At 71.4% G+C, this 53,949-nt stretch carries 60 protein-coding genes and 2 tRNA genes (1 of these 62 only partly in view); 27 read left to right on the top strand and 35 right to left on the bottom strand.

What is annotated here, in order from left to right; all coding sequences use genetic code 11:
• Window positions 1-53 carry the 3' portion of an Lrp/AsnC family transcriptional regulator gene (locus tag LRP67_RS17980; RefSeq protein WP_134738580.1) on the top strand. The gene continues 184 nt to the left of window position 1, outside the view, so the window shows 53 of its 237 coding nt (coding positions 185-237); its start codon lies off the left edge, out of view; it ends in the stop codon at window positions 51-53.
• A 7-nt stretch (window positions 54-60) separates the two neighbouring features.
• The gene (locus LRP67_RS17975) at window positions 61-579 is read left to right on the top strand and encodes a DUF3515 domain-containing protein (protein ID WP_269211777.1); all 519 of its coding nucleotides are present in this window, start codon (window positions 61-63) and stop codon (window positions 577-579) included.
• Window positions 580-585: 6 nt separating this feature from the next.
• On the opposite strand, the gene LRP67_RS17970 is transcribed toward LRP67_RS17975, so the two are convergent.
• Window positions 586-1,728, bottom strand: a complete 1,143-nt coding sequence (locus LRP67_RS17970; RefSeq protein WP_231271533.1) for a D-alanine--D-alanine ligase family protein — start codon at window positions 1,726-1,728, stop codon at window positions 586-588.
• Window positions 1,729-1,760: 32 nt separating this feature from the next.
• Here LRP67_RS17970 and LRP67_RS17965 point away from each other — a divergent pair, with 32 nt between their 5' ends.
• Entirely contained in the window at window positions 1,761-2,837 is a 1,077-nt protein-coding gene (locus LRP67_RS17965) for a PLP-dependent aspartate aminotransferase family protein (protein WP_231271532.1), read from the top strand.
• A 113-nt stretch (window positions 2,838-2,950) separates the two neighbouring features.
• Here the strand turns inward: LRP67_RS17965 and LRP67_RS17960 are convergent, their stop codons facing one another.
• Together LRP67_RS17960 and LRP67_RS17955 are read right to left on the bottom strand one after the other, a co-directional pair.
• Window positions 2,951-3,955, bottom strand: a complete 1,005-nt coding sequence (locus tag LRP67_RS17960; protein ID WP_231271531.1) for an NAD(P)H-dependent glycerol-3-phosphate dehydrogenase — start codon at window positions 3,953-3,955, stop codon at window positions 2,951-2,953.
• Complete coding sequence (locus tag LRP67_RS17955; protein WP_231271530.1) at window positions 3,952-4,716, bottom strand: 1-acyl-sn-glycerol-3-phosphate acyltransferase; 765 nt, start codon at window positions 4,714-4,716, stop codon at window positions 3,952-3,954. The genes LRP67_RS17960 and LRP67_RS17955 overlap by 4 nt, the downstream gene beginning before the upstream one ends.
• A 72-nt stretch (window positions 4,717-4,788) precedes the next feature.
• On the opposite strand from LRP67_RS17955, the gene cofC reads away from it, so the two are divergent.
• Window positions 4,789-5,418 (top strand): 2-phospho-L-lactate guanylyltransferase, encoded by a 630-nt coding sequence (gene cofC, locus LRP67_RS17950; RefSeq protein WP_231271529.1) that lies wholly within the window; start codon window positions 4,789-4,791, stop codon window positions 5,416-5,418.
• 46 nt (window positions 5,419-5,464) lie between these two features.
• Here cofC and LRP67_RS17945 read toward each other — a convergent pair whose 3' ends face one another.
• The 3 genes from LRP67_RS17945 to leuC all read right to left on the bottom strand — a co-directional run bounded on the left by LRP67_RS17945 (window position 5,465) and on the right by leuC (window position 8,348).
• Window positions 5,465-6,097 (bottom strand): HU family DNA-binding protein, encoded by a 633-nt coding sequence (locus LRP67_RS17945; RefSeq protein WP_231271528.1) that lies wholly within the window; start codon window positions 6,095-6,097, stop codon window positions 5,465-5,467.
• A 228-nt stretch (window positions 6,098-6,325) separates the two neighbouring features.
• The gene (gene leuD / locus LRP67_RS17940; RefSeq protein WP_231242256.1) at window positions 6,326-6,925 is read right to left on the bottom strand and encodes a 3-isopropylmalate dehydratase small subunit; all 600 of its coding nucleotides are present in this window, start codon (window positions 6,923-6,925) and stop codon (window positions 6,326-6,328) included.
• Window position 6,926: 1 nt separating this feature from the next.
• Window positions 6,927-8,348 (bottom strand): 3-isopropylmalate dehydratase large subunit, encoded by a 1,422-nt coding sequence (gene leuC / locus LRP67_RS17935; protein ID WP_231271527.1) that lies wholly within the window; start codon window positions 8,346-8,348, stop codon window positions 6,927-6,929.
• Window positions 8,349-8,515: 167 nt separating this feature from the next.
• On the opposite strand from leuC, the gene LRP67_RS17930 reads away from it, so the two are divergent.
• Entirely contained in the window at window positions 8,516-9,238 is a 723-nt protein-coding gene (locus tag LRP67_RS17930; protein WP_231242254.1) for an IclR family transcriptional regulator, read from the top strand.
• Between the two features lie 127 nt (window positions 9,239-9,365).
• On the opposite strand, the gene LRP67_RS17925 is transcribed toward LRP67_RS17930, so the two are convergent.
• A complete protein-coding gene (locus tag LRP67_RS17925; RefSeq protein ID WP_231271526.1) occupies window positions 9,366-9,845 on the bottom strand; it encodes a methylated-DNA--[protein]-cysteine S-methyltransferase in 480 nt (159 codons plus the stop codon).
• Window position 9,846: 1 nt separating this feature from the next.
• Window positions 9,847-11,346 carry an AlkA N-terminal domain-containing protein gene (locus LRP67_RS17920; protein WP_231271525.1) on the bottom strand — a complete coding sequence of 500 codons (1,500 nt, stop codon included), beginning with the start codon at window positions 11,344-11,346 and terminating at the stop codon, window positions 9,847-9,849.
• 206 nt (window positions 11,347-11,552) lie between these two features.
• On the opposite strand from LRP67_RS17920, the gene LRP67_RS17915 reads away from it, so the two are divergent.
• Complete coding sequence (locus tag LRP67_RS17915; RefSeq protein ID WP_231271524.1) at window positions 11,553-12,647, top strand: LCP family protein; 1,095 nt, start codon at window positions 11,553-11,555, stop codon at window positions 12,645-12,647.
• Between the two features lie 63 nt (window positions 12,648-12,710).
• Here LRP67_RS17915 and LRP67_RS17910 read toward each other — a convergent pair.
• From LRP67_RS17910 to LRP67_RS17890, 5 genes are all read right to left on the bottom strand, one after another.
• Window positions 12,711-12,783: transfer RNA gene (locus LRP67_RS17910), tRNA-Glu, on the bottom strand.
• 91 nt (window positions 12,784-12,874) lie between these two features.
• Window positions 12,875-12,946, bottom strand: a tRNA-Gln gene (locus tag LRP67_RS17905).
• Window positions 12,947-13,001: 55 nt separating this feature from the next.
• A complete protein-coding gene (locus tag LRP67_RS17900; RefSeq protein ID WP_231271523.1) occupies window positions 13,002-13,940 on the bottom strand; it encodes a CPBP family intramembrane glutamic endopeptidase in 939 nt (312 codons plus the stop codon).
• Window positions 13,940-15,433, bottom strand: a complete 1,494-nt coding sequence (gltX, locus tag LRP67_RS17895; RefSeq protein ID WP_231271522.1) for a glutamate--tRNA ligase — start codon at window positions 15,431-15,433, stop codon at window positions 13,940-13,942. The genes LRP67_RS17900 and gltX overlap by 1 nt, the downstream gene beginning before the upstream one ends.
• Window positions 15,430-16,239 (bottom strand): fumarylacetoacetate hydrolase family protein, encoded by an 810-nt coding sequence (locus LRP67_RS17890; RefSeq protein WP_231271521.1) that lies wholly within the window; start codon window positions 16,237-16,239, stop codon window positions 15,430-15,432. Before LRP67_RS17890 ends, gltX begins: the two co-directional genes overlap by 4 nt.
• A 105-nt stretch (window positions 16,240-16,344) precedes the next feature.
• Between LRP67_RS17890 and LRP67_RS17885 the strand changes: the two genes are divergently transcribed.
• The 3 genes from LRP67_RS17885 to LRP67_RS17875 are packed head-to-tail and all read left to right on the top strand — an operon-like array spanning window position 16,345 to window position 18,345.
• Window positions 16,345-17,130, top strand: coding sequence for a hypothetical protein (locus LRP67_RS17885; RefSeq protein ID WP_231271520.1), 786 nt, complete (start codon window positions 16,345-16,347; stop codon window positions 17,128-17,130).
• Between the two features lie 22 nt (window positions 17,131-17,152).
• Window positions 17,153-18,010: a 3-methyladenine DNA glycosylase gene (locus LRP67_RS17880; RefSeq protein WP_231271519.1), complete on the top strand. Its 858-nt coding sequence runs from the start codon at window positions 17,153-17,155 to the stop codon at window positions 18,008-18,010.
• Window positions 18,007-18,345: a hypothetical protein gene (locus LRP67_RS17875; protein ID WP_231271518.1), complete on the top strand. Its 339-nt coding sequence runs from the start codon at window positions 18,007-18,009 to the stop codon at window positions 18,343-18,345. The genes LRP67_RS17880 and LRP67_RS17875 overlap by 4 nt, the downstream gene beginning before the upstream one ends.
• Before the next feature lie 10 nt (window positions 18,346-18,355).
• Here the strand turns inward: LRP67_RS17875 and LRP67_RS17870 are convergent, their stop codons facing one another.
• The 3 genes from LRP67_RS17870 to LRP67_RS17860 all read right to left on the bottom strand — a co-directional run bounded on the left by LRP67_RS17870 (window position 18,356) and on the right by LRP67_RS17860 (window position 20,940).
• Window positions 18,356-18,748, bottom strand: coding sequence for a hypothetical protein (locus LRP67_RS17870; RefSeq protein ID WP_231271517.1), 393 nt, complete (start codon window positions 18,746-18,748; stop codon window positions 18,356-18,358).
• A gap of 144 nt (window positions 18,749-18,892) precedes the next feature.
• Window positions 18,893-20,119: an HNH endonuclease signature motif containing protein gene (locus LRP67_RS17865; RefSeq protein ID WP_231271516.1), complete on the bottom strand. Its 1,227-nt coding sequence runs from the start codon at window positions 20,117-20,119 to the stop codon at window positions 18,893-18,895.
• A gap of 248 nt (window positions 20,120-20,367) precedes the next feature.
• Window positions 20,368-20,940, bottom strand: a complete 573-nt coding sequence (locus LRP67_RS17860) for a TetR/AcrR family transcriptional regulator C-terminal domain-containing protein (protein ID WP_231271515.1) — start codon at window positions 20,938-20,940, stop codon at window positions 20,368-20,370.
• A 98-nt stretch (window positions 20,941-21,038) separates the two neighbouring features.
• Between LRP67_RS17860 and LRP67_RS17855 the strand changes: the two genes are divergently transcribed.
• The 4 genes from LRP67_RS17855 to LRP67_RS17840 are packed head-to-tail and all read left to right on the top strand — an operon-like array spanning window position 21,039 to window position 23,286.
• Window positions 21,039-21,647 (top strand): biotin transporter BioY, encoded by a 609-nt coding sequence (locus tag LRP67_RS17855; protein WP_231271514.1) that lies wholly within the window; start codon window positions 21,039-21,041, stop codon window positions 21,645-21,647.
• Window positions 21,648-21,657: 10 nt separating this feature from the next.
• Entirely contained in the window at window positions 21,658-22,353 is a 696-nt protein-coding gene (locus LRP67_RS17850) for an energy-coupling factor ABC transporter ATP-binding protein (protein WP_231271513.1), read from the top strand.
• A complete protein-coding gene (locus LRP67_RS17845) occupies window positions 22,350-22,973 on the top strand; it encodes an energy-coupling factor transporter transmembrane protein EcfT (RefSeq protein WP_231271512.1) in 624 nt (207 codons plus the stop codon). Before LRP67_RS17850 ends, LRP67_RS17845 begins: the two co-directional genes overlap by 4 nt.
• Window positions 22,974-22,983: 10 nt before the next feature.
• Window positions 22,984-23,286 (top strand): hypothetical protein, encoded by a 303-nt coding sequence (locus LRP67_RS17840; protein ID WP_231271511.1) that lies wholly within the window; start codon window positions 22,984-22,986, stop codon window positions 23,284-23,286.
• Here the strand turns inward: LRP67_RS17840 and LRP67_RS17835 are convergent.
• Window positions 23,283-23,546: a hypothetical protein gene (locus tag LRP67_RS17835; protein ID WP_231271510.1), complete on the bottom strand. Its 264-nt coding sequence runs from the start codon at window positions 23,544-23,546 to the stop codon at window positions 23,283-23,285. The genes LRP67_RS17840 and LRP67_RS17835 overlap by 4 nt on opposite strands.
• Window positions 23,547-23,567: 21 nt before the next feature.
• Window positions 23,568-23,975, bottom strand: a complete 408-nt coding sequence (locus LRP67_RS17830; protein ID WP_231271509.1) for a VOC family protein — start codon at window positions 23,973-23,975, stop codon at window positions 23,568-23,570.
• Between the two features lie 105 nt (window positions 23,976-24,080).
• On the opposite strand from LRP67_RS17830, the gene LRP67_RS17825 reads away from it, so the two are divergent.
• From LRP67_RS17825 to LRP67_RS17810, 4 genes are all read left to right on the top strand, one after another.
• Window positions 24,081-24,782, top strand: coding sequence for a response regulator transcription factor (locus LRP67_RS17825; protein WP_231271508.1), 702 nt, complete (start codon window positions 24,081-24,083; stop codon window positions 24,780-24,782).
• Complete coding sequence (locus LRP67_RS17820) at window positions 24,779-27,310, top strand: DUF4153 domain-containing protein (protein WP_231271507.1); 2,532 nt, start codon at window positions 24,779-24,781, stop codon at window positions 27,308-27,310. The genes LRP67_RS17825 and LRP67_RS17820 overlap by 4 nt, the downstream gene beginning before the upstream one ends.
• An 18-nt stretch (window positions 27,311-27,328) precedes the next feature.
• A complete protein-coding gene (locus LRP67_RS17815) occupies window positions 27,329-28,351 on the top strand; it encodes a hypothetical protein (RefSeq protein WP_231271506.1) in 1,023 nt (340 codons plus the stop codon).
• 222 nt (window positions 28,352-28,573) lie between these two features.
• Window positions 28,574-29,044, top strand: a complete 471-nt coding sequence (locus LRP67_RS17810; RefSeq protein WP_231271505.1) for a glyoxalase/bleomycin resistance/extradiol dioxygenase family protein — start codon at window positions 28,574-28,576, stop codon at window positions 29,042-29,044.
• A gap of 235 nt (window positions 29,045-29,279) precedes the next feature.
• Here LRP67_RS17810 and LRP67_RS17805 read toward each other — a convergent pair whose 3' ends face one another.
• On the bottom strand, window positions 29,280-30,581 hold the full coding sequence (locus LRP67_RS17805) for an HNH endonuclease signature motif containing protein (RefSeq protein ID WP_231271504.1): 1,302 nt from the start codon (window positions 30,579-30,581) through the stop codon (window positions 29,280-29,282).
• Window positions 30,582-30,955: 374 nt separating this feature from the next.
• On the opposite strand from LRP67_RS17805, the gene LRP67_RS17800 reads away from it, so the two are divergent.
• Both LRP67_RS17800 and LRP67_RS17795 read left to right on the top strand, forming a co-directional pair.
• Window positions 30,956-31,198, top strand: coding sequence for a hypothetical protein (locus LRP67_RS17800; RefSeq protein WP_231271503.1), 243 nt, complete (start codon window positions 30,956-30,958; stop codon window positions 31,196-31,198).
• 121 nt (window positions 31,199-31,319) lie between these two features.
• Entirely contained in the window at window positions 31,320-31,805 is a 486-nt protein-coding gene (locus LRP67_RS17795; protein WP_231271502.1) for a M23 family metallopeptidase, read from the top strand.
• Between the two features lie 117 nt (window positions 31,806-31,922).
• On the opposite strand, the gene LRP67_RS17790 is transcribed toward LRP67_RS17795, so the two are convergent.
• A complete protein-coding gene (locus tag LRP67_RS17790; protein WP_231271501.1) occupies window positions 31,923-32,195 on the bottom strand; it encodes a YciI family protein in 273 nt (90 codons plus the stop codon).
• Window positions 32,196-32,698: 503 nt separating this feature from the next.
• On the opposite strand from LRP67_RS17790, the gene LRP67_RS21625 reads away from it, so the two are divergent.
• A complete protein-coding gene (locus tag LRP67_RS21625; protein ID WP_269211759.1) occupies window positions 32,699-33,142 on the top strand; it encodes a class I SAM-dependent methyltransferase in 444 nt (147 codons plus the stop codon).
• 119 nt (window positions 33,143-33,261) lie between these two features.
• Window positions 33,262-33,699 carry a hypothetical protein gene (locus tag LRP67_RS17780; protein ID WP_231271499.1) on the top strand — a complete coding sequence of 146 codons (438 nt, stop codon included), beginning with the start codon at window positions 33,262-33,264 and terminating at the stop codon, window positions 33,697-33,699.
• 206 nt (window positions 33,700-33,905) lie between these two features.
• On the opposite strand, the gene LRP67_RS17775 is transcribed toward LRP67_RS17780, so the two are convergent.
• Window positions 33,906-34,562, bottom strand: a complete 657-nt coding sequence (locus tag LRP67_RS17775; RefSeq protein ID WP_231271498.1) for a hypothetical protein — start codon at window positions 34,560-34,562, stop codon at window positions 33,906-33,908.
• Window positions 34,563-35,192: 630 nt separating this feature from the next.
• On the opposite strand from LRP67_RS17775, the gene LRP67_RS17770 reads away from it, so the two are divergent.
• Both LRP67_RS17770 and LRP67_RS17765 read left to right on the top strand, forming a co-directional pair.
• Window positions 35,193-35,807 carry a M23 family metallopeptidase gene (locus LRP67_RS17770; RefSeq protein WP_231271497.1) on the top strand — a complete coding sequence of 205 codons (615 nt, stop codon included), beginning with the start codon at window positions 35,193-35,195 and terminating at the stop codon, window positions 35,805-35,807.
• A 46-nt stretch (window positions 35,808-35,853) separates the two neighbouring features.
• Window positions 35,854-36,429, top strand: coding sequence for a GNAT family N-acetyltransferase (locus tag LRP67_RS17765; RefSeq protein ID WP_231271496.1), 576 nt, complete (start codon window positions 35,854-35,856; stop codon window positions 36,427-36,429).
• Between the two features lie 4 nt (window positions 36,430-36,433).
• On the opposite strand, the gene LRP67_RS17760 is transcribed toward LRP67_RS17765, so the two are convergent.
• From LRP67_RS17760 to LRP67_RS17750, 3 genes are read right to left on the bottom strand one after another with little or no spacing between them, the layout of a single operon-like run.
• A complete protein-coding gene (locus LRP67_RS17760) occupies window positions 36,434-36,961 on the bottom strand; it encodes a GNAT family N-acetyltransferase (RefSeq protein WP_231271495.1) in 528 nt (175 codons plus the stop codon).
• Window positions 36,955-38,355 carry an amidase gene (locus LRP67_RS17755; RefSeq protein WP_231271494.1) on the bottom strand — a complete coding sequence of 467 codons (1,401 nt, stop codon included), beginning with the start codon at window positions 38,353-38,355 and terminating at the stop codon, window positions 36,955-36,957. The genes LRP67_RS17760 and LRP67_RS17755 overlap by 7 nt, the downstream gene beginning before the upstream one ends.
• A 31-nt stretch (window positions 38,356-38,386) precedes the next feature.
• The gene (locus tag LRP67_RS17750; protein ID WP_231271493.1) at window positions 38,387-38,935 is read right to left on the bottom strand and encodes an NADPH-dependent FMN reductase; all 549 of its coding nucleotides are present in this window, start codon (window positions 38,933-38,935) and stop codon (window positions 38,387-38,389) included.
• 71 nt (window positions 38,936-39,006) lie between these two features.
• Here LRP67_RS17750 and LRP67_RS17745 point away from each other — a divergent pair, with 71 nt between their 5' ends.
• Window positions 39,007-39,621, top strand: coding sequence for a TetR/AcrR family transcriptional regulator (locus LRP67_RS17745; RefSeq protein ID WP_231271492.1), 615 nt, complete (start codon window positions 39,007-39,009; stop codon window positions 39,619-39,621).
• Here the strand turns inward: LRP67_RS17745 and cimA are convergent.
• The 6 genes from cimA to LRP67_RS17715 all read right to left on the bottom strand — a co-directional run bounded on the left by cimA (window position 39,598) and on the right by LRP67_RS17715 (window position 47,051).
• On the bottom strand, window positions 39,598-41,193 hold the full coding sequence (gene cimA, locus LRP67_RS17740) for a citramalate synthase (RefSeq protein ID WP_231271491.1): 1,596 nt from the start codon (window positions 41,191-41,193) through the stop codon (window positions 39,598-39,600). The genes LRP67_RS17745 and cimA overlap by 24 nt on opposite strands.
• Window positions 41,194-41,377: 184 nt before the next feature.
• Window positions 41,378-42,988: a serine/threonine-protein kinase gene (locus tag LRP67_RS17735; RefSeq protein WP_231271490.1), complete on the bottom strand. Its 1,611-nt coding sequence runs from the start codon at window positions 42,986-42,988 to the stop codon at window positions 41,378-41,380.
• A 52-nt stretch (window positions 42,989-43,040) separates the two neighbouring features.
• Complete coding sequence (locus LRP67_RS17730) at window positions 43,041-44,084, bottom strand: iron-siderophore ABC transporter substrate-binding protein (protein WP_231271489.1); 1,044 nt, start codon at window positions 44,082-44,084, stop codon at window positions 43,041-43,043.
• 38 nt (window positions 44,085-44,122) lie between these two features.
• A complete protein-coding gene (locus tag LRP67_RS17725; protein WP_231271488.1) occupies window positions 44,123-44,932 on the bottom strand; it encodes an ABC transporter ATP-binding protein in 810 nt (269 codons plus the stop codon).
• Between the two features lie 11 nt (window positions 44,933-44,943).
• Window positions 44,944-46,008 (bottom strand): iron chelate uptake ABC transporter family permease subunit, encoded by a 1,065-nt coding sequence (locus LRP67_RS17720; protein ID WP_231271487.1) that lies wholly within the window; start codon window positions 46,006-46,008, stop codon window positions 44,944-44,946.
• Window positions 46,005-47,051 carry an iron ABC transporter permease gene (locus tag LRP67_RS17715; protein WP_231271486.1) on the bottom strand — a complete coding sequence of 349 codons (1,047 nt, stop codon included), beginning with the start codon at window positions 47,049-47,051 and terminating at the stop codon, window positions 46,005-46,007. The genes LRP67_RS17720 and LRP67_RS17715 overlap by 4 nt, the downstream gene beginning before the upstream one ends.
• 104 nt (window positions 47,052-47,155) lie before the next feature.
• Between LRP67_RS17715 and LRP67_RS17710 the strand changes: the two genes are divergently transcribed.
• Window positions 47,156-47,782, top strand: coding sequence for an SRPBCC family protein (locus LRP67_RS17710; protein WP_231271485.1), 627 nt, complete (start codon window positions 47,156-47,158; stop codon window positions 47,780-47,782).
• A 1-nt stretch (window position 47,783) separates the two neighbouring features.
• A complete protein-coding gene (locus tag LRP67_RS17705) occupies window positions 47,784-48,110 on the top strand; it encodes a helix-turn-helix transcriptional regulator (protein WP_231271484.1) in 327 nt (108 codons plus the stop codon).
• A gap of 35 nt (window positions 48,111-48,145) precedes the next feature.
• Here the strand turns inward: LRP67_RS17705 and LRP67_RS17700 are convergent, their stop codons facing one another.
• The 4 genes from LRP67_RS17700 to LRP67_RS21620 all read right to left on the bottom strand — a co-directional run bounded on the left by LRP67_RS17700 (window position 48,146) and on the right by LRP67_RS21620 (window position 51,238).
• Complete coding sequence (locus LRP67_RS17700; protein ID WP_231271584.1) at window positions 48,146-48,781, bottom strand: hypothetical protein; 636 nt, start codon at window positions 48,779-48,781, stop codon at window positions 48,146-48,148.
• Window positions 48,782-48,900: 119 nt separating this feature from the next.
• Window positions 48,901-49,974 carry a branched-chain amino acid aminotransferase gene (locus LRP67_RS17695; RefSeq protein ID WP_231271483.1) on the bottom strand — a complete coding sequence of 358 codons (1,074 nt, stop codon included), beginning with the start codon at window positions 49,972-49,974 and terminating at the stop codon, window positions 48,901-48,903.
• A gap of 51 nt (window positions 49,975-50,025) precedes the next feature.
• Window positions 50,026-51,102, bottom strand: coding sequence for a 3-isopropylmalate dehydrogenase (locus LRP67_RS17690; protein WP_231271482.1), 1,077 nt, complete (start codon window positions 51,100-51,102; stop codon window positions 50,026-50,028).
• A gap of 10 nt (window positions 51,103-51,112) precedes the next feature.
• On the bottom strand, window positions 51,113-51,238 hold the full coding sequence (locus LRP67_RS21620; protein ID WP_269211758.1) for a hypothetical protein: 126 nt from the start codon (window positions 51,236-51,238) through the stop codon (window positions 51,113-51,115).
• A 371-nt stretch (window positions 51,239-51,609) separates the two neighbouring features.
• On the opposite strand from LRP67_RS21620, the gene LRP67_RS17685 reads away from it, so the two are divergent.
• Window positions 51,610-52,176 (top strand): O-methyltransferase, encoded by a 567-nt coding sequence (locus LRP67_RS17685; RefSeq protein ID WP_231271481.1) that lies wholly within the window; start codon window positions 51,610-51,612, stop codon window positions 52,174-52,176.
• 804 nt (window positions 52,177-52,980) lie between these two features.
• Here the strand turns inward: LRP67_RS17685 and LRP67_RS17680 are convergent.
• On the bottom strand, window positions 52,981-53,949 hold a 969-nt coding region (locus LRP67_RS17680; RefSeq protein ID WP_231271480.1), incomplete at its 5' end, for an SDR family NAD(P)-dependent oxidoreductase.

The raw sequence follows: 53,949 nt of genomic DNA, 5'->3' as shown, positions 1-53,949 counted from the left end.
AGACCCTCGACGGGATCACCCGCACCCTGACCTGCCCCGTCGTCCACATCTGAGGCCGACCTGAGCACCTTCGACCGACGCCCTGGGCCCCGTGGGGTCCGGGGCGTCGTCGCGTTTGCGTCCGCCGTCCTCCTGGCGGGCGCCCTCACCTCCTGCGGTGCCCCCGAGATCGAGTCGGTCGACCTCGACGAGGCCGACACGGCCGCGTGCCGCGACCTGCTGGCCGCGCTGCCGGAGAGAGTGGCCGGCCACGACCGCGTCGACGTGGAGCCCGAGGACGCCCTGGGCGCCGCCTGGGGCGACCCGGCGCTGGTGCTGACCTGCGGCGCCGAGGAGCCGGCGTACGACGAGACCTGGCAGTGCGAGGTGGCACTGGGCGTGGGCTGGCTCGCTCCCCCGGACCTGCTCGAGGCGGACCAGCAGGACGAGGACATCACCGTCTGGGCGGTCAGCCACGACCCGCTGGTGTCGCTGGAGATCCCCTCGGACTACCGCCCGGACGGGGTGGCCGAGGCGCTCGCCGACCTCGCGGGGCCGGTCAGCGACAGCCTGGACGAGGCGGACGCGACCTGCCTGTGAGCGGGCTCAGCGAAGGCCGGTGTCGCGCGCCAGGGCCAGCCGGATCAAGCGGTCCACCAGCTCGGGGTAGGGCACGCCGGTCGCGGCCCACATGCGCGGGAACATCGACAGCGGCGTGAAGCCCGGCATCGTGTTGATCTCGTTGACGACGAGCGACCCGTCGGGGTGCAGGAAGAAGTCGACGCGGGCCAGCCCCTCGCAGCCCACCGCCTCGAACGCCTGCGCCGCCAGTGCGCGCAGCCGGGTCGCGACCTCCTGCGGCAGGTCGGCGGGCACGTCGAGCTCGGTGTGCTCCTCGGGCAGGTACTTGGCCGCGAAGTCGTAGAACTCGTGGTCCCCGGTGACCCGCACCTCCGCGGGCACGCTGGTGTCGGTGCCGCCGTCGAAGCGCTGCAGGACCCCGCACTCGACCTCGCGGGCGCCCTCGGCGGCCACCTCGATGAGGACCTTCGGGTCGTGCGCCAGCGCGGCCTCGACGGCCCCCTCGAGCTCGGAGGCGTCATGGATCTTGGAGATCCCGATGCTGGAGCCGCCGCGGGCCGGCTTGGCGAAGAGCGGGTAGCCGAGCTCCGCCGCCCGGTGGCGTACGGAGGACCGTGCGGTCTCCCACTCGCGCGCGGTGACGGTGATGCTCGGCATCAGCGGCAGGCCGGCGGCGCCGAGCACGACCTTCATGTAGGCCTTGTCCATGCTGACCGCGGAGGCCAGCACCCCGGCGCCGACGTAGCGCACGCCGGCCATCTCGAACATCCCCTGGATCGTGCCGTCCTCGCCCCAGGGACCGTGCAGCAGCGGGAAGACGACGTCGACCTCCCCCAGGGTGCGCGGCGGGGCGGCCGGCTCCGAGACGACCAGGTCGGTCGACCCCGCGCCCGGCGCGAGCGCGACCGGCGCGCGATCGCCGTCGACGTGGGGCAGCCGGTCGGCCCCCTCGATGCGCAGCCGCTCGGGGTCGCCGCTCTCCAGCACCCAGCGGCCGTCGGGAGCGATGCCGATCGGCACCACGTCGTAGGTGTCCCGGTCGATCGCCTGGAGCACGCTCCCGGCCGTCACGCAGGAGATCGCATGCTCGCTGGAGCGACCACCGAAGACGACGGCGACTCGGGGCTTGCGGCTCTCCGTCGGGGGGGCGGCGTTGGGGGCGTTCATCGCGACGACCCTAATCCACCTAGGCTTCCGGCATGCCCGAGGACGCGCCCGACCTGCAGCCCGCCACGCTCGCCGTCACGGCCGGACGGCCGCCCCACGAGCCGGACCAGCCGCTCAACACGCCGATCACCATGACCTCGACCTACGTCGCCGGCGGCAGCCTGGAGTACGGCCGCTACGGCAACCCGACCTGGGCCGCCTTCGAGGAGGCGCTCGGCGCCCTGGAGGGCGGGCGCTGCCTGGCGTTCTCGAGCGGCCTGGCGGCCGTCACGACCGTCCTCGACCTGGTCGGCCAGGGCGGCAAGGTGGTCGCCCCCGCGCACTCCTACACCGGCACGCTGCTGCAGCTGGCGGACCTGGAGGCTCGCGGCCGCATCACCACCGAGCTGGTCGACATCACCGACACCGCGGCCGTGATCGCAGCGTGCGCCGACGCCGTCCTGGTGTGGTTCGAGTCGCCCACGAACCCCGCGCTCGAGGTCGCCGACATCGCGGCGATCGCGACCGCTGCCCACGACGAGGGGGCCTACGTCGTCGTCGACAACACCTTCGCCACGCCGCTGCTCCAGCAGCCGCTCTCGCTGGGCGCCGACATCGTGGTCCACTCCGCCACCAAGTACCTCGCCGGGCACAGCGACGTGCTCATGGGCGCCGTCGCCACCGCCGACGACGAGCTGTTCGCCGTACTGAAGGGCCGTCGCGACCTGCTGGGCGCCACCCCCGGCACCCTCGAGGCCTGGCTCGCCCTGCGCGGCCTGCGCACGCTGCACCTGCGCGTCGAGCGGGCCCAGGCCAATGCCACCGAGCTGGTCGCCCGGCTGCGCGAGCACCCCGCGGTCGCCGAGACCCGCTACCCGGGCTTCGGCGGGATCGTCTCGATCGTCCTCGCCGGGGAGGCGCTGGCCGCCGACCTCCTGGTGCAGAAGACCCGGCTGTGGGTCCATGCCACCAGCCTCGGCGGTGTCGAGTCGACGTTCGAGCGGCGTCGCCGCTGGAAGGCCGAGCCTGTCACCATCCCCGACGGCCTGGTCCGTCTCTCCGTCGGCATCGAGGACGTCGAGGACCTCTGGCACGACCTGGCCGCCGCGCTGGACACGTTGGTGCCTTAGGACCTGCGTCCTCGCATCTTGGTCGCCTGGTCTCGACACGCTCCGTCGCGGCCTCGTGCCTCGGCCGCGGTCCCTGCTCGACCACCATCAGACCGACCGACCTCGCGCCTCGGTCAGTCGGTCTCGGCCTTGGTGTCGCGGGCGATGAAGGCGTCGACCATGTCCTTGGCGGTCATCGTGCCGGCGACGACGGCGTCGACGTGGTGGGCGACGGGGGCGTCGACTCCGGAGCGCTCGGCGAGCGCGAGCAGGGAGGCACAGGACTTGGCCCCCTCGGCGACCTGACGGGTGGAGGCGACGATCTCCTCGGTGGTCAGGCCCTGGCCGAGCTTCTCGCCGAAGGTGCGGTTGCGCGAGAGCGGGGAGGAGCAGGTGGCGACCAGGTCGCCCAGGCCGGCAAGGCCCATGAGCGTCAGCGGGTTGGCGCCGAGCTTCATGGCGAGGCGGGCGGTCTCTGCCAGGCCGCGGGTGATGACCGAGGCGGTCGTGTTGTCGCCGAAGCCCAGGCCGACGGCCATGCCAACCGAGAGGGCGACCACGTTCTTGTACGCGCCACCGAGCTCGCAGCCGAGCACGTCGACGCTGGTGTAGGGGCGGAACGCCGCCGAGTGCACGCGCTTCTGCAGCATCCGCGCGACGCCCTCGTCCTGGCAGGCGACGACCGAGGCGGCCGGCTCCCGGCGCGCGATCTCCTTGGCGAGGTTGGGCCCGCTGATGACCGCGATCCGCTCGGGTCCGGCGCCGGTCACCTCGGCGATGACCTCGCTCATCCGCTTGAGCGTGCCGAGCTCGACGCCCTTCATGAGCGAGACCATGACCGCGTCCTTGTCGACGTACGGCGCCCACTCGACGAGGTTGTCGCGAAGCGACTGCGAAGGGACCGCCAGCACGACCACATCGGCTCCGGCGAGGGCCTCCTCGGGGTCATGGGTGGCCGAGACGGCCGGCGGCAGCTGGATGCCCGGCAGGTAGTCGACGTTCTCGTGCTGCTCGTTGATGCTCGCGCAGACCTCCTCACGGCGGCCCCAGATCGTGACGTCGTTGCCGCCGTCGGCCAGGACGATGGAGAAGGCGGTGCCCCAGGAACCGGCACCGAGGATCGCTACCTTGTTGCTCACGCCTTGTCCTTCTTGTGGGGGTTGCCGGTCGGCCTGATGCCGGCCTTGCGCGGGTCGAACCTGACGGCGGGCGCGTGCCCGCCGCGGACATCCTCGACGAGGGCGGTGATCGCCGCCATGATCCGGTTCGTCGCCTCCTGGATCGCCGCGGCGCTGAGCGGCTGCTCGAGCAGGTCGGAGAGGTCGACGGGGTCGCCCACCTTCATGGTGATCCTCTTGCGGGGGAACAGGTCGGGCCTCGTGGCGTAGGGGTAGAGGATCTCGTGCGCACCCCACTGGCCGACCGGGATCACGGGGCAGCCGGTCTCGAGCGCGATCCGCGCCGCGCCGGACTTGCCGGCCATCGGCCACAGGTCAGGGTCGCGGGTCAGCGTGCCCTCGGGGTAGACCACCACGCACCTGCCCTCGCGCACCGCGGTGACCGCCGCGTCGAACGCTCCCGCCGCGCCGCGGCTCATGCGCTCCACCGGGATCTGCCCGGCCGAGCGCAGGAAGGCGCCCAACGCGCGGTTCCTGAAGAGTCCGGACTTCGCCAGGTAGTGCGGGATCCGGCCGTGGTCGTAGACCAGGTGTGCCGCGGTCAGCGGGTCCAGGTGCGAGACGTGGTTGAGGACCAGCACGAACCCGCCGGACTCCGGCAGCTTGTGGCCGTCGATCCACTCATGGGTCGTCGTCGCCAGGAGCGCGGGCTTGACGATGGCGACGGCGAAGCCGAACGCCCAGCCACGTCGCTCCTGCAACTTGCGCACACGAACCTTCACGGGAGCACGCTACTCGCCGAGGTGACCGGGACCACCCCATCGCCTCCGCGACGCGCCTGGCAGGATCGTGGCGTGGTCTCGTCGTACGTCGTCATCGTGCCGGTGAAGCCACCCGCCCTCGGCAAGTCGCGTCTCGTCGGCCTCGACGACGCACGCCGTCGTGGGCTGGCCCGCGCGTTCGCCCTCGACACGGTCACCGCCTGTCTCGCCGCCGAGCACGTCGCCCAGGTCCTCGTCGCCACCGACGATGCGGCGTTCGCGCGCGAGCTGGGCGACCTGGGCTGCGCCACGGTCCCGGACGGCGACACGACAGACCTCAACTCCGCGCTGCGGCAGGCCGTCGCGGAGGCCCGGCGACGCTGGCCCGAGCTCACCCCTGCCGCCCTGCTCGCCGACCTCCCCGCGCTGCGCCCCGGTGAGCTGGATCGTGCGCTCGCGTCCTTCGATGCGCAGGGACCGTCCTTCGTGGCCGACGCCGACGGCGTGGGCACGACGACGTACACGGCGCCGTACGACCAGTTCGACCCGCAGTTCGGACCGGACTCGCGCCACGCCCACCTGGTCTCCGGCGCCCTGGAGCTCGGCCTCGACCTGCCGTCCCTGCGACGCGACGTCGACGACGTGGACGGCCTACGCGCCGCCCTCGCGCTCGGTGTGGGCGCCGCCTCGCAGGCGCTATCCGCCGAGCTCGACCTGACATGACGACGGGCCGCGCCCCCGAAGGAGGACGGCCCGTCGGCTGAGCGGGTCAGGACTTCTTGGCGGCAGCCTTCTTCGCCGGCGCCTTCTTGGCGGTGGTCTTCTTGGCCGGAGCCGCCTTCTTCGCCGCCGTCTTCTTGGCGGGCGCCGCCTTCTTGGCCGGCGTGGCCTTCTTGGCGGCGGTCTTGGTCGGCGTCGCCTTCTTGGCGGCGGTCTTGGCCGGAGCGGCCTTCTTGGCGGGAGCCGCCTTCTTCGCCGGTGCCGCCTTCTTCGCGGTGGTCTTCTTGGCGGGAGCGGCCTTCTTGGCCGGGGCCGCCTTCTTCGCAGGGGCGGCCTTCTTGGCGGTCGCGGCCGCCTTCTTGGCCGCAGGCGTCGCGGCACCGACCGTCAGCTTGGGCAGCTTCTTCGCGCCGGAGACGACGTTCTTGAGGTCCGCTCCGGCACTGAACTTCGGCACCGCCGTCTTCTTGGCCTTGATCCGCGCGCCGGTCTGCGGGTTGCGCACCCAGCGGGCCTCACGGATCCGCTTCTCGAACGACCCGAAGCCGGTGATGGCGACCTTCTCGCCCTTGGCGACCTCACGCGTGATCGTGTCCAGCACGGACTCGAGGGCGTGGGACGCTGCCTTGCGGTTGCCCTCGTAGCGCGCTGCGAGTGCGTCGATGAGCTGTGACTTGTTCACTAGCTTCCCTTCCAATGAACTGGTGGTGCCGAGACATTCGCTCGACTTTCATCAACGCACGCTAGGCATCAGTGGCGTTCGCCACAATCACCACGCCGACGAATGCACCACCTATTTTCCGGCGCGCTTTCGAGGAATTCCCCTCAGCCACGCGGAATTGCGGCTCGAAAGAGCATGAGCACCGGCGCTGACCCACGAGAATCCGCAACCCTGGTTGGGAAAAGCTACTTAGAGCGTGGCCGGCTTCCAGCTCGGGCGCGACGACTCGTAGGCCGTGATGTCGTCGGCGTTGCCCAAGGTGATTCCGATGTCGTCGAGCCCCTCGAGGAGGCGCCACCGCGTGTAGTCGTCGATGTCGAAGGAGTCCTCGATGGCCTCAGGGCCCTCGCCGGCACGGACCGTGCGTGACTCCAGGTCCACCGTGACGACCGCACCAGGGTTCGCCTCGAGGTAGTCCCAGAGGCGCTGGACGACCTTCTCGTCGACCTGGGCGGCGAGCAGCCCGGCCTTGCCGGAGTTGCCCCGGAAGATGTCGGCGAAGCGCGGTGAGATGACGGCCTTGAAACCGTAGTTCTGCAGCGCCCACACGGCATGCTCGCGCGAGGAGCCGGTGCCGAAGTCGGGTCCGGCGACGAGCACCGAGCCGTCGGCGTACGCCTCGTTGTTGAGGACGAAGCCGGGGTCGTTGCGCCAGGCGCTGAACAGCCCGTCCTCGAAGCCGTCGCGGGTCACCCGCTTGAGGTAGACGGCCGGGATGATCTGGTCGGTGTCGACGTTGCTGCGACGCAGCGGGACGCCGACACCGGTGTGCGTCGAGAACTTCTCCATGTCAGTTGCCCCCTACGGTGACGGGCTCGAGGTCGGCGGGCGAGGACAGAGTGCCGCGTACGGCGGTCGCCGCGGCGACCGGCACGGACACCAGGTGGGTGCGACCACCCTTGCCCTGGCGGCCCTCGAAGTTGCGGTTGGACGTCGACGCGCTGCGCTCGCCGGGAGCCAGCGTGTCGGGGTTCATCCCCAGGCACATCGAACAGCCCGCCCCGCGCCACTCGGCGCCGGCCTCCTTGAAGACCGCGTCCAGGCCCTCGGCTTCGGCCTGGAGGCGGACGCGCGCCGAGCCCGGCACGACCAGGAAGCGGGTGCCGGGGGCGACGGTGTGGCCCTGGATGATCTCTGCCGCGAGCCGCAGGTCCTCGATGCGCCCGTTGGTGCAGGAGCCCACGAAGACGGTGTCGACCTTGACCTCCCGCATCGGGGTGCCGGCCTCGAGCGCCATGTACTCCAGGGCCCGCTCGGCGGCGACGCGGTCCTGCTGGTCGTCGAAGCTGGCGGGATCTGGCACCGCGGAGCCGAGCGGGACGCCCTGCCCCGGGTTGGTGCCCCAGGTGACGAACGGGGTCATCTCACTGGCATCGAGGACGATCTCCTCGTCGAAGGTGGCGTCCTCGTCGGTCACCAGGGTCTTCCAGTGAGCGACGGCGGCGTCCCAGTCGGCACCCTTCGGGGCCTCGGGCTTGCCCTCGATGTAGTCGAAGGTGGTCTGGTCGGGAGCGATCATCCCGGCCTTCGCGCCCCACTCGATGCTCATGTTGCACACCGTCATGCGGGCCTCCATCGAGAGCTCCTCGATGGCCTGACCGCGGTACTCCACGATGTAGCCCTGGCCCCCGCCGGTGCCGGTCTTGGCGATCAGCGTGAGCACCATGTCCTTGGCGGTGACGCCGGGCGGCAGGCTGCCGTTGATGGTCACGGCCATGGTCTTGGGCTTGGCCTGCATGAGGGTCTGCGTCGCCAGCACGTGCTCGACCTCGGAGGTGCCGATGCCGAACGCGATGGCGCCGAACGCGCCGTGCGTGCTGGTGTGGCTGTCGCCGCAGACGATCGTCATGCCCGGCTGGGTGAGGCCCAGCTGCGGGCCAACGACGTGCACGATCCCCTGCTCGACGTCACCGAGCGGGTGCAGCCGAACGCCGAACTCCGCGGCGTTCTTGCGCAGGGTCTCGACCTGCGTGCGCGAGACCGGGTCGGCGATGGGCTTGTCCCAGTCGAGCGTCGGGACGTTGTGGTCCTCCGTCGCCAGCGTGAGGTCCGGGCGGCGGACCTTGCGCCCGGTGAGGCGGAGACCGTCGAACGCCTGCGGACTGGTCACCTCGTGGATGAGGTGGAGGTCGATGTAGAGCAGGTCCGGCTCTCCGGCCTGGGATCGGACGACGTGCTCGTCCCACACCTTCTCGGACAATGTCCTGCCCATGACTTCCACTCCTTCGTGACGTGCGGGTCTCGTGCTCGAACCACGCTACGCCTTCGTCCCATGATCTGAGATTCGAATCTTGCAATGTGGACACCGCGCCTCGACACGCCGACTCGGAACCGTCCCACTCACTTGCATCCCATGATCTGAGACGGCAGTATTGCCATATGGACAACTCCAGTGGTGTCGGCGTCCTCGACAAAGCGGCGCTGGTGCTGACCGCGCTCGAGTCCGGGCCCGCGACGCTCGCCGGGCTCGTGGCCGGCACGGGTCTCGCCCGACCCACAGCCCACCGCCTCGCCGTCGCACTCGAGCACCACCGGCTGGTCGCCCGCGACATGCAGGGCCGCTTCGTGCTGGGCCCCCGGCTCGCCGAGCTCTCCGCCGCCGCCGGCGAGGACCGCCTGCTGGCGACCGCCGGCCCGGTGCTGGCCCGGCTGCGCGACATCACCGGCGAGTCCGCCCAGCTCTGGCGCCGCCAGGGCGAGCACCGCGTGTGTGTGGCCGCCGCCGAGCGCCCCTCGGGCCTGCGCGACACGATCCCCGTCGGCTCGCAGCTGACCATGAGCGCCGGCTCGGCTGCCCAGGTGCTGCTGGCCTGGGAGGACCCCGAGCGCATGCACCGCGGCCTACAGAACGCCGCCTTCTCCGCCGCCGCTCTCTCGGGCATCCGCCGCCGGGGCTGGGCCCAGTCCGTCGGCGAGCGCGAGCAGGGGGTGGCCTCGGTCTCCGCGCCCGTCCGCTCCCCCGGCGGCAAGATCATCGCCGCCGTCTCGGTCTCCGGGCCGCTCGAGCGCCTCTCCCGACAGCCCGGCCGCATGCACGCCCCCGCCGTCCTCGCCGCCGCCGAGCGACTCTCGGAGTCGCTGCGCCGGGCCGCTGCTGACTGAGCGCCTGTCGAGTCCCGCGGTCGGCGTGCGGCTCACCGGGTCTCGACAGCTCGGTCGCGACCTCCTTCGTCGGTCGCGCTCGCGCTCGACCTGCTTGCCCTTCTGGTCGGTGCGCTCCGCGCACCGCTCAGAACAAGGCATCCTGCTCGAGCTCGAGGAGGGTCTGCTTGCGGGCGACGCCGCCGGCGTAGCCGGTGAGGGTGCCGTTGGCGCCGATGACCCGGTGGCACGGGATGACGATCGGGATCGGGTTGCTGCCGTTGGCCAGACCGACGGCGCGCGACGCCGCGTTGGTGCGACCGAGCTGCGCGGCGATCTGGCCGTACGACGCGGTCTGGCCGTAGGGGATGCCGACCAGCTGCGCCCACACCTGCTGCTGGAAGGCCGTGCCGATGGGAGCCAACGGGAGGTCGAACTCCTTCAGGTCGCGGGCGAAGTACGCACTCAGCTGGCGGACCGCCTCGACGAGCACCGGATGGGCGTCATCGCGCGTGCCGCGCACGCGGCCGTCGGCGGCGGCGTACGGCGAGAACTCGATCGCGGTGATCGCGCCGCCGTGCTCGACGATCCGCAGCTCGCCGACGGGTGAGTCCAGGGTCGTCCACATGTCAGTTCTCCTCGTGGGGCAGCGCCGGCGCGACGGCCGGCATCAGGGTGTTCCACAGGTGCATCAAGGCGTAGGAACGCCAGGGGCGCCACGCGCCGGAGGCCGCGACCACGGCGGCCGGTGCCTGCCCGAGATCCGTGAGCGCCTGGCGCACCCCGACGTCGGTCGGGAGGAAGACGTCGGGGTGGCCGAGCGCCCGCATCGCCACGTAGTCGGCCGTCCAGGGGCCGATCCCCGGCAGCGCCAGCAGCGACCCGCGTACGGCGTCACGGTCCGGGCCGCGGTCCAGCGCCACCGCACCGGAGGCGAGCGCGGCGCAGAGAGCGACGACGGCGCGACCGCGGGCGCGCGGCATCGGCAGCGACTCCGGGTCCACCGCGGCCAGCGTGGCGGCATCGGGGAACAGGTGCGTGAGCCCGGGGATGTCGGAGTCGACCCGGCGGCCGTGGGCCGCCACGATCCGGCCCGTGACCGTGCACGCTCCGACCACGCTGACCTGCTGGCCGATGACCGTGCGGACCGCGACCTCGTCGCCGTCCACCTGCCCGGGGACCCGTAGCCCGGGGGTCGCGCGGACCAGCGGGCCCACGACCGGGTCACCGGCGAGGTGGTCAGCCACCGCGAGCGGGTCGCAGTCGGCGTCGACCAGCCGGCGTGCGCGCTCGACGGCGGCCGCCGTGTCGCGCAGGTCGTGCAGCGCGAACGTCGCGGTCGCGAAGGCGGTCTCCCCCGGCTCGGCGGCGTCGTCCACGTCGAGCCGCACCGTCCCCGGACCGTGCGGCAGGTCGAGCGTGCGGGCGTACCACCCGGGCCCGGCCACCTCGACGCCCGGGACCAGGTGGTGGGCCAGGAAGGCCAGCAGCGCGCGGCCGGCGAACGGCGTGCGCACCGCGAGGCGCATCGTCACCGCGCCCGTCGTCCGCCGGCCGCCCCGCCGCCCGCGCAGGTCGGTGGGCGAGGCGGCGTAGACCTCGCGCACGGTGTCGTTGAACTGGCGCACGCTGGAGAAGCCGGCCGCGAACGCGATGTCGACGTAGGACATGTCCGTGGTCTCGATCAGCACCCGCGCGGTCTGGGCGCGCTTGGCTCGGGCCAGCGCGAGGGGGCTGGCACCGAGCTCGGCCACGAGCAGCCGCGACAGGTGGCGCGGCGTGTAACCGACCCGACGAGCCAGCCCGTCGACGCCCTCGCGGTCGACCACGCCGTCGGCGATCAGCCGCATCGCGCGACCGGCCGCCGTGGCGGCGACGTCCCAGTCGGGGCTGCCCGGAGTCGCGTCGGGCAGGCAGCGCTTGCAGGCGCGGAACCCGGCGGCCTGCGCCGCGGCGGGGCTCGCGTGGAAGCTGACGTTGGCGAACGCCGGCGTGCGCGCCGGGCAGGACGGGCGGCAGTAGATGCCGGTGGTGCGGACCGCGGTGTAGAACACCCCGTCGAAGCGGCGGTCACGGGACTTCACGGCGCGGTAGCAGGACTCCGGGTCCCACCGCTGCTTCGTCCGCATGCCCCCATCATCCCCCACGACACCGCCCGGCACTGGCGGGAATCGGACACGGGGGCCGCTCTCGGAAACCTGGTTGAAACCGCGGGCGTCACATTCCGTGCCCAGGGGTTTGTGATGATGTGAACGTGGCCGACGACCCGACGGCGCCGACGAACGACCCGGCGTCCCCGCATACCCCGCATCGCCGTACGGTCCTCCGCGTCATCGTGGTGACTCAGCTGGTGCTGGCGCTGCTCACCGGAGTCGGAGTCTCCTTCGCCTACCACCAGCTCAACGGCAACATCGAGGCGCTGCCCGCGATCCCCGACGAGGTCGAGCGTCCCGACAAGGTCGAGGTCGAGGGCCCCAAGCAGCCGATCAACATCCTGGTGATGGGCGACGACACCCGTAACTGTGACGGCTGCCGGATCGACCGGGAGGCGGGTGCCGGCGGCTCGGACACCACGATCCTGCTCCACATCTCTGCCGACCGTCGAGACGCCTACGGCGTGAGCCTGCCGCGCGACGCGCTGGTGGACCGGCCCGAGTGCCTGCTCCCCGACGGGGAGAAGGTGCCCGGCGAGAAGATGGCGATGTTCAACGACGCCTACAAGCTGGGTGGGCCGCTGTGCACCGTGCAGATGGTCGAGAGGCTCACCGACATCCGCATCGACCACCAGGTCGTCGTCGACTTCAACGGGTTCAAGGACATGGTCGACGCGGTCAAAGGCGTCGAGGTCTGCATCCCCAAGGACGTCGACGACGACAAGCACAACATCCACTTCGACGCCGGCACGCAGACGCTGACCGGTCGCCAGGCCCTCAACTACGTCCGCGAGCGCTACGTCCTGTCGCTCACCGGCGACATCGGTCGCATGAAGCGCCAGCAGGCCTTCATCGCCTCGATGATCAACAAGGTGGTCTCCGGCCGCACGCTCTCCAGGCCGGACCGGGTCTTCAAGTTCCTCGACGCGGCCACCGAGTCGCTGCAGCTCGACGAGGAGCTCGCCAACCTCCCGGCCCTGGTCGATCTCGCGATGGACCTGCGCTCCACCGGTCTCGACGACATCAAGTTCGTGACCGTGCCGTTCGCGGAGTACGAGCCCGACCCCAACCGGCTCGTCTGGACCGAGCAGGCAGAGGACCTGTGGAAGCGCATCCGCCACGACCGCCCGCTCGGCCGGGCGTTCAGTGGCGACAGCCTCAGCGCCGACGAGCCGGTCGGCACGCCCAGCGGCTCCGCGTCGCCCGGCGGCGGGTCGGCCCCCGGGGCGGCCGAGGAGCGAGCCGAGGCCCGCCGCCAGGCCGGCCTCTGCACCTGACGGTGACGACAAGACAAAGAAGGGCCCTGAGCAGCGTCTCCGCCGCTCAAGGCCCTTCTGCTGTACCCCCGACCGGATTCGAACCGGCGCTACCGCCGTGAGAGGGCGGCGTGCTAGGCCGCTACACAACGGGGGCCAACGTGATGCTGCTGATGTTGCTGGTGGTGCTGCGCCAGACTATCGAAGGGAGTCTGCCGCACAAAATCCCGGTCTCCACCGGGATCTCGCTGGGATACTAGGACTCGAACCTAGAATAACTGGACCAGAACCAGTCGTGTTGCCAATTACACCATATCCCATGGTTTTACTGCTGTTCAGCGTCTCCGCCAGTGCTTCAGCAGCCGACGAGAAACCTTACACGCGAGGTCGGATCGGCTCCAAAACGGGTTGCTCCCAGGTGCGCCGGACGCCCATCAGACGCGACACCCAGACGGCCAGGCCGAGGTAGACCAGCGACTGCGTCAGCGTCACCGGGAGGCTCCACCAGGTGCCGCCGGTGGGGTTCAGCGCGGAGGTCATGTCGCCGAAAGCGAGCGCCGCTCCGAACGCCAGGAAGTTGTTGAGGACGTGCATCGCGATCCCGGCCTCGAGGCCGCCGGTGAGGATCACCAGCGCCCCGGCCACCAGGCCGAACGCGAGCCGGTCGACGAAGATCGGCGGGTCCTGCGCGCCGTGGGCGAGAGCGAACAGCAGGGCGGGGACCACGACCGCGGCGACCATGGCGAGCCGCGGGCTGCGGAACACCCCGCCGACGGCCTGGGTCAGGTAGCCGCGGAAGGCGTACTCCTCCCCCGCCGCCTGCAGCGGGGTCAGCAGCACGATCACCAGCAGGAAGTCCCGCGTCTGGCGGGTGAACTCGTTGAGGTTGCCCGACGTCTCCACGTCCTGCGCCGGCACGAACGCCCCGACGATCACCGTCGCCATCAGGGCCAGCATGGCGAGGCCGAAGCAGGCCACCAGCCAGGTCCAGCGAATCCGCCCGCCGACCGACGCCAGCCAGCCCGGTCGCAGGCGGTGGACCGCCCACGCCACGAGCCAGACCGCCGGGATGGCCACCGCCCAGCCCAGGTTGATGACGGCGAGGTACGCCGGCGTGACCTCGCCGATGCCGGAGAGCTGGTCCAGCGCGTCGTCGGGCGAGGTCCCCCGCACGACGAGGAGCACGGTCACGGCCAGGCTGACGACCAGCTGGAGGGCGAAGACCAGCGCCACGACGGCGACGACCCCGACCAGCGGCCGCCACCACGCCCAGCGGACGGCACGCTGCAGCCGGTGGTAGCCCAGTGGCTCCATCAGACCAGCACGCTGCGCAGCCGGCTCAGGCTGCGCTCACGTCCGAGGAGCTCCATCGACTCGAAGAGCGGCGGCGAGACGCGCCGGCCGGTGACGGCGACGCGTATCGGTCCGAAGGCCACGCGAGGCTTGAGGCCCATCCCGTCGACGAGCTCGGACTGCAGCGTCTCCTGGATGGCGGCGGCCGACCACTCCTCGAGGTACTCCAGCCGCGCGAGACCGCGGGCGACGACCGCGCGGCCGTCGTCGTTCAGGAGCTTCTCGGCGTCGGCGGGGTCCCGGGTGAAGGCGGCTTCGTCCACGAACAGGAAGCCGAGCATCGCGGGCGCCTCGGAGAGGGTGTTGATGCGCTCGGCGACCAGCGGCATCGCCAGCTCCAGCAGCTGCGCGTCGGCGTCCGACACCGGATCGGAGACCACCCCCGCCGCCTTGAGGAACGGGATCGCCCGGTGGGTGATGTCCTCGACCGAGAGCCGGCGCATGTGGGCGGTGTTGATCGCCTCGAGCTTCTTCAGGTCGAAGCGGGCCGGGTTGGGGTTGACCCGCCGGATGTCGAACGCCTCGACCATCTCCTCCATCGTGAAGACGTCGCGGTCCGCGGCGATCCCCCAGCCGAGCAGGGCCAGGTAGTTGAGCAGGCCCTCGGGCAGGAAGCCGCGCTCGACGTACTCGGAGAGCCCGGAGCCCTTGTCGCGCTTGGAGAGTCGCTTGTTGCCCTCGCCCATGACGATCGGCAGGTGGCCGAAGCGCGGGGCTCCGTTGCCGACGCCGAGGTCCTGCAGCGCCTCGTAGAGCGCGATCTGCCGCGGCGTGCTGGAGAGCAGGTCCTCGCCGCGCAGGACGTGGGTGATGCCCATGAGCGCGTCGTCGACGGGGTTGACCAGCGTGTAGAGCGGATCACCGTTGGCGCGCAGCAGCGCGAAGTCCGGGACGTGCTCGGGCAGGAAGGTGATCTCGCCGCGCACCAGGTCGTCGAAGGTGATCGGGGCGTCGGGCATGCGCAGCCGTAGCGTCGGGCGGCGCCCCTCGGCCAGGAACGCGTCACGCTGCGCGTCCGACAGCTCGCGACAGTGGCCGTCGTACCCCTGGATCTTCGAGCCGGCGGCCTTGCGGCGCGCGTCGACCTCCTCGGTCGTGCAGTAGCAGTCGTAGGCCTTGCCCCCCTCGCGCAGCCGGGCCGCGACGTCGGCGTAGATGCCGAAGCGCTCGCTCTGCCGGTACGGCGCATAGGGGCCGCCGACCTCGGGGCCCTCGTCCCAGCCGATCCCCAGCCAGCGCAGGGAGTCCAGGATGGAGGCGTAGCCCTCGTCGGTGTTGCGCGCGAGGTCGGTGTCCTCGATGCGCAGGACGAGCGTGCCGCCGTAGTGGCGGGCGAAGGCCCAGTTGAACAGCGCGCTGCGCACGTTGCCGACGTGGATGAAGCCGGTGGGGCTGGGGGGGAAGCGGACGCGCACCTGCTCGGGTGCGAGATCGCCCAGGACGGGGTCGGTCATCGTGTTGCCACCTTGTTGGTGAGGGTGCCGAGGCCGGCGATCGAGATCTCGACCTCGTCGCCCACCTCCATGGGGCCGACACCCTCGGGGGTGCCGGTGAGGATGACGTCGCCGGGCAGCAGCGTCATCACGCTGGACACGTGCGCGATCAGCGCCGGGATGTCGAAGATCATGTCGGCCGTCGAGCCGTCCTGCACGACCTCGCCGTTGAGGTGGGTCTGCAGCCGCACCCCGTCGCTGAAGTGCTGCGGATCCAGGTCGGTCTCGATCCAGGGGCCCAGCGGGCAGAAGGAGTCGAAGCCCTTCGCGCGGGTGAACTGACCGTCGCTGCGCTGCAGGTCGCGCGCGGTGACGTCGTTGGCGATCGTGTAGCCGTGGATGACGTCGGTGGCCTGCTCGGGGGGAACATCGCGGCAGATCCGGCCGATGACGACGGCGAGCTCGCCCTCGTAGTGGAGGTCCTGGGTCTGGCGTGGGTAGTAGATCGGGTCGTCGGGACCGATCACGCTCGTGTTGGGCTTGAGGAACATCAACGGCTCGGCGGGCAGGTCGTTGCCCAGCTCGGCGGCGTGCGCGGCGTAGTTGCGCCCGATCCCGACGACCTTGCTGCGCGGCAGCACCGGCGCCAGCAGCTTGACGTCGGAGAGCCGGTGCTCCTGGTCGAGCAGGGAGATCCCGACGTAGAGCGGGTCGCCGGCGATCGCGACGATGACGCTGTCGTCGGCCGGCTGGCCGAACTCGTCGACCTCGCCCGTGACCACACCGTAGGACGGCTCGGAACCGGTGGTGAACCTCACGATGCGCACCTCTCGAGCCTAGCGACCGGTGCCTGGTCCTCCCCATCCGGATCGGGAGGGCAGCCGCCGTTCCGCCGGCAGCTGGCGACCCGGGCACGCGGATAGGCTCGCGGCGTGCCCGCGGTACGCCAGCCCTCAACGACCTCTCGCCCCTGGTACCGGCGCGCGCCGGCGGTCCTCTTCACCGCCGGCATCACCGCCTTCATGTGCGCCGGTGCGGCGTGGACCGCCGTGACCGAGCCGGAGGGCCGGGTTGCGATGGTGGCGCTGGCACTGTTCGGTGGATCGGTGTCGTGGATGATGCTGCTCAGCCTGGGCGGAGGACGCGAGCGCTGGTCGCCCGACCGGCTCGACGCACGGCCGGCCTGGCGCCTGCGGCTGGGCGCGCCCGGCGCCGCTCCCGCCGTCGCACTGGTGCTGACCGCGGCCGCCCTGGGCCTGGGCTTCGGGGCGCTCTCGTACCGCGACCGGCTCACCCACGCCGCGGTCCCGGCGGTCCTCGCGGTCGGCCTGCTGCTCCTCGCGGTCCAGATGTGGCAGGTGTGGCTGCGCGCGCCGTCGTTCCTGCTCAGCGCCGACCGGCTGGTGTACGACGGGGCCGGCGTCCTGGTCGAGCTGGCGTGGGAGGACATCGGCGTCGTCGACTACGCCCACCTCGGCACCCGGTGGGCAGCGGTGCGGATCAGCGCCGCCACGGGCGCACCGAGCTACCGGCACCGGACCCGCCGGTCGATCCTGCCGGTGGACCGGGTCCCGCCGCAGCCCGGGATCGAGCTGCGCCTGGGGCTGCTCCCGGACGCGCCGGCGCTCGTGCGGCTGCTGCGCGAGCTGCACGTCGGCGGCCGGGCCGCCCGCGAGGCGACGCTCTCCCGCGGCCTGCCCGGCGACTGCGGCTACTGAGCCGCCGTTCTACGCTGGCTCGGTGCAGCTGCTGGGACGCTCGTCGTGGGAGCCGCGGGCACGCGCCCACGCGGCCCGGGTCGATGCGTTCGTCCGGCCCCACCTCGAGCGGCGCGGCGCCCGCGTGAAGCACCCGGTGCACGACTTCCTCTTCACCTACTACTCCCAGCGACCCGCCCAGCTGCGCCGCTGGCACCCCGGCTTCGGCGTCACCCTCCAGGACGCGCCCGAGTACGACGGGCTGAAGGGCTATGTCGACGGCACGGTCTCCCCGGACTTCCTCGCCTCCCAGCGCCCGCTCGTCGAGTCGATCCACGCGCTGCTCTCCGCGACCGCCGCGCGGCCGCCCCACTTCGGCTGCTTCGGCCTGCACGAGTGGGCGATGGTCTACCGCCTCGCCGAGGACGAGACCCGGCACGCCGACTGGCCGCTGCGCCTCGGTGGCGCCGAGACCGACGCCGTCGTCGAGTCCCACAAGGTCGCCTGCTCGCACTTCGACGCCTACCGCTTCTTCACCCCGGCGGCCCGCCCGCTCAACACCCTCTCCCCCGGCCGCGACGACCGCCCGGCGTACGAACAGCCGGCCTGCCTGCATGCCGGCATGGACCTCTACAAGCACGCCTTCCGGCTCACCCCGATGATCTCCTCGGACCTCGTGGCCGACTGCTTCGAGCTGGCCCGCGACATCCGGGAGCTCGACATGCGCGCCGCGCCGTACGACCTCGCCGACCTCGGCTTCGAGCCGGTGCGCATCGAGACGCCCGAGGGGAAGGCGGCCTACGTCGAGGCGCAGCGCTCCTTCGCCGAGCGGGGCGCGCCGCTGCGGGAGCGGCTCGTGACGGAGTGCGAACGCCTACTGGGAGAAGGAGCAGCACCATGATCCTGCGTCGATGGCGAGGAGCCGTCCGGCCCGAAGACGCCGGCGCCTACCTGGCCCATCAGAGCAGCACCGGAGTGCGGGACTACCGCGCCACCCCCGGCAACCTCGGCGTCGTCGTGCTGCGACGAGCCGTCGGCGACCTCGTCGAGGTCGTCACCCTCTCCCTGTGGGAGTCCATGGACGACGTCCGGCGCTTCGCCGGTGACGAGCCCGAGGTCGCTGTCTTCTATCCGGGCGACGACGACCTCCTCGTCGAGAAGGACCTCCACGTCGACCACTACGACGTCGTGGACACCGACCTCGACCCCCTGCTTCTTTCCGACCCGGCGACCTGAGCCGGCGGGGTCAGCGCATCCGGATGGTGCGCTCCTTGGCCCCGCCGCCGACCTTCTTCACCCGAACCTTGAAGACATCCGCGCCGGCGGTGTCGCGGCGGAACCGGTCGATGTCGATCTCGCCGTCGCGGTCGGCCCGGCGCACCGAGTTGACGAAGACCCGTCCGTCATGACGCAGGACGACGCGCCACCTGCTCCCCGGCCGGGCGCGGTCGATGCTCACCTCGACGTCGAAGCGTCCGTCGTCCTTCTCCACCTTGAAGTCGACGTCGGCGCCCGCGAGACGGAACTCGCGCTTCTGCTCGGGCCCGTCGGCCTGGGCCGGACCGGCGATCATCGCCACCGGGGTGGCGACGAGGGCGGCGGCAGCGAGGGCGGCGGTGGCCTTGCGGGACTTCGACATGAGGTTCTCCTTGGCTCGGTTGATGACTCCATGCTCCGGCGGGCGGATGAGCGGCTCATGAGCCGAATATGAGACGGCCCTCATGGTCATGGGCATCATGATCCCGACGTGCCTGCACAGCGCTGTGCTTCTCGGGCAGGCAGCTCACTCGCGCTTGGTGAAGGCGACCTTGCCGCCGGGCAGCTGGGTCATGTCGTAGTGGGGGCGGTGGGCCAGGGTGTGGTGACGTCGGCAGAGCAGGGCACCGTCCTCGACCGTGGTGTCGCCGCCTTGGGACCACGGCGTGAGGTGGTGGGCCTCGCACCACGCCGAGGGTCTCTCGCAGCCTTCGGCGTAGCAGCCGCCGTGCTGCACGGCCATCGCGATGCGTTGGGCCTTGGTGTGGAACCGGGCCTTGCGTCCCAGGTCGAGGACCTGGGACCGGGTGCCGAGCACGGTGGGGATGACGCCGGCCTGGCAGGCCAGCGTGCGGGCCAGAGCGGGGCTGATCCGGGTCCCGGTGTCGAGCTGGGCCGCCTTCAGCCCACCCATCAGGGTCTCCAGGGTCATCGTCACCACCACGGTGGCGTCCATTCCACCGGACTGTGGCAGCCCGTCGGTCGGGTAGCGCTGCACGTACTCGATCAGGGCGAGCCCCATGCCGTGCGGGCTGGACCCTTCACCGCCGGCCTTCGGGTTCGCGATCGCGCCGAGCTGCTTGCGGAACCGGTCCGCGACATGGGTGGGGACCTGGAACCGTCCGTAGGTGGTGCCGTGGCCGTCGTCGTGCAGCGTGAGCCGGGCCTTCTGCTCGGCACGCCGTTCTTCGACTTCGAGGGCCTTGGCCTCCTGTGCTTCGCCGACCTCGGGGGCGAGGACGTCGAGGATCCGTCTGCCCAGGATCCGCAAGGCTTTGGCGTCGTGGTGCGCGGCCTGGGCCAGCAGGTGGGCACGGGCCTCGAGGCGCACCTGAGGCTGCAGGCCCTCGGGCAGCGCGTCGACAGCCTCCACGATCACCTGGGCCTGGTCGGTGAGGATCACGCCCTTCGCCAGCGCCTCGGCGACGGTCTCATGGTGCTCCAACGCCTTGGCGAGCTTCATCTTGCTCGCGGTCTCGCGTTGGGTCTGGCGGGTGGTGTTGGCCCAGTGGACCGCGGTCGTGGTGGCGCCGGTGTCGAGGCCGACCTGGGTGGCCTCGGCGTGTGCGGCCAGGCGCAGCGTCAGCTCGTCGGCCTGAGCGCGCAGCCGGGTCGCGTCGCCCAGCGCCTGGGCGGTCTCGGTGGGGGTCATCGACCACACCGGGGTCTGGTTGAGGTCGGCGACCTGGTCACGCAGCCGCGCCACTCCGGCGGCCACGGGGTGGCTCGCGGTGGGGGTGGCGGGGCTGCTCATGGGTCTACTCAAGCACCCGCCACCCACAGTCGCGGGGTCGAGAATCCCCTTTATCAACAGGGGATCTGAGGATTCTTCGACCCTCTTCGCGTGGTGGTTTCGAGGCTCGCTTCGCTCGCACCTCGACCACCGAAGGGAGCCCTCGGTGGTCGAGGTGCGAAGGCGCCCTGGCGCCTGAGCCTCGAGACCCCGCGACCTGACCGCCCTACGTCGAGGTTGCTTCCCGACTCACCAGCAGGAGCGTGCTCTTAGAGCTGCTGGTGGAGGTCGGTGGGCTGGCGCAGTCGGATGCCGTCGACCACCAGGGCCAGGCCGAGGTCGAAGTCGGAGGCGTCGCGAGGCTCGTCGTCGATCGCGCCGGCGCTGCCGGCCTGCAGGTGCGCCTGCTCGTCGATGGCGTGGCCGAAGACGAAGTGCAGCAGGGTACGGGCGGCGGTGCGCGACAGGTCGTCCGGGAAGCCGCCGCGGGCGAGCGCGGCGAGCAGTGCGTCGTACGGCGCCGACGCGCCCAGGCCGAACGCGTGCACCGTGGCCACGAGGTCGGCGCCGTCGCGGTAGGCCAGCATGGCGTCGCGCAGCTGGGTGCACACCGCGACCACGTGCGCGTCCCACCGCCGCTCGGGCACCGACCGCTCCCCGCGCGCGAGGATCTCGTCGGCGACGGCGGCCAGCAGGCTCTGCTTGTTGGCGAAGTGGTGGTAGAGCGCGCTGGGCTGCACGCCGAGCTCGCTGCCCAGGCGGCGCATCGTCAGGTCCGAGAGCCCGTAGCGGTCGAGCACCTCGATCGCCCGCTCGACGACGTCCTGGCGGTGATAGCGCATGTAGGTCCTCTCACCTCGTTGACGTCAGCGGCGGACTCACCCTAGCCTGAACGTCGTTCACCTGACCACCGTTCAGGTGCCGATCCCGAGGACCAGGCATGAGCGTGACCGAGACCCCCGACACTCGCAGCGAGCGGCGCCCGCGACTGTCCACCACGGACCTGGCCCTGATCGCGGCGTTCGCCGCGCTCATCTCGGCCTGCGCCTACGTCGGCGCCATCCCGGTCGGCGGCGCGGGGGTGCCGATCACCCTGCAGAGCTTCGCGATCATGCTCGCCGGCTGCCTGCTCGGGCCGGTGCGCGGCTTCCTGGCGGCCGCGCTGTACCTCGGCCTCGGCGCCATCGGGCTGCCGGTCTTCGCCGAGCACTCCTCCGGCCTCGGCGTCTTCACCGGCGCCAGCGCGGGTTACCTGTGGTCCTTCCCCATCGCCGCCGCCCTCGCCGGCTTCCTGGTCAAGTACGCCGCCGGGCGCGCGCGCAAGACCCGCGCCGTGTTCGTCTTCCTGTGCTCGATCGCCGGCAGCGTCCTCGTCGTCCACCCGATGGGCATCGTCGGGATGAAGCTCTTCTTCGACGTGCCGTGGTCCGACGCGGTCGCCTACGACGCCCCGTTCTGGCTCGGCGACCTGGTCAAGACGACGCTCGTCGCGCTGATCGCCGCCGAGGTGCACCGGGCCTTCCCGCAGCTGCTCCATCCCCGCCGCTAGTCTCCGCGCCATGGCGAGGATCGAGCTGGACGGCGCGGCCGTCACGGTCGACGTCCCCGACGGCGAGCGCACCATCCTCGCCCCCACCACCCTGACGCTCACCGAGCGACGCGTCGGCGTCATCGGCGCCAACGGCTCCGGCAAGTCCACGCTGGCCCGGCTGCTCAATGGCCTGGTCTCCCCCACCGCGGGACGGGTGCTCGTCGACGGGCTGGACGTCGCGCGCCAGGGCTCCGCCGTACGCCGGCTGGTGGCGTTCGCGTTCACCGACCCCGCCGCCCAGCTGGTGATGCCGACCTGCGTCGAGGACGTCGAGCTGTCGTTGCGCAAGAAGGAGCGCCACGCGGGCCGGCGCCGCGAGCTGGCGCTGGCGGTGCTCGAGCGGTTCGGTTTGGCCGACCACGCCCACGTCAGCGTGCACGCGCTGTCCGGCGGCCAGAAGCAGCTGCTCGCGCTCGCCGGGGTCCTGGCCACCGAGCCGTCGGTGCTGGTCGCCGACGAGCCCACCACGCTCCTCGACCTGGCCAACACCCGCCGCGTCTCGGAGCTGCTGTTCGGGCTGGAGCAGCAGCTGGTGCTCGTCACCCACGACCTCGAGCTCGCCCGCCGCTGCGACCGGGTGCTCGTCGTGGACGGCGCCCGCGTCGTCTTCGACGGCGAGGCCCGCGCCGCCGTGGACCACTACGTCGCGGCGGCCGCTCCGTGAGCGGCTCGATCCTGGTCGGCGTCTACCAGCCCGGCGAGACCCTCCTACACCGCCTGCCGGTCGGCGCCAAGGTGCTCGGGCTGGGGGCGTTCAGCCTGGCCGTCGTCCTGGTCCGCGACGTGCGCGCGTCCTGGGGCTTCCTCGCGGTGGCGCTCGGGCTCGCGCTGCTGGCGCGGGTCCGGCTCGGCGTGCTGGTCCGGGCCGCGCGCGTCGTGCTGGTCTTCGCGGTGTTCGTCGCGGGGCTCCAGTGGTGGTGGTACGGCCGCGACAAGGCCGTCGAGACCCTCGTCGACCTGCTGGCGCTCGCGCTCGCGGCCGTGCTCGTCAGTGCCACGACCCCGGTCAACGCGATGCTCGACGCGCTGGTGCGCTGGATCCGGCCGCTACAACGAATCGGCGTCGACCCCGACCGGGTCGCCCTGACCTTCGCGCTCGCGATCCAGGCGCTGCCCGGCACCGTCGCGCTGGCGCTCGAGACCCGCGACGCCGCGCGCGCCCGGGGGCTAGGCCGCCATCCCCGCGCCTACCTCACGCCGTTCGTGGTCCGGGTCGTCGCCCGCGCCCACGAGACCGGCGACGCCCTCCACGCCCGCGGCATCGGCGACGACCAGCTCCTCTAGCCTTGCGCCCGTGACCGCCGAGGAGCCCGCACTGGCCGGGGACGTCTACGCCCACGTGCTGGAGACGCTCCGCCGAGGACGGCTGCGACGGGCCGCGATCCTCGCGGTGGACGTCGTCGCATCGGTGCTCTCGGCGCCCTCGGAGCTGTCGTCGGCCGGCGACGTCGTCGTACGCCGCCGCGCGGACGGGGTGGAGGTGCTGCGCGTGCCCGTCGGTCCCCCCGAGGAGGCCGCGCAGATCAGCGCCCACGTCGAGCAGCAGCTCGCCGGCATGAGCCCCGCAGAGTTCCGCGCGACCTGGGGGATCGCCTAGGAGTAGCGGTGGCTCTTGGCCGCGTGGCCGGCCTCGCGGGTGCACGTGCGCCCGCTCATGTTGCGGTGGCCGCACAGCTCCTCGCTCGCGGCCGCGGGGCCCGGGTCGGAGGCCAGGGCCTTGGCCGCCGCGGCCGCCTTGGACGGCTTCGCGTCGGGAGCCACCTTCGGCCGCGCGGCCGGCTTGGATGCCTTGGCCGCCTTCTGCGCCGCGGCGTACTTTGCCTCGCGCATCGCGCGCAGGCCGTCCATCTTGCTCATCGTCCACTCACGGGCATGAGCCTAGGCCCCGGCGCCGACATCCTCCGGCGCGGGCTGGTTCAGGAACCACCGGTGCCCGAACGGGTCCCGGAACACCGCCACCCGGCCGGCGGGCGGACTGTCCTCGGGCCCGCGGTCCAGCTCGACCCCGCCCGCGACCACCTGGCGGCAGAGCGCGTCGACATCGGTGACCGTGAGGTGCAGGGTCACCGCGGCGCCGCGCGACGGGTCGGGTGCCATGACGCCCAGCTCGACGAACTCATCCGACATCATCCAGCGCGCGCCATCGACCGCGAGCTCCACGTGGCCGGTGCGACCGTCCGGCATCACGATCGGCGGGTAGACGACCACGGCGCCCAGTGACTCGACGTACCAGTCGACGGCGATCTCGCAGTCGGACACGCAGAGGTACGGCGTCAGCTCGGTCATCGCACCAGCCTCCTACTCCGGCGCTCGGAGCGCTACCCGTGACCTGCACACAACCTTCACGAGTCGTCCGCGTCCCCGGGCCGGTCGCGCTTCTAGGCTCGCCTCATGGCCGTCACCGCACCGTTGATCCTCGTCGTCGAGGACGAGCCGGTGATCAACCAGGCCGTGACCGACCGGCTGCGCGGGTCCGGCTACGACGTCGCGCAGGCCTGGGACGGGCCGTCGGCGGTGGCGCTGTGCGCGGACACCTCGCCCGACCTGGTGGTGCTGGACGTGATGCTCCCGGGCTACGACGGCTTCGAGGTGTGCCGGCGGATCCAGGCCGCGAGGCCGGTCCCGGTGCTCATGCTCACGGCGCGCGACGACGAGGCCGACATCCTCGTCGGGCTCGGCGTCGGGGCCGACGACTACCTCACCAAGCCGTTCCGCATGCGCGAGCTCCTCGCGCGCGTGGCCGCCCTGCTGCGACGCGTCGAGCGCGCCGCCGAGCTGGCCGAGCGCTCCCCCACCAAGCTGGGCGACCTCGGCGACCTGAGCATCGACGAGGGCGCGCGCCGGGTCCGCGTGGGCGGTGAGGAGGTGCATCTGACGCCGACCGAGTTCGACCTGCTGCTGTGCCTGGCCGGCAGCGCCCGCACCGTGCTGACCCGCGAGCACCTGTACGCCGAGGTCTGGGGGTGGTCGGGCGCGTCGGGCACCCGCACGGTGGACAGCCACGTCAAGGCGCTGCGCGCCAAGATCGGCGCCCACCGCGTGCGCACGGTGCACGGCGTCGGCTACGCGCTCGAGCCCGGGGACCCGGCGTGAGCGGTCCACTGCTGGACCAGGTGACCTCGGTCAAGGTCAAGCTCGGGGTGCTCGTGGCGGTCAGCGTCACCGTGGCGGCGGTGGTCGCGGCGGCCGGCGCCGCCAGCGACGTCCCGGTCTGGCTCTACCTCCCGGTCACGGTGGCGCTGGCCCTCGGAGTCACGCAGCTGCTGGCGGTGGGCATGACCTCACCGCTGCGCGAGATGACCGCGGCGGCCCGGCGGATGGCCCGCGGCGACTACTCCGGCCGGGTCACGGCCACCTCCAGCGACGAGGTCGGCGAGCTGGCCCGCGCCTTCAACCGGATGGCGGAGGACCTGGCCGACGTGGACCGCCAGCGGCGCGAGCTGGTCGCCAACGTGAGCCACGAGCTGCGTACGCCGCTCGCCGCACTGTGCGCCGTACTCGAGAACCTCGCGGACGGCGTCGCCGAGCCCGACCCCGTCGCCCTGCGCACCGCCCTCGACCAGGCCGAGCGCCTGTCCGCGCTCGCCTCCGACCTCCTCGACCTCGCCCGCGTCGACGCTGGCGAGGCGCCGCTCGCCACCGCCCCCGTGCCGGTGCGCGACCTGCTGGAGCGGACCGTCGCCGAGTCGCGGGCGACCGGACGCGAGGTGACCTACGACGTGCAGGTCTCGCCGACCCTCAGCGTCGAGGCCGACTCGTCGCGCCTGCACCAGCTGGTCGCCAACCTGCTCGACAACGCCTCGCGGCACAGCCCGCGTGACGGCGTCGTCACCGTCAGCGCGGCCGAGACCGCCACGGGCTGGCGGCTGGAGGTGGCCGACGACGGCCCCGGCGTCCCCGCGGCCGACCGGGACCGGGTCTTCGAGCGCTTCGGGACCCTCTCGGAGGCCGAGGGCGGCGGCGGCACCGGGCTCGGGCTGGCGATCGCCCGCTGGGTCACCGACCTGCACGGCGGCTCCATCCACTTCGTCGATCCGCAGCCGCCCCGCACCGGCGCCCGGGTGCGGGTGGACCTGCCGCTCGAGCCGCGGAGGAGCACCGCCTCGGCTGTCGCTGCTTCCCCGGCCTCCCCCACTCCCCCTCCGGAGGCGCCGCCCGCGACGGCCCCGTGGCCGGTGACCGAGGCTCCCCAGCCCGCGCTGGACGTGCTGTTCGGCCGATTCTGGCCCGACGCCGTACCCGGCAACCTGCGCGCGGTGCTGGCCAGCCTCGCGGTGGGCCTGCTGGCCGCCGTCGTGCTGCCCTACCGCGACCCGGGTCTCGGCGCATTCGCGCTGCTGCTCGCGGCCGGCGGCGTGATCCTGGCCGTCAGCGTGCACCGCCGTTCGCCGTTCACGCTGGCCTGTGCGGCGCTCTGCGCGCTGCTGGCGTCGACCGTGGCCGTGCGCGACGCGGACTGGATCGTGCTGCTCTGCCTCTTCGCCGGCGGCGCGGTCTGCGTGGCCGGGGTCGTCCACGGCCGCACCCTGCCGGCGTTCGTCCTGGCCGGCATCGCCTGGCCCCTGGCCGGGCTGCGCGGCCTCCCCTGGCTCGGCCGCTCGCTGCGCGGGGTGGCCGGTCTCAGCGCGAGCGCGGCGGCGCTGCGCACCGTCGTGTGGTCGGTGCTCGCGCTGCTCGTCTTCGGGCTGCTCTTCGCCTCGGCCGACGCCGTCTTCTCCGAGTGGGTCGGCGCGCTCGTACCCGACCTGGAGCTCGAGTCGTTCGTGCTGCGGTCCTTCCTGACCGTCGCGGTGGGCGGCCTGGTCCTGGCGGCGGCGTACCTCGCCCTCAACCCGCCGCGGCTCGAGTCCCGCGGCGGACCGCCTCGCCCCGTCGCCCACCGCTACGAGTGGCTGGCGCCGGTGCTGCTGGTCGACGCCGTCTTCGTGGTGTTCCTGCTCGCGCAGGCCACCGTCGTCTTCGGCGGCCACGACTACCTCGAGCGCACCACCGGGCTCACCTACGCCGAGTACGTCCACCAGGGCTTCGGCCAGCTCACGGTCGCGACCGCCCTGACCCTGCTGGTCGTCTGGGCCGCCGCCCGCAAGGCGCCGCGCGTGACCCCCGCCGACCGCGCCTGGCTGCGCGGCGCGCTGGGCCTGCTCTGCGTGCTCACGCTGGTCGTGGTCGTCTCCGCGCTCTACCGGATGCACGTCTACCAGGAGGCCTACGGCTTCACCCGGCTGCGGCTGCTGGTCGACGTCTTCGAGGGCTGGCTCGGCCTGCTGGTGCTCGGCGTCATGGGCGCGGGCGTGACGCTGCGCGCGGCGTGGCTGCCCCGCGCCGCGCTGCTCAGCGGCGCCGGCCTCCTGCTCGCCCTGGCCGCGATCAACCCCGACGCCTGGATCGCCCGCCACAACCTGGACCGGTACGCCGAGACCGGCAAGGTCGACTGGGCCTACCTGCGCGGCCTCTCCGACGACGCGGTCCCCGTCCTTGCCGAGCTCCCCGCCGACGAGGCCGCCTGCGCGCTCGCTGGGCGCGAGCCCGCCGACGACGACTGGCTCTCCTGGAACCTCGGCCGGCACCGGGCAGCCCCGTACCTGAGCGACCCGCTGCCCCCGGACGCCCGCTGTTTCTAGGACTCCTGAGCCTTTGGGGTGAGCACATCGAGCGCGATAAAGCCCCTGGAGCTTGGGAAGCTGTTCGAGCTCTTGATCGAGATCGCGCAGTTCTCAGGTCAGGCTCGGGTGTCTCGGACGGATCAGTTATCCCTGCGTGAGCAGGAGGAGGCGGCGCGCGGCACACTGATGCACTTTTTGCAGGAGCAGTCCGGCCTCGTTGGAGCCCGCAGTCGATTGGAAAACTTGAATCTCAAGCAGTCGCCTGAAGTGCGCCAAGCAGAGATTCGCGAGACCGTGCTGGCCACGGTGAGTGCATATCGCGAGTCGCTCAGTCGAGCATTGGCGGATTGGCGCCAAGGCAAAGATGCACTCAAGATCCACGCTTCATATGGGGCCGAGGTGCCCTTCGAGGAGCAGGTCAATACGTGGCTTCGAAGACTCGCAGATATCGAGACGGCCGACCTCCAACTCGGGCTACTGGCTCACCTCGGCGAGGTAGGCGCAAATCTCCGCGATCAAGCGGAGGCGGCGGTGATGGAGGCTAGGGAAGCGTCGACGCAACTTGAGGATCAGCGGAGGCAGCTGAACGACCTTCGGGCCCAAGAAGCGAGCCGCGAACTCTCAACTCATTTCGTCAATTTGGCTAAAAGCGAGCGCCGCAAGGGCGCCATGCTGCGTGCAATTGCGGGCGCCGCAGTCGGGGTCGCTCTATGGGTGACCTGGGACTCCGGCGTGTCAACGGAACGTGGCGGGTCATGGACGGCGCTTTCCGAGCATCTGGCCCTCGCACTCCTACTTGCTGGTGGAGCCGCCTACGCTGCGAGGCTTGCATCAAGCCACTACACCTTCGGTCAATGGGCCAAGTCCCTGCAGGTTCAACTCGACTCCTTCGAGGCGTTCATCGGAGTAGTGGAAGAGCAGGCTGCACGCGATCGGATGCGGGAGGAATTTGGTCGACGCGTTCTTGGGGCGCCGCCACAGGCCACGGAGGACGCGAACCCTGGACTCACTACAGGCCAGTTGATCCAACTTCTGACCGCGGCGCGCACTCCGAAGTAGTTGGCCCGGGCCACGTATGCCGGACGGCGACACGGATGGCTGACGAACGCGGTGCGGACTGCATCATTACGCCGCGAGACGGACGCACGGACCTACTGAGAGTCGCTTTCCCGCGTCAGGACGTCGTGCGAGCCGGCTGCCGTTCATCGAGAACACTGGCCGCACCAGCGCAAGCGGTCGAAGACCAACCGTGCGTCACGACGACCACGCTACGGTCGGTGGGTGAGCGACGAACCTCCGGTGCGCGTGGCGCTAAGGGTCCATGATGTGTCCGCCGCTGCAGCCTTGTACGAAGAACTTGGCTTCGTTCAGATAGGGACAGTCCCGGATCCGAGCGGTCTCGTGCTGATGGCGATCCTGCGACGGGGACCGTTGCAGCTGCTCGTCGACGCGTTAGAGGGGATCCCGTTCCCCGAAACTGAGCGCGAGCGGCTCACGAAGGCCGGCCCTCGGGGTCTCGGCGTGGTCATCGGCGTCGAGGTGGCTGACGTCGATGAGATGGCCCGACGCTGCGAGGTCGCAGGCTGCGTGATCACGGCGGGACCTGAATCTGCTCCCTGGGGCGAGCGTTACGTGGAGGTCGAGGACCCGTACGGGTACTCCTGGAAGTTCTTCCGTGTGCTGCTTGATCCGCCCGATGACGGCTTACAAGCGGCATCGGACATGTGGTTCGGAACCGCGCCGGGCCCCTAAGGGCTTGACGCATGCCCACTGCTTCTCGAGGCATGACGACCAAGCGCGCCTGGTGTCACGGTCCCAGGTGCCGGGGCGGCCCATCGCGCTGACTTGATGTCGCGCGCCAGCCATCGGGCCTGGCCGTCGCTCGCGAGGATCGTCGGGGGTTCGACACGATCGGCGGATGCGTCTTCCGCCGCTGATGGCACGACGCGGTTGCGGGTCGACAAGACCGGTCTCCAAGACCGTGGCATCAAGCGGTGAGTTCGTACCCGGGTCGCCCGGGTGAGGTGGTGACCGAGGCGGCGCCGGGTGGGTCGGGGGCGCGGGAGCGGTGTCGGTGACCGGTGGGGGTGGTGGTCTCCACGGTGTGCCGCCCGTCCGGGGCGGCGGTGGGGGTGGCGCTCCAGCCGGGGGCCTGCTTGGCGAGGTTGCAACGCTGGCACAGCCCCTGGGTGTTGGCCGCGGTCGTCGGACCACCGTCGTCCCACGCGATGACGTGGTCGATCTCGCGGATCGGGGCACCACACCACGGGGTACGGCACAGGCCCTGGTCCCGGGTGACCACGAACTCGGCCAGGCCGGCGGGAGCGAAGCGGGCGCGGGAGTCCATCGCGACCAGCTCCCCACCGGTGGGGGCGAGGTAGAGGCGACGGATGAAGGCCCGCGCTTCGCGGGCGGCGTCGGCGACCAGGTCCCGCGCCCAGGCGGCGGGCACCGGGCCGTAGCCGGCCAGGTGTGCCGCCTCGGCCGATGTCCCGAACAGGGACCGGTCGCTCATCACGACCTTGACCTCGACCGTGGGGGTCTGCGTGGCGGGGGCGCCGGTGACCCGCTCGACCAGGGTGTCGGCCATGACCTGACCCCGGCTCCGCCCATCCCCCCGAGCCCGGGCAGCGTGGGCCGCGGTCAGGATCGTGGCGTAGACGCGCACCGCCTCCTTGACCGGAAGCAGCGCGGTGACCCAGGCCATCGTGTCCGGTGCGGGCCGGATCGAGACGTGGCGCTCGGACTCGGCGCGCCGGGCACGCTGAACGACCGCAGCAGGGTCCAACTCGGCCGCGAGCGCCTTGGTCGCGCGCTCCAGGCCGAGGTCGCTCATCGTCGCCGCCGCCTGGGCCCCGGCGCACAGGCGCTCATCGACCACACGACGATCAGCCAGGGACAGGCAGGCGGTCTCGCGGACCAGGATCGTGGCGCGCCACTCGTTGAGCCAACCCGCACGCATCAGCGCACGGGTGTGCGGCATCTCCTCGAGGGCCTTGGCCAGACCGAGCAACCGGGCACCCTTGTTGGCCGACTCGCGCCGCGCCAGCCCGATCTGCTCCGCGATGCCCTCCCCCACCCGCCGAGGGGGGACGCCGGCTGCGACCTGGGCCGCACGCTGGGACACTTCGAGGCGCACCGCGGCCGCGGCCTGCGCCGCGGACGCGGCGGACTTCAGCTCCTCCGCCGCGCGGAGCACCTCGATCAGCTCGGCGTCTGAGAGGTCGCCCGGAATCTCCGCGAGGGCGGTCTGCGCCTCCCGGAGCTGGGTGATCATCGGCTCGAACATGTGATCGATATTACGTCTTATCGCCGACACCCCCGCTGAGCTCGGCCTGGGCTGGGGAGGACGGTGGCGCGAAGGGCTGCTGTGGATGAAACCTGGCTTCCTGGACCCCAGGACCGTGGCGGAGGTGGTTTCGAGGCTCGCTTCGCTCGCACCTCAACCACCGAAACGGGACCGGGCTCGCAGCTCAACCGCCGCATACCGGCGCGCGTTCCACCTCGCGATCACCAACCACACCCCAGCACCTCCAGGCTGCGTTCGCGATCCTCACAGTCATATCGTCGCTCGCGGGCCGAGGACCTCCGAGCGGCGTGCAGTCGGAGGCATCGCCGGAGGGGTCCTGGGCACGTGTCGGCGGCCTGATGCATCCTCGTGCCATGGTCGCCGAGGACAACGTGGAGCTCATCTACCGCCACATGCGCAAGCTGGACGAGTTCGTCACGCCCGGCGCCGCCGCCAAGCGGCTGGGCTACGACCGGTCGACCCTAAGCGTCGTGTTCAGAGAGGGACGCGAGCGCGGGCGGTACGAAACCCGCGACAGCGCAAAATGGACGAACCCCATCACCGGCGGTCCGGCCACCGAGTACCGGGCCGTGCCTCGGCACTCGTCGCGACCCTGAGGGAAGTCGACGCGCGTCCTGCCTCCTTCCAACGCGAGTCGGCTAATACTCCAGACCACCTGCGTCGTACCCGGCAGGAGTCAGGATGGGTCGTCATGGAGGAGAGTTGGGGGGCCGAGAGATGCCGACAGTCGACCTGGCATACCCGTTCAAGGGACGCTGGCTGACCCAGAACAGCCCCGCGAATCGAGTGCCCAGTCATGGCACCACCCTGTTGGCTACGGCCTTCGCGATCGACCTCGTCCCTGTCAGCGAGGCTGGGCGAACGGAACCAATCACGCTGGACTCGCTTCTGCGCCCGGAGCCAGCAGAGCGGTTTCCAGGCTTCGGGCGCCCCATCCTCGCGCCCGTCCAGGGCGTGGTCGTCCGCGCGCATGACACGGCGCCCGATCACAGGGCGTTCCGTGGGCTGCCGTCCGTGGGTTATGCCATCACTCAGCGCCGCAGGATGGCAGCGGGTTGGGTGGAGCTGGCCGGCAACCACGTGATGATCGAAACGCGCGAAGGCCCGGTGGTCGCGGTCTGCCACCTGCAACGCGGCAGTGTCCAGGTGCAACTTGGTCAAAGCGTTCGGATGGGAGAACGTGCGTCAGAGCGCCGCGATTGAGGGCGCCGAGCGCGGGCGCCTGGACCGACCCTCGCCAGGCATGAGTCTGGGTCAATGGAACAGCAGCCGATGTCAGTGCGGCGCGTGACGATGCCGTTCGGCGACGACCCCAGTGCCTCACCCCCCGGTCGCGAGCGCCTGCAACGATCCGGCCTTGAAGCGGCGCACCTCCTGCGGCCAGCCGCAGCCCTCGGCCACCCTCCCCGCCCACATGCGAGCGGACTCGTCGTCGGGCACGTCCACGATGGTCAGCCCTCCGAGCCACTCCTTGGTCTCCGCGAACGGCCCGTCGGTGACGACCAGCTCGCCACTCGTGGCGTCCGCGCTCGCCGCTTCCTCGAGCTCCTCGACCAGTCCGCCGGCGTAGACCAGAACGCCTTGGTCCTGCATGTCTCGGACGACGCTGTGGACGGTTCGACGCGGCCCTCGAACCACGCCTCGTCGTGGTCGCCGACCCACTGCTGGTTGAAGTAGATGAGGTAGTGAGGCATTCCTGCTCCCCTCGTCGGGCGGACCTGATGTCCACCACTACCTACGCTACGAACAGCACGGGCCGATACGACACTCACGTGCGGGCGAGTTCTGCGTCCTTGTCCGGTTGAGAACCCCCGGATCCGCGCCGACAGCTTCGATGGCACGTCGAGGACCTCCTCACCAGTAGCGAGGATTCTCATCGCGACGCGCTGACCGATCCCGGAGCAGCCCTCGATCGCCCAGACACGGTCCGGGAACTGGCTGCCCTCGACAATTGCGTCGATCACCTGCTCCTCCGGTCCTGGGTCAATGGAGCAAGCAGCCGATGTGCGGACGTTCGCAAGTACGCTGCGGTTTTGTGAAAGCCGGGTCCTGGATCGCCGACGCCGGCGACTCCTACGATCGGGTCGCCGATCGGTATGCCGACCTCGTGCGGACTGGGCTCGAGGCCCTACCACTCGAGAAACGGCTCCTTGACCACTTCGCACACGGGGTCGTTGAGGCGGGCGGAGGGGGCGTCCCTCACACGGATCCCTGTCGCCGATGGCGCGACCGCGGGCGTCTTCTGTTGGTACGTGTTGCACCATGTCCATGACGAGGACCTTGAGGCGGCGATCCAAGAACTTGCTCGGGTGCTCGTCCCAGGTGGATCTCTCATGCTCGGCGGCCACGTCGGCGACAGCGCTTACGTCAAGACCGAGGGCTATGGCGGTCTGCCCATGCGAGTGCTCGTCGCGCGCCGCAGCCCCGAAACGTACGGGCATCTCCTGCGTGAGGCCGGGCTCGTGGTCGACGCCACCATGGCGCTCGGCCCGAACCATCCGGCATCCGCGGCCGTCTGGCTCGCACGCAAACCAGTCTGACGTCTCAGCACGACCGTCATCGCCAATGCACTGATCTGCCGCGATCCGCGCGGTCGTGCCGATGAGCCTTCAGACAGGAACCGGCCCCCTCGGCAGCGCAGTTCCCTAGGGTGGACGGCGTGGGTTCCACGGAAGCACTCGTCACCGCCGAGCAGGTTCCTGACCTCTTGCTCGCCGCGCTTCCGTCGTTGTCGGAGGAGTGGGCGGAGGTTGCCGACGACAATGCCGACTCGGGTTCTCCGGGCGGTCGTCTTGGCTACCTCGACGCGTCTTGGGTGGTTGGCCACCTCGCCGACCGCCTCGCGGCGAGCGACACGAGCGAGTTCGATGCCGCCTTCGACTACATCGAGCACCTGATCCGCTACGGAGATGCGTATGTCTCGGAACTAGGCGTGATCGGCTATCTCGAAGGAATGCAGATGCAGACCGTCACTTCGCGTGGTGTTGACCCGGAAGCGTTCCGACCTTGGCTCCGCCCGCTGTCTGCGAAGTACTGGGAAGCGATCAACAGGTTCTGGGAACTCGGCACCCCTATCCCCCACATCCAGCCCGACTAGGCCGACACGGCGTCCGCTCATGCTTGTTATGCACGTGATCCAGCAGGACATCTCGACCAGCCGTTGTGGCTGCCTGTCGCGAGGGCCGCCGCCAACGAAGCGAAGGCCAGAAGCCCACCAACAGGCACCGAGGGCGACATGCCGCTCCTCGCATTCGCCTGGCTCGACCGAGCGGCTGCCCGCCAGTCCGGCTCGGGACTGCTTCGCTACTCGTCGCCCTCGACGAAGCTGCAGTCGACTGATCCGGCGCGCTCTTCAGTAGCCACGATGATGCCGTCGCGGCGGATCTCGCACGAGATCACCGTGGTCGGGGTCGACGTCTGCGCTCCGACCCCGATGACCGTCGCTCTCGAGTCGAGAGTGAGGGTGTCTCCCGAGTCCCACGCCTTGCTCGTGCGCTCGGCGCCTTCCCTAATGATCACGTCGACGGATTCCGGTGAGTGGACCGTGATCGTGTAGACCGCGGACGGGGCCAGGACTCCCGGGCGGATCACCGCGACGATGGTGAGGGCGGGAGTGATCATCGCCAGCACGGACATCGCGAAGGCGACGACGCGGCCGGGGCGAGCGGGCGCGGATCCCCGCGCCCTGATGGCAAGAACGAGCGCGACCACACCGAGGACCACGGGCACGAACAGCACGGCCATCCGCGACCAGGACAGGAGCATCCCCATCGCGAAAAATGCGAGAGCGACAACCGAGAGCCCCACACTCGCCACACGCAGCCGCGACACCGCGACCATTGGATTTTCGCGCATCGGCTTCCCCCGTTCGAGACGCGACGAGGATAGGTGAGTTATGCCCATCGCCCCGCGGGGGGTTCGGATCACACTCGCCCACGCCTTCGGCGCGAGCTCACCCACGTACTGTCGTGCCGAGATCCGGAAACATCGTCGCTTCAAGTACCGGGCAGGTGATCAGGAACCGGTCCCCGTCCGGGCGCGTCTTCCAGTCGTGACCAGACGACGTGCCGCGACCGCCAATTCCTTGTTCTTGCGTGCGCCTCGCTCACTGCTGTGGCGATCAGACGGGGCCAGATCTAACGGGAGCTGCAGTCTCCGTAACTACCTCGTCCGGGACTGGCGTAGCCACGACCCTCCTAAGGTCATACGCGTTCACTCTGACATCCTCGTGCGGTGAACGCGCCCTGATCGGGGACTACCGGGTCACTGAGTCCGCCCGACCCGACCGGGTCGTCAAGTACGTGGTGGACGAGACGGGGGGGTGCCTTTATCGCTCAGCCTCGACCCCGTTCCCCACGGCATCGACGACGAGGAATGCGACGAGGTCGCCAATCTCCTGCCACTGACTTAAGCAAGCAGTGCGAAGTCCGCCGCCCTCGCGATCCATGCTGAACGCACTCATCTGCCCGCGATCCGAACGCCACGCAGCTGCGTCTTATCACCGCGAGTCGACTACTACTCCAGACCACCTGCGTCGTACCCGGCAGGAGCAGAATGGGTCGTCGTGGAGAAGAGTTGGGGGGCCGAGAGTTGCTGACAGTCGACCTGGCATACCCGTTCGAGGGCCGCTGGCTGACCCAGAACAGCCCCGCGAATCGAGTGCCCAGTCATGGCACCACCCTGCTCGCTACGGCGTACTCGATCGACTTCGTCCCGGTCGACGAGGCCGGGCGATCGGCACCGATCACGTGGGAGTCGCTTCTGCGCCCTGAGCCACCAGAGCGGTTTCCGGGCTTCGGGCGCCCCATCCTTGCGCCCGTCCAAGGCACGGTCGTCCGCGTGCATGACACGGCGCCCGATCACGAGGCGTTCAGGGGGCTGCCGTCCGTCGGCTATGCGATCACTCAGCGCCGCAGGTTGGCAGCGGGTTGGGTGGAGCTGGCCGGCAACCACGTGATGATCGAGACGCGCGAAGGCCCGGTGGTCGCGGTCTGCCACCTGCAACGCGGCAGTGTCCGGGTGCAACGTGGTCAAAGCGTTCGGGTGGGCGAGAGCCTCGGGCGGTGCGGCAACTCAGGCAATAGCACCGAACCCCATCTCCACCTTCAGGCCATGGACCGCTCGGACGTGTCCCACGCCTCCGCTGGTCCCCTCACCTTCGGCGGGCGCCTGCCCCGCAACGGCGAGATCATCGACGGCGGGTAGCAGCGACCCGTCGGCGGGACGCGATCGCCGTACTAGCGTGGGGCACGTGAGCTTCGAGATCGTGCCCGCCTCCCTCACCCGCTTCGACGACGTCGCCACGATGCTCGGCCCGAAGAAGCCGACGTCGTCGGTGTGCTGGTGCCTGAGCCACCGCATCGACTCGAAGACCAATCGCGAGCTGGTCGGGCCGGCGCGTGGCGAGTACGTCAGGGAGCTGTGCGGACGCCCGGTCGCACCGGGCGTGCTGGCCTACGACGGCGACGAGGTCGTCGGGTGGGCGGCTGTGGCGCCCCGCGCGGGGCTGCCCTTCGCCCGGTCGACGAAGATCCCGCACGTCGACGAGCTGCCGGTCTGGTCGCTGTTCTGCGTCCGGGTGCGGCCCGGCCATCGTGGCCAGGGCATCGCGCACACGCTCATCGACGGCGCGACGGCGTACGCGTTCGCGCAGGGGGCGCCGGTGGTGGAGGGCTATCCGGCGGACAACGGGGACCAGAAGGTCGACCTGACCATGGCCTACGTCGGCACCCGCAGGCTGTTCGAGGACGCGGGCTACACCAAGGTCGCCGACACCGACGCGGTCTCCGGCGGGTTCCCCCGCGTCGTGATGCGGCGGCCGGCCTGACCGGCTACCAGACCTCGCCGTCGCGCCAGTCGCAGGTGAGCTCGCCGTCGAGGTCGAGGTCGGACCCGCCGAGCACGTAGACCGAGCCGTCGTCCGCGGGCGTCCGGGTGATGCCGCCCGGCGCGAGCACCGACGAGGGCCCGCGCCAGAGCTGCCAGCCGCGGGACTCGTAGAGCGGGATCCCCGCCTCGGACGCCGACAGGGCCAGCACGTCGTACGCCGGGGCGAGCGACTCCAGCGCGGTCATGACCCGGTCGGCGTGCCCGCGGCGCGTGCGGTCCGGACGGGTGGCGACGCTCTCGAGGTAGCCGGTGCGCAGCGAGCGGCCGACGTGCAGCAGGCGGCGCATGACCAGCGCGCCGTGGGCAACGACCACCCCGTCCTCGACGACGAGCGCGTGCTGGCCGCCGAGCGTGTGGCCCCAGTCGTGGTCGGTGAAGTCACGGAACGCCTCGTCCAGCAGCCCGCGGACGGCGTGCAGTTCCTCGGGCGTCATCTCGGCGGTGTGGCACATGACCAGCCGGGTCACCATCGGGGCGGCCTGCGGTCCGACCAGGGCGAGGCGGCCTCGATCTGGGCGGACAGTGAGAGCAGCAGCTCCTCCTCGGCCGGCCGCGCCGCCAGCATCACGCCGACGGGGAGTCCCTCCGCCGTCCAGTGCAGGGGCAGCGAGACGGCCGGCATGCCGGTGACGTTCCACGCCGAGGTCCAGGGGGTGAACGCCTTCTGCGCCTCGAAGTCCGCGGCCGGGTCCGCGTCGTCGCGCAGCGCCCCGACCGGCAGCGGCGGGGTGGCCAGGGTCGGCGTCAGCACGGCGTCGTATGGCGCGAGTGCGTGCAGGGCGTCGGCCGCGAAGCGCCGCATCGCCCCGATCGCCAGCCCGAACTCCGGCCCGCTCACGGCCCGCCCTCGCTCGGTGAGCCACCGGGTGAGCGGGCGGAGCAGCGGCTCCTGCTCGGGCGGGACCACCGAGAGCGCGGTCAGCACCGCCCAGCAGGTCTCGAACACCGGCACGGCCTCGGGCGGCAGCGGGACGGGCACGTCGACGACCTCGTGGCCCAGCGACTCGAGCAGCCGAGAGGCGTCCTCGTAGGCCATGACGCAGGCCGGGTCCACCGGGGTGTCGGCGATGACGGGGGTGGCGAAGCGCGCGACCCGCAGGCGCCCCGGCTCACGGTCGCAGGCACTCAGGAAGGTCGAGGACGGGGACGGCGCCCACGAGGGGTCGCCGGTGCGCCGCCCGGCCAGCACGTCCAGCAGCGCCGCCGCGTCGCGCACGGTGCGCGCGATCGAGCCGGACGTGGACAGCCCGATCGGGTCGCCGTACATGGGGTAGCCCGAGATCCGGCCTCGCGACGGCTTGAGGCCGACCAGCCCGCAGCACGACGCCGGGATCCGGATCGAGCCGCCGCCGTCGGAGCCGTGCGCGAACGGCACCAGCCCGGCGGCCACGGCCGCCGCGGCACCGCCGGAGCTGCCGCCGGCCATGCGGGTGCGGTCCCACGGCGTGACGGCCGGTGGCCGGCCCTCGGGCTCGGTGTAGCAGGGCGACCCGAACTCCGGCGTGCTGGTCTTGCCCAGGCTCACCAGGCGCGCGGCCTCCATCGCCAGCGTGACGCCGTCGGAGATGTCCGGCACGAAGTCGGAGAAGGCCGCCGACCCGAACGTCGTGCGCACCCCCGCGGTCAGGTTCAGGTCCTTGATCGCGGTCGGAACGCCGTACAGCGGGCCGGCCGCCTCGCCCGGCGCCGGGAGCGAGCGCGCCCGCTCGCGCGCGAGGTCGGGGGTGAGCGTGACGAACGCGCCGACGTCGTCGAGACGGTCGGCGCGTTCGAGGTAGTGCTCGGTCAGCTCGGACGGCGTCACCGCGCCCGAGCGGACCAGCGCCCCCTGCTCGAGGGCGGTCAGGTCGTGCAGCTCGCTCACGGGTCGAACCTAGCGACCCGGAGGCCCGGCGTCAGGCAGCGGCGGTGCGGAACGCGGCGAGCGAGTCGACGACGGCCTTCAGGCGAGCCAGGATGTCGGCGTCCTCGAGGACGTCGACGTCGATCGCGGACTGCGAGTGGACGGCACCGTCGACGACGACCGCCCCGGCGACCCCGAAGGACCGGACGGCGTCCTCGTGCGCCCACTTGCCGCCGTACGGCGTCGGGGTGGCGCCGACGACGCCGAACGGCTTGCCGCTCAGCGCCGCAGCACCGTAGGGGCGCGAGAGCCAGTCGATGGCGTTGTTGAGCACGGCCGGCATGGTGCCGTTGTACTCGGGGGTGACGGCCAGCACGGCGTCGGCGCCGGCGACGAGCTCGCGCAGCGCGACCGCGGCAGCCGGCGTCTCGCTGGCGTCCAGGTCCTCGTTGTAGAACGGCAGGTCGGCCAGGCCCTCGGCGATCTCGACGGTGACGCCCTCGGGCGTCTGGTCGCGCAGCGCCTCGGCGATGCGGCGGTTGAGGGAGTCGGCGCGGAGGCTGCCGACGAGGGCGACGATGCGGGTGGGGGTCTGAGTCATGCCGCTCTAAACGGACCGTGGTCCGTTTATATTCCCCTGCTCGCACTTTCGTTCCGCCCTAGAGTGCGGGCATGGACGGGGTCCGCGCGCTGCCACTGCTCGACGGCGGCCCCGTCGAGCGCAGCGACGCCGCCCGCAACCGCGAGACCCTGCTCGCCGCCGCCCAGGAGCTCGTGCGCGAGCAGAGCGGGGTCAGCGGCGTGACCATGGACGCCGTCGCCGCCCGGGCGGGGGTCGGCAAGGGCACCGTCTACCGGCGCTTCGAGAGCCGCGAGGGCCTGATGGCCGCGCTCCTCGACCTCTCCGAGACCGACTGGCAGGCGGCCGTCATCTCCGGCCCCCCACCCCTCGGCCCCGGAGCGCCGCCACTGGAGCGGCTCCTCGCCTTCGGGCACTCCCGCATGGAGACCAACCTGCTGCACGGCGAGCTGATCCAGGCCGCCGGTCAGGCGGGCTCCCGCGCCTACGCCGCCGTGTCGTTCACCGCCATGCACGTGCGGTACCTGCTCGCCGAGATCGGGGTCGGCGGGGACGTGCCGATGCTGGCCACCGCGCTCCTCGCGCCGCTCGAGATCGTGATCCTGCAGCAGCAGATCCACATCGAGCATGTTCCCCTCGACCGGATCCAGCGCGGCTGGGACGACCTCGTACGGCGCGTGGTCTCAGGCGGTGTGGAGGCGCCGTAGCCCGTAGGTGAGCCCGTCGACGAGCGCACCCCAGGAGGCCTCGATCACGTTGTGGCCGACCCCGACGGTGACCCATGACGACGCGCCGTCGGTGGTCTCGATGAGCACCCGGGTGATCGCGTCGGTGCCGTGGCCCTGGTCGAGGATCCGCACCTTGTAGTCGATCAGCTCGAACTTCGCGACCTCCGGGAAGGCCTGCACGATCGCGGAGCGCAGCGCCGAGTCGAGGGCGTTGACCGGACCGTTGCCCTCACCGGTGACGACGTAGCGCACGCCCGCGGCCTTGAGCTTCACCGTGGCCTCCGAGACCGCCTCCTCCCCCACCTGTGCATGGGTGAGCGTCTCGGTGATCACCCGCCACGACTCGACCTCGAAGTACGACGGGCGCGCACCCTCGACCTCCTCGAGCAGCAGCAGCTCGAACGACGCGTCGGCCGCCTCGAAGGTGTAGCCACGCTGCTCGAGCTCCTTGACCCGCGCGGTCACGCGGCCCACAAGCTCACGGTCGCCGGACAGGTCGAAGCCGAGCTCCTTGCCCTTGAGCTCGATCGAGGCCCGGCCGGCCATGTCGGAGATCAGCAGCCGCATGTCGTTGCCGACGCCGACCGGGTCCATGTGCTGGTAGAGGTTCGGGTCGACCTTGATCGCGCTCGCGTGGAGGCCGGCTTTGTGCGCGAACGCCGACGTGCCGACGTACGGCTGCCGGGAGGCCGGCGGGAAGTTCGTGACCTCGGCGACCGCGTGGGCGATCCGGGTCGACTCGCGCAGCAGCCCCTGCGGAAGGACCTCGCGCTCCAGCTTGAGCTCGAGGTTGGCCACGACAGTGACCAGGTCGGCGTTGCCGGTGCGCTCGCCGTAGCCGTTGATGCAGCCCTGCACGTGGCTGGCGCCGGCGTCGACCGCGGCCAGGGTGTTGGCGACCGCGCAGCCGGTGTCGTTGTGGCAGTGGATGCCAACCCGCACGGCGGTCGACTCGATGACGTCGTGCACGACGTCGGAGACCCACGGCGGCAGCATCCCGCCGTTGGTGTCGCACAGCGCGACCACCTCGGCGCCGGCGCCGTACGCCGTGCGCAGCACCTCGAGCGCGTAGTCGCGGTTGGCGCGGTAGCCGTCGAAGAAGTGCTCGGCGTCCAGGAACACCTGCTGCCCCTCGGCCTTGAGGTGGCTGACGGTGTCGCGGATCATCTCGAGGTTCTCCTCGAGGGTGGTGCGCAGCGCCAGCTCGACGTGGCGGTCGTGCGACTTCGCGACGAGCGTGACGACGCCGGCGCCGCTGTCGCGTAGCGCGGCGACCTGCGGGTCGTCGGCGGCGCGGACGCCGGCCTTGCGCGTGGCGCCGAACGCCGTCAGCTTCGCGTGCCGCAGGTCGAGCTCCTGGCTCGCGCGGCGGAAGAACTCGGTGTCCTTGGGGTTCGCTCCCGGCCAGCCGCCCTCGATGTAGCCGACGCCCAGGCCGTCCAGCTGGCGCGCGATGGTCAGCTTGTCGGCGACGGAGAGGTTGAGCCCCTCCTGCTGCGCGCCGTCGCGCAGGGTGGTGTCGTAGACGTGGAAGGCGCCGTGCAGGTCCATCGGATCACTCTCGGGTCGGGTACGGGGGAAGCGGTTTGGGCACAAAAAAACCTCTCGGGGTACGAGAGGCGGCGCATCGGGCGAGGGGGCTCGATGCGCTAGGAAATGATGATGCTGCGCTGCTGCATGGTGCCCATCGTGCCATGCCGGCAGCACCGAGGACAGCGGTCTCGCGATCCGGGCCTCAGCGAGACGACGTGTACGACGCGAACGGCTGTCCCTGCGCCGGCGACCAGGCGGTGCCCGCACTGGCCGCGCGCAGGCCGAGCCCGGCCGCCAGGACCAGGAGCGCGACCATCGCGACCGACCAGGCGCCCTGGCTGCGGGCGAGCGGGTGGACGACCCGCGAGACCGGCCGACGCACCCGGCTCCCGCCCGGACCCCACCACAGCGAGATCGCGAGCACCAGCCCCATCACGAACAGCATCGGCTGCACGCTCGCGGCCAGTGCGTAGCCGACCAGCGCCGCCGAGACGGCCAGCCCGGCGCTCCAGGACAGCAGCATCAGGGTGCCGCCGACCGACTGCACGAGATGCCACGGTGCACCGAGCAGCACCTGCGGGCCGTCGTACCACCTCCGGCCGCGGCGCAGCCGTCGGTCGCCCGCCGCGCTGGCCGCGAGCGAGCCGCTGCGCAGCAGCCAGACGACCAGGCAGACGAGCGCGGCCACGATCCACGGGGCCAGGCTCAGCCCCGCGCCCAGGGCCACCGCGGCGCCGCACAGCAGCGTCGCGCGCCGCACGCGCTCGCCGAACGCCACCTGCGGTGGCGGCGCGGGCGCCTGCCACTCCTGAGCCCACGGCTGGGGGTCGACCCGGGGCTCCTGTGCGAGCACCCGGGTCGGCCTGGGCTCCTCGCGCTCGACCGCGGTCGGCGCCTTGGCGGCCTGCGCCCCGGCGAGCGCCAGCGGGATCGTGAAGATGTCCTCCGGACCCGTCGGCACCGGCGGTACGGCGGTCCGCGGTCCCGTCGTCTGCGGGCGCAGCCACCCCAGGATCGCGTCCAGGTCCGGGCGCCGCTCGGGCTCGGGGTCCAACGCGGCCTCGACCAGCTGGCGCAGCGCGTAGGGCAGGCCGGTCAGGTCGTGCTGGCCCCGGCGGACCCGGTCCATGATCGCCATGCTCGGCCCGCGCCCGAAGGGCGGGTTGCCGGTGCCGGCGTAGGCGACGGTGGCCGCCCAGGAGTGGATGTCCGAGGCGGCGGTGGCGTCGTCGCCGTACAGGATCTCGGGGGCGAGGTAGCCCGGGGTGCCCAGGAGCCAGCCGGTGTGGGTGAGCTTCGGGTCGTCGGCGACGCGGGCCAGCCCGAAGTCGATCAGGATCGGCGTACGGCCCTCCATCAGCACGTTGGAGGGCTTGATGTCACGGTGCAGGACGCCGACCTCGTGCACCGAGGCGAGGCCCTCGGCCAGGCATCCGGCGAACCAGATCAGGTTGGGCCCCTCGATCGGGCCCTCCTCCACGACGTGGTCGTGCAGCGACAGGCCCGGCACGTAACGGGTCGCGACGTAGGGCACCGGCGCCCACGGGTCGGCGTCGACGATCTCGGACACCCAGCGGCTGCGGATGCGCTGCAGCGAGTTGACCTCGCGGGCGAAGCGGGCCCGCGCCTCGTCGTCGCCGACGATGTGCGGGCGCAGCACCTTGAGCGCGACCCGGGCGCCGCCGTCCTGGCGGGCCAGGTGGACGACGCCCATGCCGCCCTCGCCGATCTTGGACAGCAGCGTGTAGGGCCCGACCCGGTCGCGGCTGGGCGCGCCGGCGCGCGGAAGCGGGGTCACCGGAAGCTCGGACACAGGAACGAATCTACCTGTGTCGCCCGGCACCCCGCCGCCGCGACAGGCCGCGCTAGCCGGCGGCCTGCACAGCCGGGACCAGCGCGTCGACGAACGCGTCGAGGCCCCAGGTGAGCGAGAGCGCGGTCGGCGGCGAGACCGACGAGACGACGTCCTCGCCGACGACGGTGGCCACGCGGTCCTCCTTGAACTGCGCCATCGCCTGGTACGTCGGGTCCTTCTCGATCGTGGTCGCGACATCCTCGTTCGCGGCGTACGACAGGAGCACGTCGGAGGTCAGCTCGTCGACCACCTCGGTGCTGATCGTGTAGTAGAACGTGGACTCCTCGGTGTCGAGCTCGTCGACGCTGGGCGCCAGCTCGAAGCCGAGGTCCTCGAGGAACTCCACGCGCGGGTCGGCGCCGCGGTAGACGTAGAAGGCGCTCGGGTCGATGGCCACGGCGGCGATGGTCTTGCCCTCGAACTCCGGGTGCTCCTCGGCCGCGGCCGCGACCTCGGCGTCGATGTCGGCGAGGACCTCCTCGGCCTTCTCGGACTCGCCCAGGGCCTCACCGACGGTGGTGATGACCTCGCGCCACGGGGTCGCCCAGGGCTGGTCGGGGTAGGCAACCGTGTCGGCGATCTTGGACAGCTTCTCGTAGTCGGCCTCGGTGATGCCGGAGTAGTTGGCCAGGATGAGGTCGGGCTCGGCGGCGAGGATCTCCTCGAACGGCGGGGACTCGCCCGGCGTCAGGGTCGTGGGCTTGTCGTCGCCGGACTCGGCGAACGCCTCCTCCTGCCAGGGCATGAAGCCCTCCTCGTTGGCGCCGTAGGCCAGCTTCTCCATGGCCACCGGCGTGACGCCGATGGCGAGCGCGGCGTCGGCGGTGCCCCAACCCCAGGTCACGACGCGCTCGGGGCGCTCGTCGATCTCGGTCTCGCCGAAGGCGTGCTCGATGGTGACCGGCTCGAAGGCGCCACTCTCGGAGGTCCCGTCGTCCTGGGAGTCCTCGGACTCCGAGCCGCAGGCGGCCAGGGGCAGCGCGAGGAGCGCCGCGGCGAGCGGCGCGACGATGCGCGAGACGGTACGGCGGGGGCGGTCCGGGAGACGGCTCACGTCACTCCTCAGAGAGTCGGGGTTAGGTCAGCCACACCTTACTTGATGTCCGCGCGTCGTCCGAAGCCCTTCCAGCGTCCGATAGGGACGACCATCGGCGAGCCGGTCACGGGGTCGGCCAGCACCCGTGACTCGAGCCCGAACGCGTCGCGGACGCAGTCGGCGTCGAGCACCTCCGCGGGCGCACCGCACCGCAGGATCCGGCCCCCCTTCATCACCACGAGCTGGGAGGCGTAGCGGGCGGCGAGGTTGAGGTCGTGCAGCACCATGACGACCGTCGTGCCGCGCTCGGCGTTGAGCTCGGCGAGGAGGTCGAGGACCTCGACCTGGTGGGCGATGTCCAGGTACGTCGTCGGCTCGTCGAGCAGCATGGTCCCGGGATCCTGGGCCAGCATCATCGCGATCCAGACCCGCTGCCGCTGACCTCCGGAGAGCTCGTCGACGCGCCGCTCGGCGAGCTCGTGAGTGTCGGTGAGCGCGAGCGCGTGCGAGACCGCCTCGGCGTCGTCGGCGCTCCAGCGACGGAAGGCACCTTGGTGCGGGTGGCGCCCGCGCCCGACGAGGTCGGCGACGGTGATGCCGTCGGGTGCCGAGGGCTGCTGCGGCAGCAGGCCGAGACGGGTCGCGACGTCGCGCGGGCGGATCCGGCGCAGGTCCGTCCCGTCCAGCTCTACGCGGCCCCGGGTGGGGCGCATGATCCGGCCCAGGCCGCGCAGCAGCGTGGACTTGCCGCACCCGTTGGCGCCGACGATCGCCGTGATCTCGCCCGACGGGACGGTGAAGTCCACGCCGTGCACGACGGTGCGCCGGTCGTAGGCGAGGTGCACGTCGTGGGCGACCAGGCTCATGGGCTGCTCCTTCACGAGCTGCGGGTGCGTCCGGCCACCATCAGCCAGATCAGGTAGGGGCCGCCCACGGCGCCGGTGACGACGCCGACGGGCACGGACAGGTCGATGGGCAGGACGGCGGGCAGCAGGTGCTGGGCGGCGACGTCGGCGCCGACCACGAGCACCACCCCGACCAGGGCCGACTGCAGCAGGGCCAGCGAGCCGTCGCCGAGCAGCCGCCGGGCCACGGGGGCGGCGACCAGCGCGACGAACGCGACCGGGCCCGCGGCCGCCGTCGCCGCGCACGCGAGCGCGACGCCGAGGGCGATGACCGCGCCCCGGGCGAGCTCGGGCCGCAGGCCGAGCGCGGCCGCCTGCTCATCGCCCAGCAGCAGCAGGTCGAGGCCGCGGGCCACCAGCGCCACCAGCGGCGTCAGCACCGCCACGGCGAGGGCGAGGGTCGCGACCAGGTCCCAGTCGGCCTGCGCCAGGCTGCCGGTCATCCACAGCAGCGCCGCCTGCGCCTCCCGGACCTCGCTGCGGGTCAGGAGGTAGCCGACGACGCTGGTGCACACGTAGGCCACGCCGATCCCCGACAGCACGAACCGGTGGCCGGTCAGGCCGCCGCGCCACGCCACGGCGTACAGGAGCAGGCCGACGGCGGCGCCCCCGGCGAAGGCCGCGACCGAGACCCACAGGCCGGTGACCCCGCCGAGCAGGAGCGCGGCGACCGCCCCGGCGCTGGCCCCCTGGGAGACGCCGATGACGTCGGGGCTGGCCAGCGGGTTGCGCAGCACGGACTGGAAGAGCGCGCCGGCCAGGCCGAACGCCACGCCGACGAGGATGCCGAGCGTGAGCCGGGGCAGGCGCAGGTCGAAGACCACGAACCGGGCCGGCTCCTCGTCGCTGCCGGCCAGCGCGCCCACGACCTGGGCGGCCGAGAGCCGGAAGTCCCCCAGCATCAGCGCCACCACGGCGAGGGTAGCGGCCACGAGCAGCAGGGCCAGCGTGACGGCGGTCGTGCGGGCCCGGCGCCGCAGCCGGGAGGCGCGCAGGCCCTCGCGTGCCACCGCCTCGGGTGCCGCGAGGCTGCTCACGCGGCCACGCTCCGCGAGCGGCGTACGAGCACCAGCAGGACCGGGGTCCCGACCAGGGCGACGACCAGTCCCGCCTCCAGCTCGCCGGGCACCAGCAGGCGCCCGACGATGTCGGCGACCAGCAGCAGGAGCGGCCCGATCAGGATCGACAGCACGACCAGCCAGCGGTAGTCGGGCCCGACGACGACCCGGGCGACGTGGGGCACGACCAGCCCGACGAAGGCGATCGGCCCGACCAGCGACACGGCCGAGCCGCACAGCAGGACCACGGCGAGCACGACGAGCAGCCGGCCGCGCACGACGTCCTGGCCGAGGCCGCGCGCCACGTCGTCGCCCAGGGCCAGCGCGTTGAGGACCCGGCCGGCGGCCAGCGCCAGCAGCAGGCCCACGCCGACGAACGGCAGCACCGAGGCGAGGGCGTCCAGCGACCGGTTCGCGAGCGAGCCGACCTGCCAGAAGCGGTACTCCTGGAGCGTGTGGCGATCGGTCAGCAGCACCAGGGTGATGAGCGAGGTCGCCGTGGCGGTGACGGCGGCGCCGACCAGGGCCAGCTTGACCGGGGTGACGCCCTCCCAGCCGACCGACGCCGCGCCGTACACGATCACCGCCGCGACGGCGGCGCCGAGGAACGCGAACCACACGTAGCCGTCCACGGAGGTCACGTGGAAGCCGGCGATGGCGACGATGACCGCCAGCGACGCCCCCGAGTTGAGCCCGAGCAGGCCGGGGTCGGCGATGGGGTTGCGCGTCACGCCCTGCATGAGCGCACCCGCCGCGCCGAGCGCGGCGCCGCCCACGAGCCCGATCAGCGTGCGGGGCACGCGCTCGGTGCGCACCACCCCGTGGTCGTTGTCCCCCGCCACCGGCGAGACGAGCGCGTCCCAGACCTGGCCGGCGGGGATGTCGCGCACCCCCCACATCAGGCTGGCCAGGGCCACGACGGCCAGCAGCAGGAGCAGGACGGCGACCGCGAGCAGGCCGCGAGCGGCGGTGCGCGGGCGCCCGGACGCGGCGGGCGGGCGCGGGGGGACGAGCACGGACACGGTCGCCTCCTCGTCTCGCCCCTCTAGTTAGGCAAGGGTAACCACCGCAGCCGCGGCGACCTCGCGCGGTTGTCATATCAGCGACGCCTGATAGGTTGGGTGACATGAACCTCACTCCCGCCGACCACCTGGGCGCGGTCGAGCGTGCGCTCACGACGATCACCCGCGAGGGCCGGGAGCTGCGGCTGCTCACGGTCACGCGCACCTACGACGCGAGCCTGGACGACGTCTGGGACGCGCTCACCACGCGCGAGCGGATCGCGCACTGGATGATGCCCGTGTCCGGCGACCTCGACGTCGGCGGCCGCTACCAGCTCGAGGGCAACGCCGGCGGTGAGGTGCTCGAGTGCGTCCCGCCCGAGCGGCTCGCGCTGACCTGGGAGTACGACGGCCAGGTGAGCTGGGTCGACCTGAGCCTGCGCCCGACCGAGAGCGGCACGCTGCTGCAGCTGGACCACTCGGCCCCGGTGTCGCCCGAGATGTGGGACCAGTTCGGCCCCGGAGCAGTCGGCGTCGGCTGGGAGATGGCGCTCATGGGTCTGGCCGAGCACCTCGCCGCGCCGGACGCCGAGCGCCCGCCGCGCGAGACGGTGCCCGACCTGAGCGAGTACCTGCGAGGCTCCAGCGCCGCCCGGGGCGAGGTCGACATCAGCGCCGGCGCCGACCCCGAGACCGCCCGCGCGGCCGCCCGCCGTACCGCCGAGGCATACACGGGCGCACCCGAGGACTGAGGTGCACGCCCTCGACGTCCTCGGAGACCCCGTCCGCCGCCGCATCCTCGAGCTGCTCGCGGAAGGCGAGCGGTCGGCGGGGGCGGTGGTCGAGGTGATCTCGGCGGAGTTCGGGATCGGGCAGCCGGCGGTGTCGATGCAGCTCAAGGTGCTGCGCGAGCACGGCTTCACCGACGTGCGCGCCGAGGGGCGCCGCCGCATCTACGCCGTCGCCGCCGGCCCCCTGGCCGAGGTCGACGCCTGGCTCGCGCCGTTCCGCGCCTTCTGGGAGCAGCGCCTCGACGCTCTCGACACCGAGCTCCGCCGCGGGCGCCGTGCGAACCGCTGACCGTCAGAAAGTCTCTGACGGGTCAGCGGTCGGTGCTACAGGCCCAGGCCGAGCTGGGACAGGATCCGGTTGAGGAGCAGGACCAGCCTCCCCAGCAGACCGTTGAGGCCACCGTCGAGCAGTCCCGTCACCGCGCACAGCAGGTTGCCGAGCAGGTTGCCGGCCCCCGTCGCCGCGATGATGGTGAGGACGACCCGGTCCAGGTGGACGCGCAGACCGAGCAGGTCCAGGTCGAGCGGCCCGAGGACCAGGTCCAGGATGTCGCAGGTCGCCCGGGCGTTGACGCTCTTGCCCGCCTTGACCGGCGCTCCGCCGATGGACTTGACCCGCATGGTGCGCATGGCCGCGAACGTCCTTGTGGACCCGTCGGCATTGTGGACGACGCCTTGGATCAGGCCGCGCACGAACACCTTGCCGTCACGCTTGACGAAGCGCATCGGCACGAAGTCGCCCGTGACCCGCCGACCGTTGCCGGTGGTGCCGACGACGCGCGAGCGGAGCTTGCCCTGGGGGGTGGAGGCGACGGTCGACCTGTCGGAGGCGGCGGCGCCGGACGGAGCCGCAGAGGCGGACGCCCCTGAAGCGAGAGCCAGGGTGAGGCTCATGGTGAGGGCGACGAGGATCGCCACCCCCGCGGTCGGAATGCCGGTTCGACTGTGTTGCACCTTCATGTGGGTTCCCTCCCGAGTCGAGGCCAGGCCCTGGAGTACCCAACCGCACGGCGACGCCGTACGGCTCGACAGTAGGCCCGTGTGACCTGAGTCACCTCACCCGGACGGGTCAGTCCGCCTCAGACGATGCGGTGCATCCAGCCGAAGGTGTCCTCGGCGCGGCCGTACTGCACGTCGACCAGCGCCTGACGCACCCGCATGGTCAGGTCGGTGCTGGCCGGAGCGGGCGCCTCTCCCCCGTCCCACTTCAGCGAGCCCACCGGGGTGACGACCGCGGCGGTGCCGCAGGCGAAGATCTCGGTGATCCGGCCGCTGGTGACGCCCTCGCGCCACTCCTCGATCGGGAAGCGGCGCTCCTCGACCTGGTGGCCCAGCTTGCCGGCGAGCTCGATGATGCTGTCGCGGGTGATGCCCTCGAGGATGGTGCCGGTCTCGGGCGTGACGATCCGGCCGTCGTCGTGGACGAAGTAGAGGTTCATCCCGCCGAGCTCCTCGACGTACCTGCCCTCCTGGGCGTCCAGGAATACCACCTGGTCACAGCCCTGGTCCGTCGCCTCCTGCTGCGCGACCAGCGAGCTCGCGTAGTTGCCGCCGGTCTTGGCCGCACCCATGCCGCCGCGACCGGCGCGCGTGTAGTCCTCGGTCAGCCACAGCGTCACCGGCTTGACGCCGCCCTTGAAGTAGGAGCCCGCCGGGCTGGCGATCACCAGGAACGTGACGTGCTGCGCGGGGCGCACGCCGAGGAACACCTCGGTGGCGATCATGAACGGGCGCAGGTAGAGGCTCTTCTCCCCCTCCGGGTCCGGGACCCAGCGCTGGTCGACCTCCACGAGCGCGTCCACGGCCTGCACGAAGTCGGCGACCGGCAGCTCGGGCAGCGCCAGCCGCTGGCTCGAGCGCACCATGCGGGCGGCGTTCTCCTCGGGCCGGAAGGACCACACGGAGCCGTCGTCGTGGCGGTAGGCCTTCATCCCCTCGAAGGTCTCCTGCGCGTAGTGCAGGACCGCGGTCGCGGGGTCCAGCGAGAGCGGGCCGTAGGGCTCGATCCGCGCGTGGTGCCAGCCGGCGTCCGGCGTCCACTCCACCAGGAACATGTGGTCGGTGAAGTGGGTGCCGAAGCCGGGGTTGGCCAGGATCTCCGCGAGCCGGGCCTCATCGACGGGGGTGGTGCTGGTGGTGGTGCTGATCTGCATGGATCTCACGGTATCCGACCCTTCGGGTCTGGTGGACGGGTGCGGGCGGCGTCAGCCGCCTACTCGCGACGCGATGGCGTCCCCGACCTCGGAGGTACGGCGCACGGTGCCGGGCGTGCGGTCGGCCAGGTCGGCGATGACCGCCGCCTCGACGACCGCGGCGGCCTCGGCGTGCCCGAGGTGGTCCAGCAGCAGCGACACCGAGAGGATCGCGGCGGTGGGGTCGGCCTTCTGCTGGCCCGCGATGTCCGGCGCGGAGCCGTGGACCGGCTCGAACATCGACGGCGCGGTCCGGTCGGGGTTGACGTTGCCGGACGCGGCCAGGCCGATGCCGCCGGTGATGGCGGCGGCGAGGTCGGTGATGATGTCGCCGAAGAGGTTGTCGGTGACGATCACGTCGAAGCGCGACGGGTCGGTGGTCATGAAGATCATGGCCGCGTCGATGTGCATGTAGTCGACGCTCACCTCCGGGAACTCGCGGGCGACCTCCTGGGTCAGGCGCCACCACACGGAGCCGGCGTTGACGAGCACGTTGGTCTTGTGGAGCAGGGTGAGCTTCTGGCGAGGACGCCGCTGGGCGCGCGCGAAGGCGTCGCGCACGACCCGCTCCACTCCGAATGCGGTGTTGACCGAGACCTCGGTGGCGATCTCGTGCGGCGTACCGACCCGCAGGGCCCCGCCGTTGCCCGTGTAAGGGCCCTCGGTGCCCTCGCGGACCACGACGAAGTCGACGTCACCCGGGTTGGCGAGGGGTGAGGCCACGCCCGGGAAGATGCGCGAGGGGCGCAGGTTGACGTAGTGGTCGAGCTCGAAGCGCAGTCGCAGCAGCAGCCCGCGCTCGAGGATGCCCGGCGGGAGGTTCGGGTCGTTGGGCTTGCCGCCGACCGCGCCGAGGAGGATGGCGTCGTGCTCGCGGATCTCGCCGAGCACGGAGTCGGGCAGCACCTCGCCGGTCGCGAGGTAGCGCTCCGCCCCGAGGTCGTAGCGGGTGGGCTCGAACTTCACACCCGCGGGCGCGGCCACCTCGAGGACCTTGAGCGCCTCGGCGGTGACCTCCTGGCCGATCCCGTCGCCGGGGATCACGGCGAGCTTGAGGGTGCCGGAAGAGGTCGAGTCAGTGGTCGTCATGGCGCAGAGGCTAGTTGTCGTCGGGGCGCTGACCGCCATTGTCTCGCAGGTCAAGCGAGGCCTGGACCGCCTCGTGGCTGCGCGGGTTGTCAGGGTGGTGCTGGGCCGGGCCCCACTCGGGGTACATGTCGTACATGTCGCTGCTCCTGGTTCTGGATCGGTCGGGACGGAGGGTCAGACGGACCGTCTGCGCTCCGCCGCAGGAGAGGCGGGACCCACGGATCGCGTGGGAGATGCGTGACCGAGCAGGATGCGGATCGCGCGAACGCTGATCGGGATCCTGCGGCGGAGCGAGAGACGAGGGAAGAGACCGCACAACGCCGCTCACCGCGGCGAGGTGGCCTCTATGTGCAGTGGATTACTGCTTGGCCTCGCCGCGGCGCTCGATGAGTACGAAGACGCTCCGCATGGTGGGACCACCCTAGAGCCCGTGTGACGGCGCGGCCACCGGTAAGCCGAAACTGGTCACATTCCGAGACGGACGTCCCATGATGAAAGACTCGACCCATGAGCGCCCCGCCCGACCTCCCCGACGTGGTGAGCCGTGCCTTCGCGGGCGCCCGCAAAGCCGGCTACGTCTCCTTCTGCCGCAACGAGACCGGGCGGCTGCTGGCGATGCTGGCGGCCACCCGCAGCGGCACGATGGCCGAGTTCGGCACCGGCTGCGGCGTCGGCACCGCCTGGTTGCGCTCCGGCCTGCGTGGTGAGGCCCACATCGTGACCGCCGAGCTCGACGCCAAGCTCGCCAAGGCCGCGGCCGCGATCTTCGAGGACGACCCCCAGGTGGAGGTGCTGGAGGCCGACTGGTCGACGCTGCTCGACAGGGGTCCCTTCTCGCTGCTCTTCCTCGACGCGGGACAGCCCAACGAGGTCGGCGTCGACGCCGTCGCCGACCTGGTCGCCGACGGCGGCATCGTGGTCCTCGACGACTTCGTCCCCTGCGAGATGTGGCCGCCCATCACCGGCGGCCGCGTCGACACCCTGCGGGAGCGCTGGCTGACCGACGAGCGCTTCACCGCTGTCGAGGTCATGGTGGCCCCCGACGCCAGCACGATCGTCGCCACCAAGCGCTAGGAAGAACTCAGCCTTCCATCCACCCTGAGCGGAGGGCGGAACGGGGCTGTCGGGTGGGCGCCTGCTCACCACCGCAAGCGCGAAGACGGGGCTGGGGGCTGGATCCTGGACTACACAACGACCGTCCCGGCGACGGTGGGTCGGTGATCATCGCCAGACGGAGCTACTTGCAGGTGTCCCGGGGCGGGTGTCGAGGACGTTCTTCTGCAGCAGGCAGAAGAAGCCCTCCTGCTGGCGCTTTCGCCGGGCTCCGCAGGAGCCGACCAGGCCGTTGTCGGCGAGGAGTCGCTGGGTGCGCTTGGCCGGTCAAACCCGGTCGGTTGTGCGACCGCGGGTGCAATACCGGCTTGTTGGAGCCGTCCGCTGGAGCTGCCGGTCGAACGGGGGGATGCTCCCAGCGTTCGTCCATTACCGCTGCCGACAGCTTGCGAAGCACCGGCGCGGCAGCCGCCTCGGTGGGCAGCTACCACTGGGCAATCTCGACCAAGAAACACGGCCTCAAACGTGAAGCTGGAGCCTCGGGCTACCGGGCGATCTCAACTTCGGCGAATCGCCCGATCTGCTGCTGGCTGTCGACGACCCATTCAACACCTGCATGACGGGGGCGCTGCGACTGTCAGTTGAATCCGCCTATAGCCCTCGGGCGCCGTGCGAGGACCGAGAACGCCGCCGCGACCGGCACCCTGATCGGGGCACCGGCCGCGGCCGTCTCACACACGAGCAGGAGGATTGTGTTCCTGGCAGGTTCGCCTGGAACAGGTAAGCAGCAACCCTGCGGAGGACTTGGACACCTGCGCTAGTCCGTCAACGATGCGCCATGTAACGGCGGGCTGAGTCGGCGAGGCTGGTTGGTACATAGTACCCGGAGGGATCCTTGATCTCAGCAAGGTGATTCGCGACGTCGTTGATCGTGACGTCTTCGGGCCTGTCCGGCAGGTATCCTTCGGTCATTCCGACGAACATGTGGGCAAATCGCCCGCCGCCTGCGATGTAGACTTCGCCGCTCACGTTGCAGTCTTGATGCGCAAGGTAGCCGACCATGGGGGCGACCAGTTCGGGTTCCATTCCGACAGGCGCGGACGCCGACCGCTGCTCCCTCAGTTCATTAAGTCCCTTCGAGGGGCTACCAGTCGCCATCCGGGTCAAGGCATTGGGAGCGATCACATTGACCTTGATATCGAGGTCTTTGGCCGAGGCGCTCATGCTCCGCGCCATTCCAATCATGGCGGATTTCGCGGTGGCGTAGCCCAAGTTGTCCACGGACCCGAACATGGCGATTGATGAAGTGTTCACCACTCGTCCGTAGCCCTGGCTGACCAGGTGGGGCCATGCCGCCCTGATGGTGTTGAACGCGCCCTTGACGTGCACGGCAAGGATGCGCTCGATGTTGTCGATGTCGACGTCGGGAAGGCCCATCGGCCTGGTAATCCCGGCATTGTTGATGACAATATCTACTCGCCCATAGGTCGCGATGGCAAGCTCGATGGGGTTTCGTCCCCCGGCCTCGGTAGAGACGTCGCTAGCGTCGGCGACGGCCTCGCCGCCGGCTTCCTCGATCTCCTTCGCAACAGCTCGCGCGGGGTCGACATCACCACCGATTCCGTCGATGCTTCCCCCAAAGTCATTCACCACGACCTTGGCGCCGAGGCGGCCGAGAAGGTGGGCGTAGGAGCGTCCCAGTCCTCGCCCGGCTCCGGTGACTACGGCGACGCGGTCGTCGAAGCGGTACTTCTCGCTCCCCGTCACTTGACTGTGAAGCCGTCGATGAAGCCC

It is taken from the genome of Nocardioides sp. cx-169, from assembly GCF_021083605.1.
GTDB lineage: Bacteria > Actinomycetota > Actinomycetes > Propionibacteriales > Nocardioidaceae > Nocardioides.
Note: the sequence above shows the minus strand (reverse complement) of the source record. Positions and strands in the feature narration are given on the sequence as shown.

Excerpts from the sequence above, each read along its gene's own strand:
- LRP67_RS17970 (WP_231271533.1), bottom strand. The coding sequence starts at position 1,728 with ATGAACGCCCCCAACGCCGCCCCCCCGACGGAGAGCCGCAAGCCCCGA.
- LRP67_RS17965 (WP_231271532.1), top strand. The coding sequence starts at position 1,761 with ATGCCCGAGGACGCGCCCGACCTGCAGCCCGCCACGCTCGCCGTCACG.
- leuD (WP_231242256.1), bottom strand. The coding sequence starts at position 6,925 with ATGGAGAAGTTCTCGACGCACACCGGTGTCGGCGTCCCGCTGCGTCGC.
- leuC (WP_231271527.1), bottom strand. The coding sequence starts at position 8,348 with ATGGGCAGGACATTGTCCGAGAAGGTGTGGGACGAGCACGTCGTCCGA.
- LRP67_RS17930 (WP_231242254.1), top strand. The coding sequence starts at position 8,516 with ATGGACAACTCCAGTGGTGTCGGCGTCCTCGACAAAGCGGCGCTGGTG.
- LRP67_RS17925 (WP_231271526.1), bottom strand. The coding sequence starts at position 9,845 with ATGTGGACGACCCTGGACTCACCCGTCGGCGAGCTGCGGATCGTCGAG.
- LRP67_RS17920 (WP_231271525.1), bottom strand. The coding sequence starts at position 11,346 with ATGCGGACGAAGCAGCGGTGGGACCCGGAGTCCTGCTACCGCGCCGTG.
- LRP67_RS17900 (WP_231271523.1), bottom strand. The coding sequence starts at position 13,940 with ATGGAGCCACTGGGCTACCACCGGCTGCAGCGTGCCGTCCGCTGGGCG.
- gltX (WP_231271522.1), bottom strand. The coding sequence starts at position 15,433 with ATGACCGACCCCGTCCTGGGCGATCTCGCACCCGAGCAGGTGCGCGTC.
- LRP67_RS17875 (WP_231271518.1), top strand. The coding sequence starts at position 18,007 with ATGATCCTGCGTCGATGGCGAGGAGCCGTCCGGCCCGAAGACGCCGGC.
- LRP67_RS17870 (WP_231271517.1), bottom strand. The coding sequence starts at position 18,748 with ATGTCGAAGTCCCGCAAGGCCACCGCCGCCCTCGCTGCCGCCGCCCTC.
- LRP67_RS17865 (WP_231271516.1), bottom strand. The coding sequence starts at position 20,119 with ATGAGCAGCCCCGCCACCCCCACCGCGAGCCACCCCGTGGCCGCCGGA.
- LRP67_RS17860 (WP_231271515.1), bottom strand. The coding sequence starts at position 20,940 with ATGCGCTATCACCGCCAGGACGTCGTCGAGCGGGCGATCGAGGTGCTC.
- LRP67_RS17855 (WP_231271514.1), top strand. The coding sequence starts at position 21,039 with ATGAGCGTGACCGAGACCCCCGACACTCGCAGCGAGCGGCGCCCGCGA.
- LRP67_RS17850 (WP_231271513.1), top strand. The coding sequence starts at position 21,658 with ATGGCGAGGATCGAGCTGGACGGCGCGGCCGTCACGGTCGACGTCCCC.
- LRP67_RS17835 (WP_231271510.1), bottom strand. The coding sequence starts at position 23,546 with ATGAGCAAGATGGACGGCCTGCGCGCGATGCGCGAGGCAAAGTACGCC.
- LRP67_RS17830 (WP_231271509.1), bottom strand. The coding sequence starts at position 23,975 with ATGACCGAGCTGACGCCGTACCTCTGCGTGTCCGACTGCGAGATCGCC.
- LRP67_RS17825 (WP_231271508.1), top strand. The coding sequence starts at position 24,081 with ATGGCCGTCACCGCACCGTTGATCCTCGTCGTCGAGGACGAGCCGGTG.
- LRP67_RS17805 (WP_231271504.1), bottom strand. The coding sequence starts at position 30,581 with ATGTTCGAGCCGATGATCACCCAGCTCCGGGAGGCGCAGACCGCCCTC.
- LRP67_RS17800 (WP_231271503.1), top strand. The coding sequence starts at position 30,956 with ATGGTCGCCGAGGACAACGTGGAGCTCATCTACCGCCACATGCGCAAG.
- LRP67_RS17795 (WP_231271502.1), top strand. The coding sequence starts at position 31,320 with ATGCCGACAGTCGACCTGGCATACCCGTTCAAGGGACGCTGGCTGACC.
- LRP67_RS17790 (WP_231271501.1), bottom strand. The coding sequence starts at position 32,195 with ATGCAGGACCAAGGCGTTCTGGTCTACGCCGGCGGACTGGTCGAGGAG.
- LRP67_RS21625 (WP_269211759.1), top strand. The coding sequence starts at position 32,699 with ATGCCGACCTCGTGCGGACTGGGCTCGAGGCCCTACCACTCGAGAAAC.
- LRP67_RS17760 (WP_231271495.1), bottom strand. The coding sequence starts at position 36,961 with ATGGTGACCCGGCTGGTCATGTGCCACACCGCCGAGATGACGCCCGAG.
- LRP67_RS17750 (WP_231271493.1), bottom strand. The coding sequence starts at position 38,935 with ATGACTCAGACCCCCACCCGCATCGTCGCCCTCGTCGGCAGCCTCCGC.
- LRP67_RS17745 (WP_231271492.1), top strand. The coding sequence starts at position 39,007 with ATGGACGGGGTCCGCGCGCTGCCACTGCTCGACGGCGGCCCCGTCGAG.
- cimA (WP_231271491.1), bottom strand. The coding sequence starts at position 41,193 with ATGGACCTGCACGGCGCCTTCCACGTCTACGACACCACCCTGCGCGAC.
- LRP67_RS17725 (WP_231271488.1), bottom strand. The coding sequence starts at position 44,932 with ATGAGCCTGGTCGCCCACGACGTGCACCTCGCCTACGACCGGCGCACC.
- LRP67_RS17710 (WP_231271485.1), top strand. The coding sequence starts at position 47,156 with ATGAACCTCACTCCCGCCGACCACCTGGGCGCGGTCGAGCGTGCGCTC.
- LRP67_RS17700 (WP_231271584.1), bottom strand. The coding sequence starts at position 48,781 with ATGAAGGTGCAACACAGTCGAACCGGCATTCCGACCGCGGGGGTGGCG.
- LRP67_RS17695 (WP_231271483.1), bottom strand. The coding sequence starts at position 49,974 with ATGCAGATCAGCACCACCACCAGCACCACCCCCGTCGATGAGGCCCGG.
- LRP67_RS17690 (WP_231271482.1), bottom strand. The coding sequence starts at position 51,102 with ATGACGACCACTGACTCGACCTCTTCCGGCACCCTCAAGCTCGCCGTG.
- LRP67_RS21620 (WP_269211758.1), bottom strand. The coding sequence starts at position 51,238 with ATGTACGACATGTACCCCGAGTGGGGCCCGGCCCAGCACCACCCTGAC.
- LRP67_RS17685 (WP_231271481.1), top strand. The coding sequence starts at position 51,610 with ATGAGCGCCCCGCCCGACCTCCCCGACGTGGTGAGCCGTGCCTTCGCG.